The sequence below is a fragment of the Brevibacterium salitolerans genome, from assembly GCF_039531405.1.
Lineage (GTDB): Bacteria > Actinomycetota > Actinomycetes > Actinomycetales > Brevibacteriaceae > Brevibacterium > Brevibacterium salitolerans.
In genome coordinates, this window is sequence record NZ_BAAAPZ010000002.1 from 109,530 (window position 1) to 167,200 (window position 57,671).

Consider the following 57,671-nt stretch of genomic DNA (forward strand, 5'->3'; position numbering starts at 1 on the left):
GCAATGATCAGATTCCTCCTCAGGCGGACGCTGTCGACGCTGCTCGTGCTGCTCGTCGTCACCTTCGTCCTCTACCTGCTGCTCAACCGTGCGCTCGACTTCTTCTGGGACCTGCGCGCCAGCACCGCCCCCAACGTCGATGAGCTCTTCGCCTCCCGTGAGAGGCTGCTGAATCTCGACACCCCCGTCATCCTCCGCTACTTCCAGTGGCTCGCGGGAGCCTCCGGCTGTCTCGTGGGCGCCTGCGATCTGGGCACCGCCTGGTATCAGGGCCAGGAGGTCGTCGACCAGCTGCCCGGCGCCATCATGAACACCGTCAAGCTCGTCACCGCCGCCACGATCATCTCGATCGTCGTCGGCGTCTTCGTGGGCCTGGTCTCCGCCATCCGGCAGTACTCCGGCTTCGACTACTTCATCACCTTCCTCAGCTTCCTCATGTACTCGCTGCCCGTCTTCTGGGTGGCGGTGCTCCTCAAGCAGTACGGCGCCATCGAGTTCAACAACTTCCTGGGCCAGCCCACGCTGGGATGGGGCGCCATCTTCACCGTCTCGCTCCTCGCCGGCCTCATCTGGATGGGAGCGCTGGGCGGCAGCCGCAGACGGCGCCTCTGGTCCTTCGCCGGCGGCACGGTCGTGACCTTCGTCGTGATCTGGGCCATCCTCCAGTTCGGCTGGCTCCGCCACCCCAGCCTCGGCATCGTGGGGGTGGGGCTCATGGGACTGGCGGCAGCCGTCGTCATCACCTACCTCTCCACGGGATTCGGCAACCGCAAGGCGCTTATGACCTCGCTCACCGTCGCCGTGATCGGCATCGCCCTCTACATGCCGCTGCAGAACCTCTTCTGGTACGTGCCGATGTCCTGGCTCTGGATGCTCCTGCTGCTCGCCGTCGCCATTGCCGTGGGGCTGGGCGTGGGGCTGGCGTTCCGCGGCCGTGATCCCTGGGTCTCCGCCCGCACCGGTGCGCTCGTCGCCGTCGTCATGGCGTTCTTCGTCTTCGTGGACCGCGTGTTCCAGGAGTGGGGTCCCTACAACAGCCATCCGGCGATCAACAACCGTCCCATTGCGACGATCGGTGCGCAGACACCCAATCTCGAGGGGAACTTCTGGTTGACGAACCTCGACAGCTTCACGCACCTGCTGCTGCCCTCGATCGCGCTGATCCTCATCTCCATCGCCTCCTACACCCGCTACACGCGCGGTTCGATGCTCGAGGTGATGAATCAGGACTACATCCGCACCGCGCGGTCCAAGGGGCTGCCGGAGCGCACGGTGATCATGCGCCACGCTCTGCGCAACGCCCTGCTGCCGCTGGCCTCCGTGGTCCCCGTCGACATCATCACGATGATCGGCGGAGCCGTCATCACGGAGACCATCTTCGGCTGGTCCGGCATGGGCAAGCTGTTCATCGACTCCATGAACCGCAGCGAGATCGATCCGATCATGGCCTACATCGTCATCACCGGACTGCTGGCAGTCGTCGCCAACCTCGTGGCCGACTTCCTCTACGCGGTCCTCGACCCACGGATTCGGGTGAACGCCTGATGAGCACAGCACACGACGCACAGCCCGGCGCGGCACTCTCGCCCGCGGCCGGCACCGCACAGGACGGCAAGGCGACCGAGGGCCTGAGCCAGGGCGCCATCGTCCGGGCCAAGTTCTTACGGCACAAGGGCGCGATGGCGGGACTCATCGTCCTCGCGGCCATCGCCGCCTTCGCCTTCAGCGCTCAGGGGGTGGGCCCCATCCCCGGATGGTGGATCCACAACCACGTGAGCTCCGGCCCCGTCCTCAATCCCGGCGGCGCTCCCACCTGGTCGCTGTCCGACCCGTTCAGCTTCGGCGCTCACCCGTTCGGTCAGGACGAGATCGGCCGGGACAACTTCGCCCGTGTGATGAAGGGCATCCAGATCTCCCTCATGGTGATGGTGATCATCGGCGCCGTCTCGCTCGTGGTCGGCACCACGATCGGTGCGCTGGCCGGCTACTACCGCGGCTGGCTCGACTCCTTCCTCATGCGCGTGACGGACGGCTTCATCATCGTCCCCACCATCGTGGTGGGCGCGATCCTCGGCAAGCTGATCGGCGGCCCGGGGTTCTCCTTCTTCGGCCTGCCGCTCGGCGCCTACCTGGCGCCGCTCCTCGGCGTGGCCCTGGGCGGTGTCCTGTGGACCAGCCTCGCCCGCCTGGTGCGCGGCGAGTTCCTGGCGCTGCGGGAACGGGAGTTCGTCGACTCCGCCCGGGTGGCGGGAGCGAGCGACGTCCGCATCATCGTCAAGCACATGCTGCCCAACACCATGGGCGTGATCATCGTCAACACCACCCTGCTCATGAGCCAGGCGATCGTGCTGGAGACGGCGCTGAGCTTCCTGGGATTCGGCATCCGCTCACCGCAGATCTCCCTGGGGCAGCTCATCAACGAGTACCAGACGGCGTTCTCCACCCGGCCCTGGCTGTTCTGGTGGGCGGGCCTCTTCATCATCGCCATCGCCCTGTGCGTGAACTTCATCGGCGACGGGCTGCGCGATGCCTTCGACCCGCGGATGAAGACGATCCCCTCGGTGCGGAAGATGAACCGCGCGGATGCGCGCGCCGCCGGTGCGGCGACCGCGGCAGCCGGAACGGCCTCGGCGGCGGGTGCTGCAGCCGCCCTGGGCGGGACGGTGCCGGAGGGCCGAGGCAGTGACGACGACAGAGGCGAAGGCACTGACGGCGACGGAAAGGAGGCGAAGCACTGATGAGCGAGACCCAGGCTGCCGAGGCAGCGAAGACCAAGGATCCGATCCTCTCCGTCCGCGATCTGGGGGTGCGCTTCTGGGTGAACGACGAGTGGTTCACCGCCTCCCGTGACCTCAGCTACGACCTGCGCCCCGGCGAGGTGCTTGCGATCGTGGGCGAGTCCGGTTCCGGCAAGTCGCAGTCCGCGATGTCGCTCATGGGCCTCGTGCCCAAGAACGGCCGCGCCTCCGGCTCCGCGAAGCTGAATGGGCGCGAGCTCATCGGCATGGACGAGGAGGCGATGCAGCGGATCCGCGGCAACGACATCTCGGTGATCTTCCAGGAGCCCATGACCGCGCTCAACCCGGTCTACACCGCGGGCTTCCAGATCTCCGAGACCCTGCGCGTGCACAACGTGATGGGTCCGCGCGAGGCCAAGCAGGAGGCCCTGCGCCTCATGCGGATGGTGGAGATCCCGGACCCGGAGGAACGCTACGACTCCTTCCCGCACCAGCTCTCCGGCGGTCAGCGGCAGCGCATCATGATCGCGCAGGCACTGGCCTGCCGGCCCAAGCTGCTCATCGCGGACGAACCCACGACGGCACTCGACGTGACGGTGCAGGCGGAGATCCTCAAGCTCATGCGCGATCTGCGCGAGAAGGTGGACGCCGGCATCATCCTCATCACCCACGACATGGGCGTGGTCGCGGACATGGCCGACCGCATCCTCGTGATGAAGGAGGGGCGGGTGGTGGAGGAGGGGGCGAGCCAGGAGATCTTCTCCGCGCCCCAGCACCCCTACACCCGGCAGCTGTTGGCCGCCGTGCCCCACCTGGGCGCGGGCTCCGGCACCGCGGCCTTCGGCTCCGAGACCGGAGCGGTCGAGGTCGTCGAATCCGGTCCGGAGATCCCGCTCGAGTCCAACGAGACGTACGTGCATCCGGGAGGCGAGGGAACGGCGAAGGCGGGGGAGACCGCCGCGCTCAGGCTCGCCGGGGCCGCCATCGAATACCCCGCGGTGGGGCGGAAGAAGGCCTTCCGCGCCGCGCACTCCGTCGACCTCAGCATCGGTGCGGGCGAGGTCGTGGGGCTCGTGGGGGAATCCGGCTCCGGCAAGACGACCATCGGCCGGGCGGCAGTGGGCCTCATCCCCGTCGTCGAGGGCTCGCTCACCGTGGACGGCTTCGAGATCGCGGGGAAGAGGAACAAGGACCTGCGCGAGGTCCGCAAGACCGTGGGCTTCGTGTTCCAGGACCCCGGCTCCTCCCTGAATCCGCGCCTGCCGGTGGGGGAGTCGATCGGCGAGCCGATGTTCCTCCACCAGGGGCTCAAGGGCGCGGACCTGAGCCGGCGGGTGGAGGAGCTCCTCGACGCCGTCGAACTGCCGCGGTCCATGCGCAACAGGTACCCGCACGAGTTCTCCGGCGGGCAGCGCCAGCGCATCGGCATCGCCCGAGCGCTCGCGCTCAAGCCCAAGCTGCTCATCGCGGACGAGCCCACCTCCGCCCTGGACGTCTCCGTCCAGGCCAAGGTGCTCGAGCTCTTCCGCGGGCTGCAGGAGGAGTACGGCTTCGCCTGCCTGTTCATCAGCCACGACCTCGCCGTCGTGGAGATGGTCGCGAGCCGGATCGCCGTCATGCGGCACGGCCACCTCCTGGAGGTGGGTCCGTCCTCGGACCTGGTGGCGAATCCCCGGCATCCCTACACCCAGCGGCTGCTGGCGGCGGTGCCGGTGCCGGATCCGGTGGAGCAGCGCCGGCGGCGGGAGGCCCGCGACACGATGATCGCGGCGACCTCGGAGGACCTCGCGGGCTGAGGCGACGCCCGCTGTGCCGGGCCGGAATGTGCTCCTTCCGGCCGGGCGCTGACGAAACCGGCAGAAGCTCGCTGTACCAGGCGCGCACGGTGGACGCGTACAATTGTCTACCGTGCGCGCCTGTGTGCGCTCCGGTCCGCCGCGGACCGGGCCGTGAGCATGCGCCGCCCGCACCCCGCCTGATCCGAATCCGGCTCACGCACACGCTCTCGCGAAAGTGAACATATGACTGAACACACCTCCCGCCGCCTCGATCGACGCAATGTAGCCATCGTCGCTCACGTTGACCACGGGAAGACGACCCTGGTCAATGCGATGCTCACCCAGGCGGGAGCGTTCGGAGATCACGGTGAGATCCAGGACCGCGTGATGGACTCCGGTGACCTGGAGCGCGAGAAGGGCATCACGATCCTCGCGAAGAACACCGCCATCACCTACAACGGCGAGCACACGGACGAGCCCATCATCATCAACGTGATCGACACGCCGGGCCACGCGGACTTCGGCGGCGAGGTGGAGCGCGGCCTCTCGATGGTCGACGGCGTCGTGCTGCTCGTGGACTCCTCCGAGGGCCCCCTGCCCCAGACCCGCTTCGTGCTGCGCAAGGCGCTGGCCGCCAAGCTCCCCGTCATCCTCGTGGTGAACAAGACGGACCGCGCGGACGCCCGCATCGACGCCGTGCTGGAGGACGCGCAGGACCTGCTCCTGGGACTGGCCTCCGACCTCTCCGAGGAGATCGACGACATCGACGTGGACGCGGTCCTCGACGTGCCCGTCGTGTTCGCCGCCGCCAAGGCCGGCCGCGCCTCCACCGTGCAGCCGGCGGACGGCGACGTCCCGGAGTCGGAGAACCTGGAGCCGCTGTTCAAGGCGATCCTCGACCACATCCCGGCTCCGGCCTACAACGCCGACGGCGTGCTGCAGGCACACGTCACGAACCTCGACGCCTCTCCCTTCCTGGGCCGTCTGGCGCTGCTGCGCATCTACGGCGGCACGCTGCGCAAGGGACAGACCGTGGGCTGGATGCGCGGCGACGGTGAGATCTCCTCCGTCAAGGTCTCGGAGCTGCTCGAGACCCAGGGACTCGAGCGGGTCCCGGCGACCGAGGCCTCGGCCGGTGACATCGTCGCGATCGCCGGCATCCCGGACATCATGATCGGTGACACGATCACGGACCTCGAGGACCCCCGGCCCATGCCGGCCATCACGGTCGACGCGCCCGCGATCTCCATGACCATCGGCATCAACACCTCGCCGCTGGCCGGACGGGAGAAGGGCACCAAGGTCACCGCCCGCCAGGTCAAGGACCGCCTCGATGCGGAGCTCGTGGGCAACGTCTCGCTCCGCGTCCTGCCCACCGAGCGTCCGGACGCCTGGGAGGTCCAGGGCCGCGGCGAGCTCGCGCTGGCCATCCTCGTCGAGCAGATGCGCCGCGAGGGCTTCGAGCTCACGGTGGGCAAGCCCCAGGTCGTCACCCGCGAGATCGACGGCAAGGTGCACGAGCCGCTCGAGCACACCACCATCGACGTCCCGGAGGAGCACCTGGGCGCCGTCACCCAGCTGATGGCCGCCCGCAAGGGCACGATGGAGTCGATGAGCAATCACGGCACCGGCTGGGTGCGCATGGAGTTCAAGGTTCCCGCGCGCGGCCTGATCGGCTTCCGCACCCGCTTCCTCACGGAGACCCGCGGCACCGGCATCTCCAACTCGATCTCCGCCGGCTACGCTCCGTGGGCGGGCAGCATCGAGTTCCGCACCAACGGCTCCCTGGTGGCCGACCGCGCCGGCACGGTCACGCCGTTCGCCATGATCAACCTGCAGGAGCGCGGCACGTTCTTCGTGGAGCCCACCTCGGAGGTCTACGAGGGCCAGGTCGTGGGTGAGAACTCCCGCAACGAGGACATGGACGTGAACATCACGAAGGAGAAGAAGCTCACGAACATGCGTTCGTCCACGGCCGATTCCTTCGAGAACCTCGTGCCGCCGCGCAAGCTCACCCTCGAGGAGAGCCTGGAGTTCGCCGGCCAGGACGAGTGCGTCGAGGTCACCCCCTCGATCGTCCGCATCCGCAAGGTCGAGCTCGACCAGAAGGAGCGCGCCAAGACGAGCGCGCGCCTGCGCCGTCAGAACGCCTGACATCCACGCGGCGGGGGAGGGTACGGCAGCACGTCCGTTCCCTCCCCTTCCGCGCACCACCGCCGAGCAGGAGATCGCAGCCCCCTTGTCGACACCCACAGTGCTGTTCGTCCACGCCCACCCGGATGACGAGTCGATCGCCACGGGCGGCACGCTCGCGCGCCTCGTGCGCGCCGGTGCCCGCGTCGTCCTCCTCACCGCCACCCGCGGCGAGGGCGGTGAGGTGATCGGCGAGGAGCTCGCACACCTCGAGGGGGAGCGTGAGGCGCTGGCCGCACATCGGGAGAACGAGCTGGCGGCGGCCATGCGGATCCTCGGCGTGCGCGACCACCGGTTCCTGGGCGACCCGGGAGACGGGGCCCCGGTGTTCCGCGGGGACCAGGGCGGTGACCTGCCGGCCCGTCGCTTTGAGGACTCCGGGATGGTGTGGGGGGCCGACGGCCATGCCCACGCACCGGACTCCATGCCGGACGCTGCGCTCTGCGCGGCCGATCTGGGCCTCGTCGCCATGTACGTGTGGGAGGTGATCGAGGACGTCCGTCCGGACCTCGTCATCACCTATGCCGCGGACGGCGGCTACGGCCACCCGGACCACCGGCGCGTGCACGAGGCCACCCTCGCCGCGCTGCTCACCCGGGTGCGGTCGGGCCATTCCGTCCCACAGCTGCTCACCATCGTCAACCCGGCCGAGGCGGTGGAGGAGCGCTTCGACTCCTCCGCGCCGGGCTTCTCGCTCACCGGCTTCGCCGCCGCGGAGAAGGCCTCGACCATCGCCGACGACGTGCCGGTGGCCGTGGTCGAGGACGTCGAAGAGGTCATCGGCCTCAAGGCGCAGGCGATGGCCGCGCACGCCACGCAGATCATGGTGGCCGGCGAGTTCTTCGCCCTGTCCAACGGCGTGGGTCAGCGGATCGACCGCCGGGAGCACTTCGCGCTCGTGGACGTACGCGCTGACGGTGCTCCCGCTCTGGCACTACCCGGGGCGCCGTTCTCCGATGTGCTGGACCTGCTTCCGGCCCCGGCGCCCGGGCTCGGAGTCCCCATCCGCACGCGGGAGGGGCAGGGGGCCGCTGACAGGGCCGCGGACCGGGTGAGCTCCGCCGGAGCGCCTACCGCCGCAGCCGCTCCGGCGTCCGGTGCCGGCGCCCCGGGTGACGGGACGGCCTCGGGCGCGGCCGGCGGGAGTTCCGCGGGCGTGGCCTCCTCAGGCAGGGCCGATGCGCGTGGGAACCTGGCGGACGAGAGCTGGAAGGCCACCCTCGGCGGCGTCCTCCACGGCCTCGTCATCGGCCTCGTGGTGGGCGTGCTGGGATCGTTCCAGCACCTCAACGCCTTCGTGTGGCACGTGGGTGAGGGCGGCGTGATCGTTCCGTGGGGCCTCGTGCTCGCGCTCGTCCTCGCGGTGGTCGGACTCTGGCACATGAGCGTGCTCTACCGCAGTACCATCGTCACCGTCATCACCGCGGCGGCCATCTCCGGCGTGGCGTATGCGCTCGCGCAGCCGTCCTTGTGGCCGGGAGCCGATCTCGTGGTGACCGGTTCGCTCCGGTCGCTCGTGTGGCTCTTCGCACCGATGATCGCCGGGGCCGTGTTCGTGTTCGCGACTCCGGGCCGGCGCGCGGGCCGCACAGGGGCGCAGCGGGGACCCGCAGACGCAGAGCAGGACAGCAGCACGGGACGGTAGGACCCATGACGGACAACGAGAACCACGACGATGTGAACGGCACGGGCGACTGCCCGGACGCCTTCGACGTGCTCCCGGCCTCCACCGGCGCGATCGAGTCCGAGGCCGAACCCGGTGGCGAGGCCGAAGGCGTGCCCGAGCCGGGCTCCGCACCCGAGGCCGAGCCGTCTGCACCCGAGGGTGAGCCGTCTGCACCCGAGGGTGAGCCGTCTGCACCCGAGGGCGAGGTGCCTGTGGACGAGGCGGGACCTGAAGGTGAGCCCGAGCCGGAGCCCGCGTCTGCTGTGCCGGAGGAGGCTCCCGCCGAGGCGGCATCGGCGGAGTCCGCCCTGAAGAGCGCCGAGCCCGAGGCTGCAGCCCCGGACACCTCGTCCGCACCATCCACGGCTGGGCACGAGCCCGAGACTCCCGCCGAGCCCGAGACTCCCTCCGAGCCCTCGGCGGCGGAGAACTCGGCTGCATCCTCGGCACCGGAGGGCGTGGCTGAGACGGCCGGGCCTGCAGAAGTGATCGCAGGCTCCGAACCCACTGGTCCTGAGGCTGAGCCAGAGACCGCAGTGCCTCAGCCTGAGCGCGCGGTGGCGGAACCCATCCCCACCGTCTCGGAACCCGAGCCCGAGCCCGCAGATCCCGAGCCTGCACTCACAATGCCTGAGCCTGAGCCTGAGCCTGAGCCCGACGCCGCTTCCGCCTCGGCCTCCACGTCCGAGCACGCTCCGGCGTCGCACCGGCGCAGAGGACGCGCAGCAGCGCTCTCCGGCCTCGCCGCGGCCGTCGTGGTGGTGGGCGGCTATCTGGGTCTGGCGTACTGGCAGTCCGGGTCCCTCCCCGCCTCTGCGCAGGCCGCGGGAGTCGACCTCGGCGGCATGAGCGAGGACGAGGCGATCACCGCGCTGCAGACGGGGACGGAGGATCCCGCGGCGCAGGAGCTCACGGTGACCGCGGGTGAGACGGAGGCGACCCTCGATCCTGCTGCGGCCGGCCTCTCGGTGGACGCCGAGGCCACCGTGGACGCGGCGCTGGGCTTCTCCGTGGATCCGCGCGTGGTGTGGGACCGGCTGTTCGGCGACGACGAGCTCGATCTCGTCCTGGGCACCGAGGAGGAGAAGCTCGCCCCCGTGCTCTCCACGACCGCCGAGGACCTCTCCCGCGAACCGGTGGACGCCACGCTCACCGTGGACAGCGGCACGCCGGAGGTCACCGAGTCCGCAGACGGCCTCGTGGTCACCGCGGAGGATCTGCGCACCGCTCTCACCGAGCAGTGGCTGCGCACGGACGGCCCGCTGACGGTCGAGCCGGAGCGCACCGCACCTGCCGTTACGACCGAGGCCGCGGAGCGGGCACGTGCGGACATCGCGGAGCCCGCGCTCTCCGACGACGTGGTCATCGAGGCGGATGACGACGGCCGGACGCACAGCCTCACCGTCTCGCCGGAGGTGCTGGCCTCCACCCTCCGGTTCGAGCCCTCCGAGAGCGCGCTCGCGCCCGTCTTCGACGAGAAGGCACTCCGCACCGAGGTCTTCGACGCCAACCCGGGCGTGGGGAAGGAGCCGGCGGACGCCTCCTTCCGCGTGAACGGCGACTCGCTCACGGTGGTTCCGGCGCAGGCAGGCGTGGGCGCTGACCCGGAGGAGCTCGCGGACCAGGTGGGCGAGGCGATGGTCTCCGAGTCCCGCACCGGCGAGATCACCCTCACGGAGACGGAACCGGACTTCACGACTCAGGACGCGGAGAAGGCGGACGTCTCCCAGACCGTCGCGGAGTTCTCCACCCCGTACTCCTCCTCTCCCGCACGCGACACCAATCTCCGGGTCGCCACGGACAAGGTCCGCGGCACGGTGCTGCAGCCCGGCGAGCAGTTCTCCCTCAACGAGACGCTGGGCGAACGCACGGCGGCGGCCGGGTACAAGCCCGCGGGGGTGATCTCCGGCGGGCAGATGAAGGAGGACTTCGGCGGAGGCGTCTCCCAGGTCTCCACGACCCTGTTCAACGCGGCGTTCTTCGCAGGGTTCGACCTCGACGAGCACCAGGCGCACTCCCGCTACATCTCGCGCTACCCGGAGGGGCGGGAGACCACTCTGGACTGGACCTCGATCGACCTGAAGTTCACCAACACCACGGATGCCCCGGTTGTCCTCGACATGCACCTGGCCGGCGGCGAGGTCGTGGCGCGCGTGCTGGGGAGTGAGAAGGCGGACGTCGAGGCCTCGGCCTCGGACCGCTTCAACTTCACCTCGCCGAGCACGGTGACCGAGTCCGGTCCGAGCTGCACACCGCAGTCGCCGGGACAGGGCTGGTCGATCACGATCTACCGGACCATCAAGGATCCGAGCAGCGGCGCGGTCGTGTCGAAGGACGACTTCACCACCGTCTACCGTCCTGTGAACCGCGTGGTCTGCGAGGACTGAGCGCGGCTGCGGCGGCGGACGGACTGCGGCGGAGATCGAACCCGCGTGGTCTGCGAGGACTGAGCGCGCAGGCGGAACCGGCAGGACCGGCGGAGCCCGCGGTTCAGCGTGCGGCGTACCAGCTGCGCTGGCTCACGGTCGCGCCCAGGGACTCGAACAGGCCCAGGGATGCGGCGTTGTCCGCCTCCACGTCTGCGAGGTAGGAGCGCACGCCCCTGCCCGAGGCCGTGGCGAGGGCGGCACGGACGACCGCCCGCCCGGCGCCTCGGCGGCGGAGATCCGGACGGGTGATGAGGTTGGTCACGACCGCCCAGCGGTTGACCTCCGCCATGCGGCAGTGCGCCACCGGGGTGGTGGACCCGTCCGGGTGGTGGGCGAGTGCCGTGACGAACTGCACCTGCTCTCCGCCGCGCACCAGGGCGGCGTAGGCTTCCCGCCCGGGGGAGTCCGGGCCGTGGCCCAGTGCCGTGATGTACTGCTCCGAGGCGGTGTCCGAGACCTCGATGCTCAGGCCCGGGAGCGCGACATCCGCGGCGCGGGTGGCACCGGCCGCGGCCTCCCGCGTGGAACCCGTGAGCACGAGGGTGGCAGCGGACGGGGTGTAGCCGCGTTCGCGCAGCAGCGGTCCCAGCTCGCGGCACTCCTCGGCGAGGGTGCTCGAGGCGTCTGCGGAGTAGATCTGCACGACGGGAGGCTGCCCGCGTTCGGCGTACCAGGCCTCGCATGCGTCGAGCGCCTGCGCTGCGGGCATGCCGGGGGAGGCGATGGGCAGCGCGGAGTTCGCCCGCCGTGAGCCCGCCTCCGGGGAGCTGCGCAGCAGCCAGCCGGTCTGGACGAAGTCGTCCGATTCGCTGAGCTCCGCCCGGACGTTGTCCGCGTGGAGCCACGTGCTGCCCGCAGGCAGCCAGGCTCCCGCGGAGACGAGGCGAAGGCTCGAGGCGGAGAGGACCTGATGCGGGCGCCCGGTGCGCACGGGTGCGGGCGGCACCTCGTGCGCGAGCAGGATGTCCGCGCGGGGGATCACGGCGCTGCCGCGCTTCGTGGAGACCGTCACGGAGGAGGCATCCGCCGCCTCGACCGTGCCGAGCGCATCCGTGGCACCCTCTCCGGACCGGTACCGGATCACGACGCGCATGCCTTCGCGCAGTTCCATCACTACCTCAGCTTCCTCACGGGCGTCCTCCGCGGACGAGTGCACCGGACCACTCTACGGGGGAGGGCTCAGCGGATCCTCCTCCGGTAGACGAGGATCGCGATGCCGTAGGCGACGAGGAGCATTCCCGCGCACCAGGCGAGGGCGACCCAGATCCCCGCTCCCACCGGCTGTTGGGCGAACAGCGCCCTGATCGCGTCCACGACCGAGGTCACAGGCTGGTTCTCCGCGAACCACGCGATGGGTCCGGGCATCGAGGCGACGGGCACGAAGGCCGAGCTGACGAACGGGAGGAAGATCAGCGGGTAGCTGAATGCGCTTGCGCCGTCGACGGTCTTCGCTGACAGCCCCGCGATCACGGCGATCCATGTCAGAGCGAGGGCGAAGAGGATCAGGATTCCGGCCACCGCCAGCCACGCGCCCAGCGAGGCGCCCGTGCGGAAGCCCAGGGCGAAGGCCGTGCCGATGACCACCCCGAGGGAGACCACATTGGCCACGAGCGAGGTGAGCACGTGCGCCCAGAGCACGCTCGAGCGTGCGATCGGCATCGACTGGAAGCGCTCGAAGATGCCTCCCTGCATATCCAAGAACAGCCGGTATGCGGTGTATGCGATCCCGGACGCGACAGTGATGAGCAGGATCCCCGGAAGCAGGTAGCTGACGTACGCCTCGTCGGTTCCCGTGTCGATCGCACCGCCGAACACGAAGACGAAGATCAGCATCAGCGCGATCGGCATGATCGCGGTGGTGATGATGGTGTCCGGACTGCGGAGGATGTGGCGCAGCGACCGGCCGGTGAGCGCACCGGCGTCGCCGAGGACGTGGGCGGTCATCGGGGGCCTCCTTCAGTCCGTGCCGCGTCCTGCGGCACCGTTGCATCTTCCGGCGCCATGGCATCCTGAGCCCGTGGGGCCTCGGCGGCATCACCGCCGACGAGGGCGAGGAAGACCTCCTCGAGGGTCGGCTGCTTCTCCACGTACTCGACCGTGGCGGCGGGGAGGAGCCGCTTCAGCTCCGCGAGTGTGCCGTGCCGGATGATCGTGCCCTCGTGCAGGACCGCGATGCGGTCGGCGAGCTGTTCGGCCTCGTCGAGGTACTGCGTGGTCAGCAGTACTGTCGTGCCGCCTGCGGCGAGCGCTTTCACCGTCTGCCACACCTCGATGCGCGCCTGAGGGTCGAGCCCAGTGGTTGGCTCGTCGAGGAAGACGATCGGCGGATCGCCCACCAGGCTCATGGCGATGTCGAGCCGCCGCCGCATCCCGCCCGAGTACGTTCCGGCCCTGCGGCCGCCCGCGTCCGTGAGCGAGAAGCGGGCGAGCATCCTGTCCGCCACCGGGCCCGGATCCGGCAGGTGGCGCAGCCTCGCGACCAGCACGAGGTTCTCCCTGCCGGTCAGCACCTCGTCCACCGCCGCGAACTGTCCGGTCAGGCTGATCGACAGGCGCACGTCACCAGCCTGGGCTGCGACGTCGAAGCCGTTCACCGTGGCTGTGCCTCCGTCGGCCTTGAGCAGGGAGGACAGGATCCGCACCAGAGTCGTCTTCCCCGCGCCGTTGGAGCCGAGCAGTGCGACGATGCTGCCGGGCTCGACGTCGAGGTCGACGCCGCGCAGCACCTGCAGCTCCCGGTAGGACTTGGTGATGCCTGCGAGCCGGATCGCGGGCTCCGTGCGAGCCGGCTCCGTGGCCGTGGCGGTCATGACTCCTTCTCCTCACCGGTGCGGCGCTCGGCCCCGTCGATCGTCTGCCGGAGGCGCTCGCGCTCCTTGTCGATCCACTGCCTGCCCGCGTATGCCTGCGCGAATGCCTCGATGAACTCGACCGGATCGTCGCCGACGACCGCACGCAGCGGGGTCGCATCAGCGGCTGCCCGCTCCCACAGCTCCACGAAGTCGTCGAACATCGTGACGAGGGTGTCGGCGTCGGAGACGGGCCCATTCACCAGCAGGTAGCGCTGACCTGCCTTCGCGGCGCTCAGGTACGGTTCTGGCAGTGCCTTGATCCTTGCGACGCTCTGCCTGTACTGCTTCTTCTGCTCGAGCGATCCGGTGAGGTACTCGATCCATTTGGCGGCCATGTCAGGCCCCTTCCTTCTCGGTGTTCTCTGACAGGTCCGTCTGCTCCGATGAGCCTGTGTCTTCCGGCGAGCCCGTGTCTTCCAGTGGCCCCGTGCGGTCCGCTTTGTGTGCGGCATCCGGGCGGAGCTGCTCGATGCGCTCGGAGAGGAGGCCCCAGGTCCGCCAAAACTCGGTGAGGCGGTCGCGCCCCGTGGGGTTCAGCGAGTACACCTTGCGCGGCGGTCCCTTCTCCGAGGGGACCCTCTCCACGTCCACGAAGCCCCGCTGCTCGATCCGGACGAGCAGCGCGTACACGGTGCCTTCCGCGATCTCAGTGAAGCCCTGCTCTCGCAGCCATGCCGTGATCTCGTACCCGTACGCCGCCCTTTCGGCCAGGATCGCCAGGACGATGCCCTCGAGGGTGCCCTTGAGCATCTCCGTCATCTGACTTGCCACTGTGCGCCCCCTTTCTACTCGGTGACACTCAGTACCGCTACACAGTAACGCTGAGTACCGCTACTTGGCAACACTGAGTACCTGTGGGTTCCGCGAGCGCGGGGCGGACCAGGGAGTACCCTTGTGGGGAGTGGATCCGACCCCTTAGGAGAAGTGACCGTGACCTACGTCATCGCGCAGCCGTGTGTGGACCTCAAGGACAAGGCGTGCATTGACGAATGCCCTGTGGACTGCATCTACGAGGGCGAGCGTTCGCTCTACATCCACCCGGACGAATGCGTGGACTGCGGCGCCTGCGAGCCCGTCTGCCCGGTGGAGGCGATCTACTACGAGGACGACACCCCGGAGGAGTGGGCCGAGTACTACAAGGCGAACGTCGAGTTCTTCGACGACCTGGGCTCGCCCGGCGGGGCCGCGAAGCTGGGCAACATCGGCAAGGACCACCCCTTCATCGCTGCGCTTCCCCCGCAGAACCAGGACGCCTGAGCCCCCGGCCGGGCCCACGAGCACCACAGAGGACGAGACATTGCGCGCTGAGCCGTACACCGCCGGATTCGGACTGGACCTCCCCGGGTACCCCTGGGACTCGCTGACCCCCTACCGGGAGACGGCCCAGCGCCATCCCGGCGGAGTCTGCGACCTCTCCATCGGCACGCCCGTCGATCCCACGCCGGCGGTGATCCGCGAGGCGCTGGCCGCCGCCGCGGACTGGCCGGGCTACCCCACGACCCAGGGCACGCCCGAGCTCCGCGAGGCCATCGCCGCCTTCTGCCGCGAGGTGTTCGGCGCACAGCTGGACCCCGCGCGTGAGGTCCTCCCGCTCGTGGGCTCCAAGGAGGCGGTCGCCTGGCTCCCCACCCTGCTGGGTCTGCGGCAGCGAGGGCTGGCCGTGGCACACCCGGCCGCGGCCTACCCCACGTACGCGATGGGTGCGGAGATCGCGGGCCTGCCCGCGCGCGTGGTGGACGCGGACGAGATCCTCTCAGGCGCCGACCTCTCCGGCGTGGGCCTCCTCTGGGTCAACTCGCCGGGCAACCCCACCGGGCGCGTGCTCACCACCCGGGAGCTCGCGCGGATCGTCGAGGCCGCGCGCGCCGCGGGCGTCGTCATCGCCTCGGACGAGTGCTACGCCACCCTGGGGTGGGAGGGCGCGGAGGTCGCCCCGAGCATCCTCGACCCCGCCGTGACGGGCGGCGACCACACCGGCCTGCTGTCCGTCTACTCGCTGTCCAAGCAGTCCAACCTCGCAGGCTACCGGGCGGCGTACCTCGCGGGGGATCCCGTGCTGGTGGAGAACCTGCTGACTGCGCGGAAGCACGCCGGCATGATCATGCCGGGGCCGGTCCAGGAGGCCATGATCGCCGCACTCGGCGATGCGGCGCACCGGAGTGCGCAGAAGGAGCTCTACCGCGCACGCCGTGCGGTGCTGCGGCCTGCGGTCGAGGCGTTCGGCCTCCGGATCGACCACTCCGAGGCGGGGCTCTACCTGTGGGGAACCCGCGGGGAGGACTGCTGGGAGACCATCGGCGCACTGGCCGAACTGGGCATCATCGCAGGTCCCGGAGCCTTCTACGGGGAGGCCGGCGCGCAGCACGTGCGCATCGCCCTGACCGCCTCCGACGCGGTGATCGCGGAGGCCGCGAGTCGTCTGCGCGGGGCATAATACACTACCGTGGTGTGATTTCGTGTGACCTCCACAGTCGAGTAGTCTTTCCCCGACTCTGAAACGATTCTGAATCCCCTCTCAGCGTGAGCTGAGTACCAAGACGAGAGGTGTCGTATGACCCAGGATGCAGTGCTGCGCACAGGCGGCAAGGACCTCGCACTGGAGTCCGTCGAGGCCACCGAAGGAAATTCGGGGCTGAGGATCAGCAAGCTCCTGGGGGAGACCGGCACGGTCACCTACGACCCGGGATTCGCGAACACCGCGTCGCTGAAGTCGGACATCACCTACATCGACGGCGACGCCGGCGTCCTGCGCTACCGCGGCTACGACATCGAGGAGCTCACGGAGAAGTCGACCTTCGTCGAGGTCGCCTACCTGCTCATCTACGGCGAGCTCCCCACCCCGGACCAGCTCGCGGCCTGGGACGCGCGGCTGCGCCGCCACACGCTGCTGCACGAGGACATGCGCCGGTTCTTCCAGGCGTTCCCCTACGACGCCCACCCCATGCCGATGGTCTCCGCGTCCATCGCGGCGATGTCCACGTTCTACCAGGACAGCCTCAGCGTCCACGACGAGGAGCAGATCGACCTCTCCACGGTCCGGCTGCTCGCCAAGATGCCCACGATCGCCGCCTTCGCACACCGCAAGGCGCAGGGTCTGCCCGTGGTGTTCCCGGACAACGACCTGGGCCTCGTGGAGAACTTCCTCCGCGTGAACTTCGGCTTCCCGTCCGAGCAGTACGAGATCGACCCGCTCGCGGCGAAGGCCCTCGACCAGCTCTTCATCCTGCACGCGGATCACGAGCAGAACTGCTCCACCTCCACCGTGCGCCTCGTGGGCTCCTCGCAGGCCAACCTGTACCAGTCCATCTCCGCCGGCATCAACGCTCTGGCCGGCCCGCTGCACGGCGGCGCGAACTCCGCGGTGCTGGAGATGCTCGAGGACATCAAGGCCTCCGACGACGGTGCCAAGTCCTTCATGGAGCGCGTGAAGAACAAGGAGGACGGCGTCCGGCTCATGGGCTTCGGGCACCGCGTCTACAAGAACTACGACCCGCGCGCGGCGATCATCAAGAAGACCGCGGACGAGGTGCTGGAGAAGCTCGGCGGCAACGACGAACTGCTGGACCTCGCCAAGAGCATCGAGGAGATCGCGCTGGCCGACGACTACTTCGTCGAGCGCAAGCTCTATCCGAACGTGGACTTCTACACCGGCCTCATCTACAAGGCCCTGGGCTTCCCCACGAACATGTTCACGGTCCTCTTCGCCGTGGGCCGCCTGCCGGGCTGGATCGCCCAGTGGCGCGAGATGATCACGGATCCGGAGACCAAGATCGGCCGTCCCCGCCAGATCTACACCGGCTCCGGGCTGCGTCAGTACACCCAGCTGCACGAGCGCTGAGCCGCGCACACGCAGAGAAGCGCCCCGCTCCCGGAACCGAACCGGGAGCGGGGCGCTTTCGCACGTCTGCGGTCTCTGTGTGTGGAGCCCGGTCGCCTCATACGCCCACCATGCATGGCAGGGGTGAGGGGCCGGAGAAAGTGACCGGCCGACGGCCTCAGCCTCCCTCGCGGCCGTAGGTGAGCCTGCGCAGCAGCATCTCTGCGGGTCCGCGGGTACTACGGTCCTCGAACATCGCCGCGAGGACGCAGGAGAGGAGCCACACCGCTGCGGCCAGCGTGAATGCACTGGCGGTGGTGATCCTCTCCCCGAGGCCGAGGCCCCAGGCGGTGAGCACGGGCGCGAAGACGAGCGACTGGAACAGGTAGAAGCTCAGCGAGCGCTTGCCCACCGCGGCGATGGCACGCGCGGGCCGCGCGATGAGCAGGGGGTGCTCGTGGAGCGCGCGCCGGCCGAGGCGGAGTGCGAGGAGCCCGAACAGGGCCGCATAGCCCAGCCCTCCCGCCACGCCGGTGACGGAGTGGAGACCGATGAGCATCCACTCCGAGGTCTCGGGCAGGTGCAGGACGCCGGCGAATGCCAGCGCCTGGGGCAGGCCGCCCAGCACGCCCACCGTGATGCCCGTCCAGGCGATCCGCACGAGGCGTCCCCGGTGGGCGGCCGGGTCGTCGAGCAGGCCGTGACGGGCGGCGAGCCAGCCGAGGACCATCGCGAGCGGAACCGCGAGCATGAGCACCGTCCCCGGCGTGCTCAGCGCCCACATGCCGAGGCGGGATGCTGCGGCGAGAAGGTAGTTCGGCTGGCCCGCGGTCATGTCCGTGAGCGGGCTGCCGGTGCCGCCGGTCTCCATCCCCGCCGCGATCTCGGCGGTGACCTCCGCGGGCAGCAGGGTGAGCAGGAATCCGGAGACCAGGCCGAGCAGTGCGCCCAGCGCCAGCAGGCTGCCGAAGATCCAGGCGACGATCCGCAGGGTGCGATCCGTCCGGGAGAAGAACAGCCCGCCCACCACGAGCCCGGCGAGACCGTAGGCGCCCAGGATGTCCCCGTGGAAGAGGAGGAGCGCGTGGAGGGCGCCGAAGGCGATCATCCACCAGTGACGGCGCCGGAGCATGCGTCTCACGGCGTCCGCGGGCACACCGCGCGCAGCGCGGGAGACGGAGAACTGGACCATGCCGTAGCCGAACAGGAACGCGAACAGCGGGTAGACGCGGCCGTCCACGAGGGTGAGCGAGGCGGTGGCGAGGACGGTGTCGAGGGTGTCGCCGTCCGTGGGGTGCGCGGAGGACAGCCCCGTCGGATGCCCCCACAGGTGCCAGGAGACGTTCGCCACGGCGATGAGCAGGAGCATGAGGCCGCGCGCGAGGTCGGGGGCGAGGGCGCGTCCGGCACCGGCCTGTGCTGCGGACTCGGCCTGTGCCGTCCGAGCGGATTCGGCCGGAGCCGCCGGATCAGCCGGAGCGATCGAGGCCTCGGGGGCGACCGAGGCCTCGGGGGCGGCCGGGACCGGTGGCGGAGAGCTCGGCCGGGGCGGCGGCACACCCGGCCTCGGCGGCGGGTCCTGCGGCAGGGGCGGAACGGTCATGGGGCCTCCTGGGACGGCCGCGCCCGGTGCTGGAGGTCAGCACCGGGCGCGGGAGGTGAGGGCAGGCGCCCGGGGCGCCCGGCCGGTGTGTCAGTGCAGGTCCGGGTTGAGCTCGATGCCCTTCGCGGTGCGTGCGTGCGCCTCGACCGCACCGGTGGAGCCGTTGCGGCGCAGGAGGACGTTGTCCGCGCCGGAGAGCTCCGCGGCCTTCACCACGCGCCCGTCCTCGGACATGAGGGCCACCGGGGTGCCGGCGGTGACGTAGAGCCCGGCCTCCACGATGCAGTCGTCGCCCAGGGAGATGCCGATGCCGGAGTTCGCCCCCAGCAGCGTGCCGGAGCCCACCGTGATCTTCCGGGTGTTGCCGCCGGAGAGGGTGCCCATGATGGAGGCGCCGCCGCCGATGTCCGTGCCCTCGCCCACGACGACGCCCTGGGAGATGCGCCCCTCGACCATCGCCGAGCCGAGGGTGCCGGCGTTGAAGTTCACGAAGCCCTCGTGCATGACGACGGTGCCGGGGGCCAGGTGGGCGCCGAGGCGGACGCGGTCGGCATCGCCGATCCGCACGCCGGAGGGGATCACGAAGTCCGTCATGCGCGGGAACTTGTCCACGCCGAACACGGAGACGGTGCCCCGTGCGGCGAGCCGGGCGCGGGTGACCTCGAAGCCGTCCACCGCGCAGGCGCCCGCGGAGGTCCAGACGACGTTGTTGAGCTGGCCGAAGAGGCCGTCGAGGTTGAGCGAGTTGGGGCGGACGAGGCAGTGGGAGAGCGCATGGAGGCGGAGATAGGCGTCCGCGGCGCCTTCCGGGGCCGCATCGAGGTCGACGGTGACCGTCATCACGGCTGCGGTGGTGCCGCGCGCGGAGTCCTCGCCCGCGAGGGGGGCCAGGACGGAGGGGTCGACGGCCGCCGCGGCGGCCTCGGCGGCGAGCTCCGCGGTGCTCGCGAGGACGGGCTGGGGGAACCAGACGGACAGGACGGAATCGGAGTGCGACGTGGCGAGGCCGACGCCGGCGGCGAAGCGTGAAGTCATGCCCCCAGCCTATCCGGCTCCCGGCCGATCCCCGGCCCGCGGCCCCCACTACAGTGGAGCCCATGAGCGCAGACGCATCCCACCCGGACACCGGCCCCGCCGGCGCCGCCCCCACTGAGACCGCCCCCACGGACACGGACCTCCTCGAAGCCGCCCTCACTCGCCCCGCTGAGCTCACCGCGCGGCTCTGCGACATTCCCTCGGTCTCCGGGGACGAGGCGCGCCTGGCCGACGCCGTCGAGGAGCTGCTGGGCAGGATCTCCGCCGGCCCGGGACCGGACCTGGAGATCGTGCGCGACGGCGACGCCGTCATCGCCCGCACGCGGCTCGGCCGTGCCGAGAGGGTGCTGGTGGCCGGCCACCTCGACACCGTCCCGATCGAGGGGAACGTCCCGAGCACGCGCCGCGAGCTCGACGGCGAGGAGGTCGTCTGGGCCCGCGGGGCGTGCGACATGAAGGCGGGCGTGGCGATGCAGCTCGTCACCGCCGCGGCCCTCCGCGCACCCGTGAGGGACGTCACCTGGGTCTTCTACGACCACGAGGAGGTCGATGCCGCGCTCAACGGGCTGGGGCGCGTCGCCGCGAACCGCCCGGATCTCCTCGAGGCCGACCTCGCCGTGCTCGGCGAGCCCTCCGACGCGGGGATCCAGGGCGGCTGCAACGGCACCATGCGCGTGGACGTGCGCACCACCGGCGTGCGCGCACACTCCGCACGCGCCTTCATGGGCGTCAACGCCATCCACGCGCTCGCGCCCGTGCTGGCCGTCCTCGCCGCACACGAGGCGGAGACGGTGACGGTGGACGGCCTCGACTACCGCGAGTCCCTCTCCGCGGTGGGCATCCGCGGGGGAGTCGCAGGCAACGTCGTCCCGGACGAGTGCGTGGTGAGCGTGAACTACCGCTTCGCCCCCTCCAAGTCCGGCGCCGAGGCCGAGGCCCACCTCCGCGAGCTGTTCGCCGGGTACGAGGTGGAGGTGACGGATCTGTCCGAGGGCGCCCGGCCCGGCCTCGACCGGCCCATCGCCCAGGCCTTCGTCGAGGCGATCGGGGCGGAGCCGGCGCCCAAGCTGGGCTGGACGGACGTCGCGCGCTTCTCCGCGCTGGGTGTGCCGGCCGTGAACTTCGGTCCGGGCAACCCGCTGTACGCGCACAAGGCGGACGAGCACGTTGCGTGCGCGGAGGTCTCCGCCGCATGCCGCAGTCTGCTCGCCTTCCTGGAGCCGGAGCGGTCCCGGTGAGCAGGCGGAGCCGGGTGACGGGACCCCTGCATCTGCGCGGTCCCGCCGTGCCGCCCACCACCGCGGACGAACGTCTGCTGGACGACGACCGGGCGGGTGCGCCGTGGGTGCACACGGACCCGTGGAGGGTCATGCGGATCCAGGCGGAGTTCATCGAGGGCTTCGGCGCGCTCGCGGAGCTCGGCCCGGCGGTCGCGCTGTTCGGCTCCGCCCGGCTGGGCGCGGGCACGCCGGAGTACGCGCTCGCGGAGGAGATCGCCGCCGGGATCGCCAGGGCCGGCGGCGCCGTCATCACCGGGGGAGGCCCGGGGATTATGGAGGCGGGCAACCGGGGAGCGGCCGGAGCGGAGGGCGTCTCGGTGGGCCTCGGCATCGAGCTCCCCTTCGAGGCCGGCCTCAACGACTGGGTGCACCTGGGCATGAGCTTCCGTTACTTCTTCGTGCGGAAGACGATGTTCGTCAAGTACTCGCAGGGCTTCGTGGTGCTGCCGGGCGGGTTCGGCACGCTCGACGAGCTGTTCGAGGCGCTCACGCTCGTGCAGACGCGGAAGGTCACGCAGTTCCCCATCGTGCTCGTGGGGCGCGACTACTGGGGCGGTCTCGTGGACTGGCTCACCGACACGGTGCTGGCGCACGGCACGATCTCCGAGGCGGACACGCGCCTCTTCACCGTCGTGGACACCGCGGAGGAGGCGCTCGCCGCACTCGCGCCCTGCCTCGACCCGCTGCCGGACGGACCGGAGGGAGCGTGAGCGACGGTGCGTCCGTGAGCGGAGCGGGGGAGCTGCGCGTGGGCGGGCTCGTGGCCGGCCCCGGCGCGCCCGCGGTGATGACGGTCGTCAACCGCTCCGTCGACTCGTTCTTCGAGTCCGCGGACTCCACGGAGGCGGCGGTGCGCGCGGCGGGCGCGGCCCATGCCGCGGGTGCGGCCGTCGTGGACATCGGCGGAGTGCGCGCCGGCCGTGGGCCGCACGTGAGCACCCAGGAGGAGATCGACCGGATCTGTCCGGTCATCGCCGCCGTCCATGAGCAGCTGCCGGACCTCGTGATCTCCGCGGACACCTACCGTGCTCCCGTGGCCCGGGCGGCGCTCGCGGCCGGGGCACGGATCCTCAACGACACCTGGGCGGGTGCGGACCCGGAGCTGCCCGAGGTCGCAGCCGCGGCCGGTGCCGGCATCGTCTGCTCCCACACCGGCGGACTGGCCCCGCGCACGGATGCCCACCGCTCCCGCTACGGACTGCTGCCCGGGGACGTGGTCACGGATGCGCTCGACGGGGTCGCCGCTCTTGCGCGGAGGGCACGGGAGGCCGGGGTGCCGGCCGCGAGGGTGCTGGTGGATCCCACCCCGGACTTCGGGAAGAACACCCGGCACTCCCTCCTGCTGCTGCGCAGGATCGAGGAGTTCGCACGGCTGGGGATGCCGGTGCTGCTCGCGATCTCGCGCAAGGACTTCATCGGTGAGGCGGTGGGGGCCGCGACCCCGGCGGAGCGCCTGCCGGCCACGCTCGCGGCGACCGCCTACGCCGTGGAGCACGGCGTCTCCGTCATCCGCACGCACGACACCGCCGCGACCGTCCAGGTCATCGACATGGTCACCGCGCTCATGGGCACCCGCGAACCGCGCAGGAGCGTGCGCGGACTGCGCTGACGCCCCCGCGTCCTCCGGGCCTCCATTCCTGCCTCCGGCTGCGGCCCGGCCGGGCGCGTACGGACTGCGCTGACGATTCCGGCCCGTCGCTCAGGCGCCTGTGAGACCATGGGCGCATGCCGATCTGGATCGTAGTGGGCGTGTGCGCCGCCGTCTTCCTCCTCTGTATCGCCGTCGCGGGCGCCCGCGGTGCCTTCGACTCCGGCATGGGCGCGCGGGAGGACGATCTGCCGCCCGCACAGCGCCTGCCTGAGGCCCCCACCGCAGAGGACCTCGCCGGACTGCGCTTCACCCCGGTGCTGTGGGGATACCGGCCGGCGGAGGTCGACGCCGCGCTCGCCGCGCTGCGCGAGAGGCTGGCGGAGTACGAACGTGCGGAGGCCGCGGGTGCCGCGCACCGGACCGCGCGGGTGCCGGATCCCGCGCACGGCGCCGCAGCAGAGGCACCCGCGGAGGCCTCGGGCGCGGACCGGCCCGCCCACCCGTGAGCGGCGCCCGCGCCTCCGCGGAGACCCGCGCCCGGGACATCCGCACGCGGGAGGCCGCTCCCGTGCTGCTGCCGCGGCTGTTCTCCCGCTCCGCCCTGGACCGGGCGGCCCGCTCCTTCCTCACCCTGCCGTTCTGGCTGCAGGCGCTCAGCGTCTTCCTCGTCTCCCGCTGCGTCTCACTGGCGATTATGGCCATCGTGGTGCGCACCCAGCCGGAGGCCCCCTGGAGCTCCGGAGCGGTCACCACGCTCAACGACTTCCTCAACTTCTGGGACGGCGGCTGGTACTCCCGCGTGGCCCAGGAAGGATACCCGGAGGAGCTGCCCACGGACGGGGAGGGGCGGGTGTTCCAGAACGCCTGGGCGTTCTACCCGCTCTTCCCGTGGCTCACGCGCGTCCTCGGCGGTCTCACGGGAGCGGACTTCGAGACCGTCGCGCCGGTGCTGTCGACGGTGTGCGCGGGCGCGGCCTCCGTGGTCCTCCTCGCGCTGTTCCGGCACGTCACCACACCCGGGCGCGCGCTCACCGGGCTCGCCTTCGTGCTCTTCTTCCCCGCCTCCCCGGTCCTGGGCACGGCCTATGCGGAGGCCCTCACCCTGCTGCTGCAGGCGTGCGCGCTGCTGTGCGTGGTGCAGCGGCGGTACTGGCTCGCGCTCCTCCCCGTGGTCCTCATGGACCTGTCCCGGCCGGTGGGCGTGGCGTTCTCCTTCTTCATGCTCATCCACCTCGTCAGCCGGTTCCTGCGCCGTGCGGAGGATCCCTATCCCCGCCGGGAGGTGGTCTCCTCCTGGGCCCTGGGCGTCCTCTCCTGCGCCGCCGCTCTGCTGCACCCGGCGCATGCCTGGCTGCGCACGGGCTCGTTCACCGCGTACACGGACACCGAGGCGGCGTGGCACACCGGTCAGACGCGCATATTCGTGCAGTGGCTGGACGCCGGCACGCTCTGGATGGGCCCGGCGGGGCCCGCCGTCGTGGTGCTCCTCGTCGTGGCGATGGTCCTGCTCCTCGTCTCGCCCGCGGGCCGGACGATGGGCCGCACCCTCCAGCAGCACTGCTGGGGCTACGGCGTCTACCTGCTGCTCTTCTTCACGCCGCAGACCTCCACCGCGCGGCTCTTCCTGCCGCTCTTCCCGTTCGCGCTCGCGCTGGCGTACGTCCGCTCCTGGGCGCTCCGGGCCGTGGTGCTGCTCGCCTTCACCGTGCTGCAGCTCTTCTGGGTGGGCTGGCTCTGGCACTTCACGCCGCCGGGCGATCTGCCGCCGTGATCCGCGGGCCGCGGCCGGGACGGCGGGGGAGCATTCGACGCCCGCATCCCACCAACGGGCGCAAAATGGTGGATAATCGGTCGTGTAAGCGATACGACGCGAAGGGATTGCTCTCATGGCAGCTCAGAAGCCCCGCACGGGCGATGGACCTCTCGAAGTGACCAAGGAGGGCCGAGGCATGGTGCTCCGCCTGCCTGTGGAAGGCGGCGGACGTCTGGTCATCGAGATCAGCCCGGACGAGGCGAAGGACCTGCAGGACACCCTCGCAGCGGCGCTCGCCTGAGCTGCGCTCCGCCTGCATCTCCACGGCCCCTTCCCCGCCGGCTGCCAGTCAGCCGCGGGAGGGGCCTTCGCCTTTCCTCAGCACCAGCAGTCCCTCGTCCACCGGGAGCAGCAGCCTGCGCAGACCGCTCTGCTCGCCGAGTTCGCGCAGCATCCGCCGCAGGGCCCTCGCCTGCGGTGTGCGGACGGCGGGATCCGCCACGTCCCCGCCCTGCAGCGCGCGGCTGACGACGAGGACGCCGTCGTCCTCCAGCCGGCGCAGCGCATGGGGGACGAGCTCCACGGTGAGCTCCGGCTCCGCGTCGACGACCACGAGGTCGTAGGACCGTTCGGCCAGACGGCCGAGCACGGCGGCGGGCTCGCCGGTGATCATCCTCACCCGGTGTCCCGCGAGCCCGGCGTGGACGATGAGTTCCCGCGCCACCTCCTGGGCGTCGCCGTCCGGGTCGATCGAGGTGAGCGTTCCGGACCGCGGCATGCCCCGGAGCAGGGCGAGGGTGGCGGTCCCGGTGCCGGTGCCCACCTCGATCGCTGAGGCCGGGCGCAGCAGCTCGGTCAGCAGCGTGAGGGTCGCGGAGGAGGTGGGCGGCAGCGCTCGCCTGCGGAACTCGTGTGCGATCGAACGGGCGGCGTCGTCGACCGGAGCGGAGCCGTTGTAGTCGTCGGCCATCCGCGCACTCGCAGCCCAGTCCCGTGCCATGGGACCTCCTCTCAGCTGCGTCGACTCCCCGTACGACGGATCAGTCTAGTTGCAACTCCCTCACGTTCGCGGGGCTGCACTCAGAAGTGACCCCGGTCGCAGGGGGTCACGGAGCGTCCGGGTCCTCCTCGGGGAGGTCCGCCAGAGCGGCCTCGACGGAGGCGGCGAAGGCCGGGAGGTCCACACGGGCGGAGCGCATGTCCACCCGCGGCTGGGAGCGGTCCGCACCCGTGCCCGCGTCCGTGCCCACGAGGGGCGTGCCCTCCTCCCGCCAATGGGGCAGAGCCCGCACCGCGAGCGCCGGCGGCATCTCGCCGCGGGCATTGGGCACGCGCCACCAGGTCACCGTGGAGCCGTAGAGGCTGAGCACGCGTGCGGCGAAGCGCGCCGAGGTGCCGGCCGCCCTGCCCACATCGCCGTAGGCGGCGACCTGACCGGCAGGAATGCACTCCACAGCACGGAGTGTGCGTTCCAGAGCGAGTTCGTCCATAGGAGGAGTCTCCCAGCACTTGTCGGTCGATGCGCGGGTGTGAGGGCAGATGTCGGACGCGCTCACGAGTCTCCCAGTGCTCATGGGCTGCCGCGAGCCGCGGCCGGCACGGAGACGCCTCACGTCGGGTGCAGGACGCCTCAGCGGACGCGGAGTGGCGCACGGGACGTCTTCCGCGTTGGTAGGATCGGGGGCATGTTCGGCATCAATGGCTTCGAGTTGGTCATCCTCGTCGTTGTTGCCCTCCTGGTGATCGGCCCCAAGCGCCTTCCCGAGTACGCGGCTAAGCTCCGCGAGCTCGTCAAGGACTTCCGCCGGATGGCGGAGGGCGCAAAGGACACGGTGAAGAAGGACTTCGGTCCTGCCCTGGACGACTACGACTGGCGGCAGTACGACCCCCGCCAGTACGACCCCCGGCGCATCGTCCGGGAGGCGCTCGCGGAGGAGGACGCCGCCATCCAGGCGGAGCGGGAGCGGAAGGCCGGACGCGGTGCGGGCACCGCCTCCGCACGCGCGAACTCGCAGCAGGCCGCCCCCGCGGCGGAGAAGACCTCGCCGCTCCAGCGTCACCGTGCCCAGCAGGCCGCCCGGACCCCGGGGGCGAGCGCGCCGTTCGACCCCGAGGCCACCTGAGCACAGCTCGATCAGCCTCCTCCAGCTCAGTCTGGCGTCGGCCACCCACCTCGCCTCCGGCAGTGAACCGCTTGTGTGATCACTTTCCCCGGCCGGCCTTGCAAAAACGGCCGGGGAAAGTGATCACACGAGCGGCTTGGAAGGTGGGCACTCCGGTCCGCAGACCCAGGCTCAGCTGGGCCGCAGTCCCAGGCTCTTCCCTGCCAGTGATTCCGTGCGCCGCATCAGCTTCTCCGCCACCTGCGCGATCGCCGCGGGCCCCGGAGACTGCGGGTGGGTGAGGACGGCCGGGACGCCTGCGTCAGCTCCCTCGCGCACCGCCGGGTCCAGCGGCACCTGGCCCAGCAGCGGCACGTGCACGGGGCCTCGTGCCTCCTCGTCCGCCGCCTCGAGCCTGCGGGCGAGGCTGTCCGCCACCGTCCGTCCGCCGCCTTCGCCGAACACCGCGTTGCGGGAGCCGTCCGGCATCTCCATCCACGACATGTTCTCCACCACGCCGGCCACGCGCTGGCCCGTCGAGGTGGCCAGCGCCCCCGCGCGCTCGGCGACCTGCGCGGCGGCCTGCTGCGGCGTGGTGACGATGAGCAGCTCCGAGCCCGGCAGCAGCTGCGCCGTGGAGATCGCGACGTCGCCGGTGCCCGGCGGCAGGTCGAGCAGGAGGATGTCCAGCTCGCCCCAGAACACGTCCGTGAGGAACTGCTCGAGCGCGCGGTGCAGCATGGGACCGCGCCACACGACCGCCTGGCCCGGGTCCACGAACATCCCGATGCTCATGACGGACACGCCGTGGCCGGGCACCGGCAGGATCATGTCCTCGAGCTTGGTCGGCTTGGAGCGCGCGCCCAGCATGCCGGGGATCGAGAAGCCGTAGATGTCCGCGTCGAGGACGCCCACCCGCAGTCCGCGGGCGGCGAGCGCGGCGGCGAGGTTCGCCGTCATCGACGACTTGCCCACACCGCCCTTGCCCGAGGTGACGGCGATGACCCGGGTGAGGCTGTCCGGCTGCGCGAACGGGTTGACCCTGCCGGCGCCGGAGCGGAGCCTGTCCCGCAGGGCGCCGCGCTGCTCCGGGGTCATGGTGCCGAGGGTCAGCTCGACCTCTCCCACCTCGTCCAGGGCCAGGAGCGCGGCGCGCACGTCCCTGCTGATGGTGTCCTGCATGGGGCAGCCGGCGATGGTGAGCAGCACGGTGACGTGTGCCGTGCCGGCCTCGTCCAGCCGCGCGGACTCGACCATGCCCACCTCCACGATGCTGCGGCGGAGCTCCGGGTCGATGACCCCGCGCAGCGCCTCGACGAGGCGTGCGTCGGAGTCGGCACTGGGCAGATCGCGGCTGGGGGACTGTGCCTCTGGGGTGTCGGCCATACGGCTCGATGCTCTCCTCGTGGGTGTGGAACCGGTGTCGTGTGCAGGTGCGCGGCCCGTGGCGGTGCTCAGGCGGGCGGTGCGTGGCAGCCGCAGGTGCACTGCCCGGCCGGCGGGGCCGGGACGTCCTGCGCGGGCTGCCGCGCGGTGTCCAGGTGTGAGCGCGCCTCCTCGATCTCCTCGAGCACGCTGCGCAGCTCCGAGCGGACGAAATCGCGGGTGGCGACCTCGCGCATCGCGATCCGGAGGCTGGCGATCTCCCGGGTGAGGTACTCCGTGTCGGCGAGGTTCCGCTCCGCTCGCTGGCGGTCGTTCTCGAACTCGACGCGGTCACGGTCCGCGCTGCGGTTCTCCGCGAGCAGAATGAGGGGTGCGGCGTAGGAGGCCTGCAGGGAGAGGATGAGGGTGAGGAGGGTGTAGTTCAGTGCCTTGGGGTCGAACTGCAGGGACTCCGGCGCCCACGTGTTCCATCCCAGCCAGACGGCGCAGAAGACCGTCATGCCGACGAGGAAGGCGGGCGTGCCCATGAAGCGCGCGAAGCCCTCGGCCAGCCGGCCGAACGTCTCCGAGGACATCCCCAGCTGGGGCATCCGGCGGCGTGCCGAGCGCGGTGTCTCCAGGCCCGTGCTGCTCATGCGCTCACCTCCGTACGGCTCGTCTCGCGGTTGTCCCGCCAGTCCTCAGGCAGGAGGGCGTCGAGGACGTCGTCGACGGTCACCACGCCCACCAGGTGCTCGCCCTCGTCCGTGATCGGCACGGACACCAGATTGTACGCGGCGAGCAGTGCGGCGACCTCACCGATGGGTGCCTCGGGCGGCAGCGGCTCCACCTCCGTGTCCAGGAGGGTGCCGATCGATTCGTGCGGAGGGTGGCGGAGCATCTCCTGGATGTGCACGATCCCCAGGAACTTCCCGCTGGGGGTCTCCAGGGGCTGACGGCAGACGAACACCGCGGCTGCCACCGCGGCCGGGAGCTCCTGCCGGCGCACGTGCGCCAGAGCCTCCGCGATGGAGGTCTCCGGCGAGAGGATGATGGGCTCCGTCGTCATGAGGCCGCCGGCGGTGTCCTCGTCGTAGGCGAGGAGGGTGCGGACGTCCTCGGCGTCGTCGGGCTCCATCGCCTGCAGGAGCTGCTCCGCGCGCTCGTCGGAGAGCTCGCCCAGGATGTCCGCCGCGTCGTCGGGCTGCATCGTCTCCAGCAGCGTCGCGGAGCGCTCCAGGCCCACGGCGTTGAGGACCTCCACCGCGTCGTCCTCCGGCAGCTCCTCGAGGACGTCCGCGAGCCGCTCGTCGTCGAGCTCGCGGACGACCTCGAGACGGCGCTTCTGGTCGAGCTCGCGGAGGACGTCGGCGAGGTCCGCCGGCTTGGTCTCCTGGTAGGCGGCGATGAGCTGTGTGGCGCTCTGGCTCTCCGCCGCATCGACGGGATGGTCGACCTCGGACCAGTCCAGCTGCAGCGTCTCGCCGCGGCGCCGCAGCGCGGAGAACGCCGTCCGCTGCTCGCTCACACGGCGCACGAAGAGCCGGGCGACCTCCCAGTCGCGGTTGCGCTGCTGCTCGATCCCCACGTCCTCCACGACGACGGGGGAGCCGTCCTCGCGGATGCGCAGGCGCTGGTCCAGCAGGTCAGCCATGACCAGGGTCTCCGTGGCCCGCTTGGCGAAGCGTCGCATGTTCACCAGTCCGGTGGTGATGACGGCGCCCACGTCGATGCTCGTCACCCGTCCGATGGGCACGAACACGCGCCGGCGGCCGGGCACCTCCACGACGAAGCCGATCACCTTGGGTCTGCGCCGCATGGTGGAGCGGTACACGATGACGGCATCGCGGATTCTGCCCACCTGGTCGCCCAAGGGGTCGAAGACCCGGGTGCCGGCGAGGCGGGCGATGAAGATCCGATCCGTGCTGCCGCTCATGCCTCCCATGCTACTTCCCGCGCTCATCCGCGCGGACGGGAGCGGCGCTCCGCTCCCGTCGTTGCGCAGACGGCGCGCAGACGGTGCGGGGTTGCTCCGGGTGCGCCGGGTCAGGACCTGGGCAAGCTCGACCACGACGCCGGAGGGGACGACCGCTCCGGGTGCACTGGGTCAGGACGGCGAGCCGGTCGCCGAGGCGGTGCCGTCCGCCCGCAGACGGGACCAGGCCTCGGCGAGCTCCGGGGCGATCTGCCGCAGCGCGGCGGGCCGCGGCAGCCGGGCAGCAGCTGTCCCACGGGGAACCGCCGGCTCGCCGCCTGCGGACCCGTCTCCGTGCAGGACCTCACTCGCATCCTGCGGACCCGCCGGGTGCGGCACGGCGCTCAGTGCGGCGTCGACGATCGCCAGGGAGAGGGCGTCCGCCGCTGCAGAATTGAGCATGAGGAGGTCGAGCGGGTCCAAAGGCTCGTACGGCTGCCGCGACCCGCCGCCGGCCGCAGCCCCACCGGTGGAGAGCGCGAAGACCGTGTCCCCGTCAGCCAGGGTGTGCGAGGGGTGGATCGCCCGTGCCAGGCCCGCCTGGGCGGACTGCGCGAGCCGGGTGGTCTGCGCGGAGTCCAGCGGGGCATCCGTGACGATCACCGCGATGGTGGTGTTGCCGCGGGTGGCGTCACCGGAGGCGTCCGATTCCCGCAGTACGGCGCTGAGGGAGGGATCACGGCGGGCGGCGGAGTCGATCTCCAGTGCGCGCTCCACCCAGTCGGCGGGCGCGGAGGGGAGCTCCGCGCCCATGCGGGAGAGAACGCCGGCGGCGTGGAGGCGGCCGGAGGGCTCGAGGACGTCGCCCATGGGGTTCGCGGCGACGATCGCCGCGACCAGCCGGCCCGTGGGGGTGCGCAGGCACACGGAGCCCAGCCCGCCGCGCAGCAGACCGCGGCCGATGAAGGCACCCGTGCCCGCACCCACGCTGCCGCGGCGCAGCGGAGCGGACGCGGCGGTCGCCGCACGGTGCGCCGCCAGTCCCAGCTCCGCATCCGGGTGGCGCACCGTCCCGTCCCCGCGGCCCAGGTCGTAGACCGCGGCGGCCGGGACGATGGGCACGAACGCACCGGGCAGTCCGGGTGCGGGGAAGCCCCGGCCGTCCGCGGCCAGCCCCTGCTGCACGCCGCCGGCCGCGGCGAGTCCCCAGGCGCTGCCGCCGGTGAGGACGAGGGCGTCCACGGCCGGCGAGTGGGTGCCCGGGACGAGCACGTCCGTCTCATGCGTGGCGGGGCCCCCGCCGCGCACGTCCCTGCCCGCCACCGCACCGGGCGGGGCCACGATCGCAGTGGTGCCGGTGAGCCAGCCGCCGGCCGTGCGCTCGGCGGAGCCCACCCGGACACCGGGAACGGACTGCACGTCGCCGCCGGGCACCAGCGCGCCCGCGACCTCGCGGAACGGAAGTGTGGGCGGCGTCATGCCGAGGCGCCGCCGGTGCGGTCACGGCGGTCGGCACGCTGCGGCCGTCCGGACAGCTCCTGCACCCAGGCCTCGACCTCCGCACGGGTGCGCGGGAAGCCGGCGGAGAGGCTCTCCACACCGTCCTCCGTGACGAGCACGTCGTCCTCGATCCGCACGCCGATCCCGCGGAACTCCTCGGGCACCAGGAGGTCCGCCTGCTTGAAGTACAGGCCGGGCTCGATCGTGAACACCATGCCCGGCTCCAGCTCCGCCTCGAGGTACATCTCCCGGCGCGCCTGCGCGCAGTCGTGGACGTCGAGGCCCAGGTGGTGGCTCGTGCCGTGGACCATCCACCGGCGATGCTGCTGCCCGCTCTCCGCGAGCGCCTCCTCGACGCTCACCGGCAGGATGCCGAAGTCGTGCAGGCGTGCGGCGATGACCTCCATCGCGGCGGTGTGCACGTCCGCGAAGCGGACGGTGCGGCGGGCGTGCTCGCCGGCGACGGCGAAGGCGGCGTCCGCGGCCTCGAGCACGGCGTCGTAGACCCGGGCCTGCGCCTCGGTGAACGTCCCGGACACCGGCAGGGTGCGGGTGATGTCCGCCGTGTAGAGCGAGTCCGCCTCCGCGCCCGCGTCGAGCAGCAGGAGGTCGCCGGCGCGCACCCGGCCGTCGTTGCGGATCCAGTGGAGGGTGCAGGCGTGGTCGCCCGCGGCCGCGATGGTGTCGTATCCCACCCCGTAGCCGTCGAGGCGGGCGGCGGACTCGAAGCTCGTCTCGACGAGGCGCTCGCCGCGCGCGTGCTCCGGAGCGGCCGGGAGCGCGGCGACGGCGCGGTCGAAGCCCCGGCGCGTGATCGCGACGGCGTGCCGGAGCTGCTCGACCTCGTGCGCGTCCTTGAGCAGCCGGAGCTCGGAGAGGAACTGCTGCAGCTCGTCGTCCCCGGCGTGCGCCGCCTCGAGGTCAGCCGAGACCTGCATGCGGGCGGCGTCGATCTGCGCCTCGACGCCCTGGTCCGCGCCCCGCACCACCCGGACGGAGACCGAGCCGAGGTCCTTCGTGACGGCGTCCATCGCGGTGGAGGAGTCCGCGGTGGCGATGCCGGTGCGCACCCGCATCGAGTCGAGGTCGTCGCGCGCGCCTACCCAGTACTCGCCGTAGCGGGCGTCGGAGAAGAACTCCTCCGTGTCCGCGCCCGCCCGCGGGCGGAACCACAGGACGGCCTCGTGCCCAGGGTCACCGGGGCCGGCGTCCTCACGGGGTTCGAACACCAGCAGCGCGTCCGGTTCGGAGTCGTTCTCCAGCCCGGTGAGGTGGATGAAGGAGGAGTGCGCCCTGAAGCGGTAGTCCGTGTCGTTGGAGCGGACCTTGAGGGGGCCGGCGGGGATCACGAGACGCTCGCCGGGGAAGCGCGCGGAGACGGCGGCGCGACGGGCGGGGGTCCATTCCGCCGCGGCCAGGGGAGCGACGTCCGTGAGCGCGGAGTCGTCCCAGCCGGAGGCGACGAAGTCGCGGAAGGCGGTGGAGGTGGGACGGTGCGAGCGGTTGTTCACGCGGTCCGCGAGCTCCTGCTCCGCCGCGGTCGGGGCGGAGGGTTCGGGCTGCGGCGCTGGGGTCTCTGAGGTCATGGGGCCATGGTAGTCCCGGGCCGGAGCGCTCCCGGGGCGGGGCGGGTACGTACGATGGGCACATGACGGCCGATCTCCACACGCACTCCCGCTACTCCGACGGCACGCAGAGCCCGGCCGATCTCCTCGCCGAGGCCGCCGCCTCTGGCCTTGCGGTCGTGGGTCTCACGGACCACGACACGACCGCCGGATGGGAGCCCGCAGCACGGGCTGCCGCGAGCCTGGACATCGGACTGCTCCGGGGGATGGAGGTGTCCTGCCGCTGGGAGGGCATCAGCGTCCACATGCTCTGCTACCTGCACAGCCCGGAGGGCGCGGAGATCACGGAGACCATCGACGAGGCCCGCCGGGCGCGAGTGGTGCGCAGCAGGACGATCGCGGAGAGGATCGCCGAGGATCACCCGATCACCTGGGAGGACGTACTGGAGATCGCGGGACCGAATGCCACGATCGGCCGCCCGCACATCGCGGACGCCCTGGTGCGCGCCGGGGTCGTCGCGGACAGGACCGAGGCGTTCGGCGCCATCCTCTCCAGCAGCGGCCGCTACTACGTGCCGCTGCCCGTCATCTCACCCCTCGACGCCGTGCGGATGATCCACGAGGCCGGCGGGGCGGCGGTGTTCGCCCACCCGCGCGCCTCCGCCCGCGGCCGCGTGGTGCCGGAGCGGGGGATGCGGGAGATCATCGCGGCGGGCCTCGACGGGCTCGAGGTCGACCACCGTGACAACCCCGCACACGAACGCGCATGGCTGCGGCGGGTGGCAGCGGACGCGGGACTGCTCGTCACCGGTTCCAGCGACTTCCACGGCACCGGCAAGCCCAATCGACTGGGGGAGAACACCACCGCTCGGGACCAGCTCCTGCGGCTGGTGGAGCGCACCGACGGAGTCCCCGCGCTGGGAGTCTGAGCTCAGGACAGGGACTCCGGGTCCCAGCCCTGTGCGGGTGCCGGTGCGCGGACGCGCCGGCGGGTGTCCGTGCCGGGAGTCCGAACTCCCGGCACGAGGTGCCGGAGCTCAGTCCTGCGCGCCGGAGTTCCCGGCGTCCTCACCGGTCAGCCGGGAGCGCCGGCGGCGCCGCTGGGAGGGGCTGGTGCCGCGGGTCTCCTGCACCACGCGGCGCGGCGCCGTCGCGGAGCCGCCCGCTGCGGCGCGGTTCCCGCGCCCGGAGGTCTCTCCCCGGGAGGGCCGGCCGTTCCGGACGCGCTCGCCGGAAGAGGCGTCCTCGCCGGAGCCGCCGCGACGGCGACGGCCGCCTCGGCTCCGGCCCGCGTCCTCGGCGGCCCGGTCCGCACTGCCGGACCCGCGCCTTCCCGCCCCGCGCTTCTCCGTCTTCCCGCCGGCTCCGGCCTCCTCGCCGGCAGAGGCCTGCTCAGCCGCTGCCACCCTGCCGCTGGGCCCTTCGCCGTCGCCGGCCCTGGCCTCGCCGCGGGTGCGCGTGCGGCGAGGGCGGTCCTCCTTCGCGGAGCGCTCACTCGAACGCTTGGAGCGCCCGCTGCCCTGCTCCCGCTCCTCGCCCGCAGCGGGCTGGCGCCGCTTCAGCCGCCCCTTGGTGCCCTGCGGGATGCCGAGCTCCTCGAACAGGTGCGTGGAGGTGGAGTAGGTCTCCTCCGGCGAGTCCAGGTCCAGGTGGAGCGCGCGGGAGATGAGCTTCCAACGGGGGAGATCGTCCCAGTCGACGAGGGTGATCGCGGTGCCGGTGCGCCCGGCGCGGCCCGTCCGGCCGATCCGGTGGACGTAGACCTTCTCGTCCTCGGGGCACTGGTAGTTGATGACATGGGTGATGTCGTCGATGTCGATGCCGCGGGCGGCCACGTCGGTGGCGACGAGCACGTCCACCCTGCCCTCGCGGAACGCGGCCAGCGCCTTCTCGCGCATCTGCTGGTTGAGATCGCCGTGGAGGGCGCGCGCGGAGAAGCCGCGATCGCGCAGCTCCTCGCCCAGCCTGTCCGCCGTGCGCTTGGTGCGGGCGAAGATGATCGTCTTGCCGCGGCCCTCGGCCTGGAGGATGCGGCCCACCATCTCCGACTTGTCCATCGCGTGGGCGCGGTAGGCGAACTGACGTGTGTCCGCATTCGTCTGGGTCTCGTCCGCCGGATCCTGCGAGCGGATGTGCGTGGGACGGGTCATGTAGCGCCGTGCCAGCGCGATCACGGCACCGGGCATCGTCGCGGAGAACAGCATGGTCTGCCGGCCGGTCGGCAGGGCCGCGACGATCCGCTCCACGTCCGGCAGGAAGCCCAGGTCCAGCATCTCGTCGGCCTCGTCGAAGACGGCCGTGCGGACCTGGTCCAGGCGCAGCACACGCCGGCCGTGGAGGTCGAGCAGCCTGCCGGGGGTGCCCACGACCACGTCCACGCCGGCGGCCAGCGCCTCGAGCTGCGGTTCGAAGGCCTTGCCGCCGTAGATGGTGAGCACGCGCAGCGAGGGCCGCTTGCGGCTGGCGACCTCGAGGTCACCGGCCACCTGGTGCGCGAGCTCGCGTGTGGGCACGACCACGAGGGCCTGGGGGCTGCGGCCCTCGGGCTCCGGAGCGCCCTCCTCGCCGGGGGCATGGACGCGCTGGAGCAGCGGGATGCCGAAGCCCAGGGTCTTGCCCGTCCCGGTCTTCGCCTGTCCGATGATGTCCGCACCGGACAGCGCCACAGGCAGTGTCATGGCCTGGATGGGGAAGGGCGCGGTGATCCCCGCCTCCGACAGGGCCTCGACGATGGGCGGTGCCACGTCGAAGTCCGCGAAGGTCCTGGTCTCCGCCGTCGTGTTCTCTGCTGTCACGTTCTCTCCTCACGGTGCTCCATGAGGAGCACGGATATGCGTGGGCCGCCCCGCCCTGCTGGCGGGGCCGGACCCGGACGGGACCGTCGCGATCCCGTGGCGGCGCTCGTGGCCGCCGAGGCCGGCGCGGGCGGGCCCGCTCACCGGCGCGGGCGGGTCCCCTCGGGAGGAGAGCCGCCCTGTCGTTCGCTCGCGGTCGGTTCCGCGCACCGGCAGGCAGCGCGCACGCTCACCGCCGGAGGAACCGATGCGGCACTCAGACTACGCCGAATCCTACGCGCCGAGTCTGCTCCTCGCCCAGTTCGACATAGGCGAGGGCCTCGGCGGGGACCATCACGCGACGGCCCTTCGTGTCGTCGAGGGTGAGGAGGGCGCCGTCGGAGAGGGCGGCCGCGACGAGCTCGCCCACCTCCTCGCGGGACCTGTCCGAGTCGAGGACGATCTCGCGGTTGGTCTGGCGCATGCCGATCTTGATCTCCACTGTGCATGTTCCTTTCGATGGCTGGGGTTTCCGGGCGGCCGAGCCGTCCCGAACACAGGTGCCCTGCGGCGGCCGGGTTCCTGCGGCGGAGTCTGCTCGCCGCGGTCGGCTCCTCGCCGGGCGGCGTGCGTACGGGGACCCAGCTTAGTCTCTCGGCGGAGCGCACACGGAGGGCCGCCCCGCCGCGAACAGGTCGAGCCCCTCGATCCCGTTCCAGATGAATGCGGTGAAGGCGTCCGCGGCCGCATCCCGGTCGATGGCGTCGTCGGCGATGACGAACCGGGTGGCGGACTCGCCGATCGTCGCGATCGTGCCGCCCACCAGGCGCGTGGTCTGCTCGTCCATGTCCGCTCCGCCGGAGACCACGCGGGCGAGCTCCCGGGCCAGCCCGCTGCGCACCTCCTCGAAGATCCGCTGTGCGGCGGGCTCGTAGGAGTAGGCGGTGTACGCGATCGTGTACTGGTCGCGGTGCTCGTCCGCGAACCGGAAGAAGGCACGGATGGTGCGGCGGATGCGGACGCGGCCGTCGCCCTCGGAGTCCAGGGCGGTCCGCAGCAGCGAATCCACGGTCTGCGTCGCGGTGCGGGCCACCGCGAGGTAGAGGTCCAGTTTGGAGTCGAAGTGCTGGTAGAGCACGGGCTTGGAGATGCCGGCGGCCTCCGCGACGTCGTCCATGGAAGCGGCGCTGTACCCGCGCTCCGCGAAGACGCGGACGGCGGAGTCTATGAGCTGAGTGCGGCGCTGCGCACGCGGCATCCTCTTGGGGGCGGTCGACATGTCCCGATGATACCCACCGGTCATCTCGGCGCCGCGAGGCGTCTCGCAGTGCGTTCCCCGCGTCCCGCCCGCGGCCCCCGTGTCCGTGCTCCGTGATGGAATGGCCGCATGAGCGATCCCCACGACATGAGCGAGCGGACGGATACGCGTCCTGCGCACGGCGGTCCCCTCGTGGCGGCGTCCGCCGAGGTCGCGGACCTGCTCGCCGGCGGCTCCTCCGTCTGCGTCGCCGCCGTGCCCGGCAGCGGTCTGACGAACACCCTGGTGGGTGCGCACTCCCGGCTGCTGGGAGTCCACGGGCTCGTCCCGGACGACGTCCTGGTCCTCACCCCCAACCGCGCGCACGCGGATGCGCTGCGGGACAGGGTGGGCGCGGGGGAGCGCGCGGTCCGCACGGGCGCCGGCGCCCGCAGCGTCCACTCGCTGGCGTTCGGACTCGTCTCCGCGGAGACCGCCGCGACGCTGGGCGAGGCCGCGCGCTTCCTCTCCGGCGCGGACCAGGACGCCGTGCTCGGGACCCTCCTGGAGGGCTTCGAGGAGGGTCGCGTGCGCTCTCCGCGGTGGCCGGACTCCTTCAGCCCGGAGATGCGCCGCACCGCCGCCTTCCGGGACCAGCTGCGGGAAGCGCTGGACGCGGTGCTGGTGCGCGGGGTCACCCCGGTGGAGGCGGAGGCCGCTGCCCGGGAGACCGGCCGCGGCGAATGGCTCGCGCTCGCCCAGGTGCTCCAGGACTACCGGGACCAGCTCTCGTTCCCCGGGTACGGCGGAGTGGACACCTCCGGGGTTCTCGCGGACGCCGCCGCGATCATCCGCGGACAGGCGGAGGCCGGTGCCGTCGCCGGGAGCGCCTGGACGTTCTCCGCGGAGCGGATCCCCCGCTGCGTCCTCGTCGACGCCGCCCAGGACGTCCCGGACGCCGCGGCGGACATGCTCGCAGGACTCACGCGCCTGGGCTGCGCGGTCGCGGTGTTCGGCTCGCCGGACTCCTCCACGCAGGGCTTCCGCGGTGCCGGCGGGCTCGTGGCGGACTGGGCGCGCGCACTGCGGACCGGGCAGGTACCCGGGCGCACCCTCGTGCTGCCGGCGCAGTGGCCCGGCGCACGCGGCACCGGACCGGTCCGGGACCTCGCCGTCGCCCTCTCGCGGAGGCTGTCCGCCGCGCTCGGCCTCGGGCACGTGCCGGGACCGGGGCATGCGTCCGAGGGCGCCGCGGAGCCGCCCGCGCGCTCCGGGCTGAGCGTCGTCACCCACTCCTCGGCGGCGGAGCGGACGCGGCACGTCGCCCGTCTCGTCCGGACCTGGCACCACGACGAGGATGTGGCGTTCTCGGACATCGCGGTCATCGCCCGCACGAGTGGCACCGCCGTGAGCCTGCGCTCCGAGCTGGGCGCGCTGGGGCTGCCCGTGGAGTCGACGGACCTCCCCCTGGCCGTGGATCCCGCGACGATGCCGCTCCTGCGGCTGCTGACGGCGGACTCCGCGCTCCCGGAGGAACGGGCGGCGCTGCTGCGCCTGCTCCTCACCGGCGTCTACGGCGGGGTGGACGCGCTCGCGCTGCGGGGGATGGAGAGGGAAGCGGTGCGCGCGCTCCGCGGTGTGGGCCTGGAGCCGGGGGACGACCCCCTGCTCACCTGGGCGGAGGCGTCCGGCGGCAGCCCGCTCCCGGCCCCGCTCGTGCGCGCGGCGCAGATGGTGGGGAAGGGCGCGGAGGTCCGCGCGGACTCCCCGCACGCCGCTCTCTGGCAGCTGTGGGAGTGCTCCGCCGTGGCCGAGGGCTGGCGCCGTGAGGTGCTGCGCGATCCCCGCTCGCCGCTGCGCGAGAGGCTGGACGCCGTGGTGCGGCTGTTCGCACTGGCGAAGAAGCTGGAGGACACCGTGGGGCTCCAGGCGGAGGCCTTCGCCTCCCGCGTGCTCGAACAGACCTACGCACAGGACTCCCTCAGCCGCACGGACGCACTCGATCTCCTCACCGTCGATTCCCCGGCGGGAGTCTCGCACCGTTCCTTCTCCCGCGTGGTCGTGGTCGACGTGGACGAGGGCCACTGGCCCAACCCGCGGATCCGCCGCAACGCCTTCAACCCCGCGGACCTCCTCGCGCATCTGCGGGATCCCGCGGCGGCGGAGCAGGAGTACGCCCCCGGCGAGGCGCTCAAGGAGGCGCGCCGCCGGACCATCCGCGACGAGGGCGGGCTCTTCCTCGCCGCCGTGAGCCGGGCGAGCGACGAGCTCGTGGTCTGTGCGCTGGACGACGGCGAGACGAGCCCCAGCGCGTTCCACCACCTCGCAGGCGAGCACGCGGGCGGCACGGTCACCGGCCAGGGACGGGCCGCGGCGGCGGAACCCGAGGCTCCGGAGGAGACGGCCGCCGCTGACCTCGTCCCCGCCCGTCTGCGCGACATCGCGGGGCTCGCCCGGCAGGGGCTGCTGACGGAGGAGGAGCCGGAGGAGTGGGCGCGGCTGGTGGCCGCGCTCGCCGCCGCCGGTCTGCGCGAGGCGGATCCCGGCGCCTGGAGCACCTGGTACGAGCCGTCCTCGGCGGCGCCCTCGCGGACGGCGGAGGAGCGCCTGCGCATCCGGCCCTCGCAGGTGGAGGCGTTCGCCACCTGCCCCCTGCAGTGGTTCCTCACCGACAGCGGCGGCCGGCCGGGGGAGACGGTGACGGCCGCCTCGTTCGGCACCGCGATGCACCAGGTGGCGGAGCACCACACGGAGCCGGACCGCGCGGCCATGCTCGCGGAGTTCGAGGAGGCCTTCGACTATGCGCTCCTCGGCTCCGAATGGGAACGGGACCGGACGCGGCGGGACGCGGAGACGATGGTCGACGCGCTCATCGACTACCTCCGGTACAGCCGGGAGGACATGGCCGCTCGAGCGGCCGCACTGCAGGAGGCGACAGGAGCACCTGCGGAGGTGGACGTCCTCACGGAGGCACAGGTGAGCGCGGCGTCCCCGGCCGGCTCCCGCGGCGGGCCGTGGCGCATCTCCGGTCGCGCGGACCGGCTGGAGCGCGTGGGCGCCACCGTCCGCGTCATCGACTTCAAGACGGGCAGGGTCCAGCCGTCCTACCAGGAAGCGGAGGAGAACCCCCAGCTGGCGGTCTACCAGTACGCGCTGGCGGAGGGGGAGGCGATCGTCGCCCCCGCGTCCGCAGAGCCCTCGGCACAGGCAGAGCCCGCGGCACCGGGAGCGCACTCCGCCGGAGAGCCCCTCCGTCTGCGCGGTCTGGAGCCCGCGGGCGGCGCGCTCGTCCACCTCCGCCGGGGGACGGGCACGGGGAAGGGCGGGCTGCCCGCCACGGTGCGGACGCAGTCCGCGATGGACCGGCGGACGGAGAGCGGGGCGCGGATGCACGCGGACACGTACGAGCTCATCGACGCGGCTGCCGCCGGCATGCGCGCGGCACAGTTCCCGGCGACCCCGGGACGCCACTGCGAGCACTGCCCCGTGCGGTCCTCCTGCCCGGCGATGACGACACTCACAGCGGACGGAGATCAGGGATGAGCGCGCACCGCATCAGCGCAGTGGAGTTGGCGGACCTGCTGGGGACGAACCGCCCCACCCCGGAGCAGCAGCGAATCATCGAGTCCCCGCTGGAGTCCGCCGTCGTCATCGCCGGCGCCGGATCGGGCAAGACCACCGTCATCTCCCTGCGCGTCGTCTGGCTCGTGGCCAACGGTCTCGTCGCACCGGACAGGGTGCTGGGCCTCACCTTCACGCGCAAGGCCGTGGGGGAGCTCAACGAGCGGGTGCGCGCCATGCTCGCCCGCTACCGCCGTGCCGCAGCCGCGGCGGGTGACCGCACGCAGCGCGCACAGGAGCTGCCCGGACTGGACCTGCCCGTCATCTCGACGTACAACTCCTACGCCGCCTCGCTGGTGGGCGACTACGGGATGGAGATCGGCCTCGAGGGCGGCGACGGCGTGCTCGACGCCGCAGCGCGCCGGGAACTGGTGGACGGCGTGCTGGACGCCGCGACCTCGGCGGCCGTGGTCCCGGAGAAGGCGCGGTCCACCATGGCGGCGTGGATGACCCAGCTGCTGGGGGAGATGGGCGAGCACCTCGTGTCGTTCGACGACATCGCCGCCGTCCTCGACTCCTCCGTCGAGGCGCTGTGCACACCGGAGTTCCTGCGGGGGCTGGCGAAGGCCGTGCGTCTGCGCCGCAGCGGCGAATACGCGGACAAGGAGGCGAAGAGGCAGTTCTCCGCACAGCTCACGGAGGCCGCGGACGCGCTGGAGGCAGTAGGCCGCGGCCCCGGCCGGGCAGAGGCGCTCGCGCTGGCACGGCCGCTCGTGGTGGCGCACGAGCAGAAGATCGTCCCCCAGCTGGAGGCGAAGCGACGGATCCTCGGACTGGCGCGGAGCTTCGCGGAGGTCAAGCGTGCGGACGGGGGCATGGAGTTCTCCGACCAGGTGGCATTCGCCCACCGGATCATGACCGGTTCGGAGGCCGCCCTGGACACGGAGCGGTCGCGCTGGGACGTCATCCTCCTCGACGAGTACCAGGACACCTCCTATTCGCAGCTGCTGCTCCTGCGCACACTGTTCCGCCGTGCCCCCGTCATGGCGGTGGGGGACCCGCGGCAGGCGATCTACGGCTGGCGGGGGGCGAGTGCGGACAACATCACCTCCTTCTCCGGCTCCTTCCGCGGTCCCGGGGACCGGCCGGCGGCCAAGTACGGGCTCATGACCTCGTGGCGCAACGACGAGGCGATCCTCGCCGCGGCCAACCGGATCGCACTGGGACTGGACAGCGAAGACGAGCGCACAGGTCTCTCCGCACGGCCGCAGGCCGGACCGGGCGCGGTCGAGGTCTCACTCACCTCCCAGGCGGTGGACCCGGGCATCCCCGCGTCGTCGGAGACCGAACCGTCGCCCTCCCAGCTCTCGGAGCTCGTCGCCTGGGTGCTGCGGGTGCGGGAGGAGCTCACGCGGGAGGCACGCCGCGAGGCGGAGGAGAAGGGCCTGGCCGCGCCGGAGGAGCCCTCCGTGGCGGTCCTCTGCCGGACGCGCGCCGGCTTCGGGCACATCGCCGCGGCACTGGAGGACGCAGGGCTGCCGGTCGAGGCGGTGGGCGTCCGCGGCCTCCTCGAGGATCCCTTCGTCGCGGACGCCCTCGCCGCGCTCGAGGTGCTGGTGGACCCGGACGCGGGCAATGTCCTCATGCGTCTGCTCACCGGCCGGATGCTGCGACTGGGTGCGGCGGACGTGCGCGCCTTCGCGGAGTTCGTGCGCACACGGGCGGTGGCGATGCCGGACCCTCAGCGCCCCGGGGAGGAGATCGCTGAGGGGATCGGCGTGGTCGAGGGCCTCGACGAGCTCCTCCATGTGCAGGAGCCCCCGGTGCGCTCCGCGGAGGCCGCCGGCGGAGAGGCGGACTCCGGCGTCCTGCTCAGCCCGGAGGCGCACCGGCGGCTGATCCGGCTCGCCCGGAGCCTGCGCCGGCTGCGGGGCGCAGACGTCACGCTCACCGGGCTGCTGCGGGCGATCGTGCGCGAACTCGGCATCGACACGGAGATCGCCGCCCTGCCTCCGGCGCACGAGCGGGTGCACGCGCGTCAGGTCGACGGCTTCCTCGGGGTGGTGGGCGGCTTCGTCGCGCAGCATCCCGCGGGCAGTCCCCGGGAGTTCCTGCGCTGGCTGCGCGTCATGGAGGAGGCCGAGGACCTGGGCGAGACCACGGCGGAGCCCGCTCCGGGGGCGGTGACGATCATGACGATCCACGCCTCGAAGGGCCTGGAGTTCGACGCGGTCGCCGTACCGTTCATGCACGACGGCGGACTGCCCAGCGGGAGGAGGACCAAGGCCGGATGGCTCTCCGGAGGTGCGCTGCCCTACCCCCTGCGGGGGGACCGGACGAAGCTCCCGGACTTCGACCTGAGGACCATGGAGCTGGAGTCCCCCAAGGACTTCGAGGAGCGGCTGAAGGACGACGGGCCCGTGGGCGCGGCGCTGGAGGCCCACCATCGCAGGGAGGAGCGCCGCCTGGCCTATGTCGCGCTCACCCGTGCCAGGAAGCGCCTGTTCGTCTCCGCCTCCCGCTACACGCTCGGCCGGACGCGGCCGGTGGAGGACTTCCCCTTCCTCTCTGAGGTCGCCGAATGCCTGGGCGTCGCGCTCCCGGAGCTGCCGGAGGCTGACCCGGTCGCGGAGGAAGCCGCGGCCGCGGCGCTCTGGCCGTCCGCGGATCCGGAGGCGCTGGTGAGGCAGCGGGCGGAGCGTCTCGACCTCCTCCGCCGGGTGCAGGCCTCCGTCCCGTCGCTCGGCGAGCTGGCGCGGAGCGCCGAGTCCCCGCGGGTGCGCGCCCTGGCGGTGCGCGCGCACCAGCTGCTCGAGGAGGAGGAGCGCGCGGCCTCGCCGCTGGCGCTGCCCGCCCGCCTCTCCGCCACCGCCATGGTGGGGCTCAGCACGGACGCGGCCGGCTGGTGGGCCGATCGGCTCCGGCCCATGCCCGAGGCACCGAGCACCGGCGCGGAGCTGGGCACCGCCTTCCACGCCTGGGTGGAGCAGCACTACGGGCAGGCCGTGCTGCTCGACGTGGAGGCCGGCGAGAGCGGCGCGCGTCTGCCCCCGGCGGCGCAGGTGACCCTCGCGCGCCTGCAGGAGACCTTCCTGAGGTCCGCGTACTCCGAGGAGTCGCCCGCGGCGGTGGAGCTGTCCTTCGAGCTGGTGCTGGAGCGCAGGAACGGCGGTGGGGCACTGCACGTCCCCGGCAAGATCGACGCGGTCTTCCGCACTGCCGGCGGCGTCCGGATCGTCGACTGGAAGACCGGCAGGAAACCTGCGGACCCGGAACGGCTGCGCCACATGGAGCTGCAGCTGGCCGTCTACCGGGCCGCGCTCCTGCGGATGCCCGCATTCGCCGATGCCCCGCGCGTGGACGCGGAGTTCTACTTCGTGGGCTCGGACGAGGTGTGGCGGGCGGAGCGGCTCATGGACGAGGAGCAGCTGATCACCTGGCTGGAGGCGGCGGAAGCCCGGGGCGGTCGAGGGGGTGGGGAGCTGGGACCGGAAGGCGGGACCGGGACCCGGTGACAGCGGCGGGAGAGGAGCAGGAGAACCGGGGAGAGCCGCAGGGACGGCTCACGCCGTGGGCGCGTCCGGCCGGCGGGTCGTCAGCCGGACGACCGGCAGAGGAGAGCCGGGGCCGGGAGGGTCAGCGCTCGCCGTCGCCGCGGGGTGCGTCGTGCAGGCCCTCCAGACGCTCCGTGTGGATGCCGTCCTCGTCGACCTCCGGCGCCGCGTGCGGCCGGAAGGACTCGGCGTCGTCGGCGAGGAGGCGTCTGCCCGCCGGAGCGGGAGCGGCCGCCGTCTCCTCACGGGCACCGGCGACCGTCGTCTCCGCCCCTGCCGCGTCCCCGCCGGTGCCGTCCCCCGGCACCTCCTCGCCGGCCGCCGGCGCCGCGGCCGAGCTCGCAGACGCCGGCTCCTCGGCGGTCGAGGCCGCAGCTGCATCGTCGTCTGCCTCCTCCGGCACCGTGATCTCCGCGAGCGCCTCGAGGAGGGCGACGGCGTCGTCCACGGCGGCGGAGTCCTGGGCGGCGAGGGCTGCGAGCAGCCATTCGAGGACGGTGATCTCCGAATGGAAGCCCACCCGCGTCCGCAGTCCCGGGTCGTCTCCGCCGCGGATGCGCCGGTAGGCGCGGAAGAAGCTCTCGAAGTCCTCCGGGGTGAGGAGCGAGGAGATCGCGGCGAGATCCGCGGCGGGATCCCCCACCCGGAGGCGGCCCAGGCCGCTGATGCCGGTGATCCTGCCGTCCTCGGCCCACAGCGCGTCCGGGCCCAGGTTCGCGTGGACGGGCACCGGGAGGAAGCGCCAGGCGGAGACGTCCTCGAGGGCCTGCTCCCACCGCTGGAGCAGTGCGACGGGGACACGGCCGCTCTCCGCGGCCGTGTCCAGATCGGCGAGCAGCCTCTCGCGCATCTCCGCGGACTCCTCGACGACCAGCCCCGCGTCCGCCAGCGGGCCCGGATCCGCGCTGTGGATGAGCGCGAGCGCCTCCGCGAGGGACTCGACGAGCTCCGGGCGGTCCGTGAACATGTCCGTGGACAGGGGCAGGCCGGGCATGGGCTCCGCGAGCATGAGCGTCTGGCTGGCCTCCGTCCCCAGGAGCGAGCCGGGCACGCTGCGGGAGGCGAGGACCGTCGGGAGCGCGAAGGGCGCCTCGGACAGGAGCGGAGCGAGCACGGCGGCCGCCACCTTCTCCGCCGAGGCGCCGGCCTCGGCCTCCGGCGGCCAGACCGCTGCGATCAGCGTGCGGTCCCCGTCGGTCAGGAGCACGCGCCTGGCGTCCGCGGGGGGCAGGTCCGTCCAGGCGTGCGGGGAGAAGCCGTCGAGCATCGAGGCGGCGACGGCGGCGATCCTCAGTCCGGTAGTGTCCACGCCCCCAAACTACCTGCTGTGCCGTCCGCGGTGCGGCGCTGACCGGGGCGTGTCCCCGGGTGGGCCCGCGGATCCCGCCGGGCGACCGGCAGCGTGACGATCACCGGGACGTGTCCGCGCCCTTCGATAGGCTGAGCCCCATGAAGGAACTCCCGCTCCTGCCCCCAGCCAGCCTCTCCCGGACCGCTGTGGACCGGTCCCATCTCCACCGGGCCGAGGGCACGGATGCGCTCTGGCGGTCCGGACGTGCGCGCGGCGTGCTCGCCCATCGCGGCGGACTGCTGGTGGCCCGGGGCGGCCTCCACCTCGTCGACCGCGACAGCGTGCCGGAGGACTCCCTGCTCCTCTACCTGGGCATGGACGAGGCGGGCACCCACTTCATCGGCGCCTCTCTCACGGACGAGGGCCGTGCGGCCGTGGACGCCCGCCTCGCGCAGGAGGAGACGCGGGACCCCGAGGACCTCCTCACGGATCCGGTGGGCGGCCTCCATTCCACCCGGCCGGTGTGGATCGGACTGCGCGAGCTCGGCACCCGGCTCGACGACCGGGACGTGGCGCTGGCGACCTCCCTCGTCGCCGTGGGCAACTGGCACGCCACGCACACCCACTCCCCGCGCACCGGCGCACCCACCCGGCCCGTGCTCTCGGGCTGGGTGAGGGAGGATCCGGAGGCGGGCACGGAGCACTTCCCCCGGACGGATCCGGCGGTCATCATGGCCGTCGTGCACACCTCCGAGGACGGGACCGAACGACTGCTCCTGGGCTCCAACGCGATGTGGCCCCGTGACCGCTTCTCCCTCCTCGCCGGCTTCGTGGAGCCGGGGGAGACGCTCGAGTCCGCCGTCGTCCGGGAGGTCGAGGAGGAGGCCGGGCTGCGCGTGCACAGCCCCCGCTACGTGGGCTCCCAGCCGTGGCCGTTCCCGGCCTCCCTCATGCTGGGGTTCACCGCGGAGGCGGACACGCTGGAGGTCGTCTCCGACGAGGACGAGATCACCCAGCTGCGCTGGTTCACCCGTGAGGAGCTCGTCTCCGCACTGGCCGAGGGCACGGTGGCGGTGCCGGACTCCGTCTCCATCGCCGGGCAGATCATCGCGGCCTGGGCGGGCAGCCTGGACCCGGAGACCACCGGCTGGTCCGCACAGGGATGACGGGCACGCACCCACTGCTGGAGGGGCTGGACCCGGAACAGCGGCTGGTCGCAGAGCATCTGCGGGGGCCGCTCGTGGTGCTGGCGGGAGCGGGCACGGGCAAGACCCGCGCGATGACGCACCGGATCGCCTACGGGGCCGCCACGGGCGCGCTGGACCCTCGCCACGTCCTCGCCCTCACCTTCACCACCAAAGCGGCGGGGGAGATGCGCTCCCGTCTGCGCGCCCTGGGAGCGGGCACCGTCCAGGCGCGCACGTTCCACTCCGCGGCGCTGCGGCAGCTGCGGTACTTCTGGCCCCAGTTCGCGGAGGGCCCGTTCCCGGAGCTCATCGCGCAGAAGGCGCCCCTGGTGTCCCGCGCCGTGCAGTCCGTGGGCATCTCCCCGGAGCGTGAGACCGTCCGCGACGTCGCCGCGGAGATCGAGTACGCGGCGGTGTCCCTGCTGGGCGCGGAGGAGTACGCGGAGCGCGCGCAGCGCCGGAGCCTCCCGGAGGGCGTCGATCCGGACGCCATGGTGCGGGTGCTGGAGCGCTACGGGGAGATCAAGACGGAGCGGCGGGTCCTCGACTTCGAGGACGTGCTGCTCGTGCTCACCGGCGTGCTCGGAAGCCGCGAGGACATCGCCGCGGAGGTCCACGGCCAGTACCGGCACTTCGTCGTCGACGAGTTCCAGGACGTCTCGCCCCTGCAGTACGACCTGCTCATGCGCTGGCTGGGCCGCCGGGACTCGCTGTGCGTGGTGGGGGATCCCGCACAGACCATCTACACGTTCGCGGGAGCCTCCGACCGGTACCTGCGCCGTCTCCCCGTCGACTTCCCCGAGGCGCAGGAGATCCGGCTGGTCCGCAACTACCGCTCCGCGGAGCCGATCATCGGGGTCGCCAATGCGGTGCTCGCCCGCACCGCACGCTCGCCCATCCGGCTGCGCGGCACGGACCGCACCGGTCCCGCGCCCGCCTTCACCGAGTACGCGGACGATGCGGCCGAGGCGGAGGCGGTGGCCGCCCGCATCGCGGCGGAGATCGGCGGCGGACGCCGGGCGGGCGACATCGCCGTGCTGTTCCGGACCAACTCGCAGAGCCGCCTGTTCGAGGAGGCGCTGAGCGCGCGCGGCGTGCCGTACGTGCTGCGCGGAGGGGAGCGCTTCTTCGCGCGGCGTGAGGTCAAGGAGGCGATCGCGATCATGCGCGCGGCCTCGGGACGGGGCGGCACGGACCCGCTCGATGCGCAGGTGCGGGCGATCCTCTCCTCCATCGGCTGGACCCCGGCGGCGCCCGGCGCCCAGGGAGCGGTGCGCGAGCGCTGGGAATCGCTCACGGCACTCGTGAATCTGGCACAGGACACCCAGGAGAAGTCCGCCCTGCCGGTGCCCCTGACGGCGTTCATCGCTGAGCTCGACGATCGTGCGGAGCACCAGTTCGCCCCCACCGTCGACGGCGTCACGCTCGCCTCTGTCCACGCCGCCAAGGGCCTGGAGTGGGAGAGCGTGCACCTCGTGGGGGTCTCGGAGGGGCTCATGCCCATCGGGTACGCGGAGACCGCGGACGACATCGACGAGGAGCGCAGGCTCTTCTACGTGGCGGTGACCCGTGCGCGCACCGCTCTCTCCCTGAGCTGGTCGAAGGGCCGTCGCGGCGGGAGCGGACGGAGGCCCTCCCGGTTCGTCTCGGAGATCCAGGCGGAACGGCGGACGACCGCGGCGGCGCCGGCGGGGCCGCGCAGTCCCGCCCCTGCGCCGGTGAAGTGCCGCGTGTGCGCCCGGCTGCTCACCACGCGGGCGGAGAGGAACCGCGGCCGCTGCGCCGAATGCCCGGCGGAGGTCGACGACGCGGTGCTCGAGGCGGTGATCCACTGGCGCTCCGCGAAGGCGGAGGAGAGCCGCCTACCGGTCTTCCTCGTGCTCTCGATGCCCACTGTGCGTGAGATCGCGGAGAAGCGACCGGAGGGTCTCGACGAACTGGGCCGGGTGAACGGGATCGGGCCGCTCAAGCTGGAGCAGTACGGTGCAGAGCTGCTGGAGCTGGTGCGGGCGCACCGCTCGGGCTGAGCGGGATGCGGCAGTCGCACTCGGGGTGGAACCGCCCCGGCCGCCGTGAGACCGCGCCCTCGCGGCCGTCCACGGTGACGATCTCCCCGAACCCGGTGCCGTGCACGCGCATGCCGCGCAGCAGGCGGGCGGTCTCGAGGCAGGCGGCCTCGAGCAGCAGCGGATCCACGAGTGCCTGCCCGGATCGCCTGAACAGCTGCGTCCAGGCCTCGAACCAGTCGGGGTCGCCGTCCCGGTCCGAGAGCACCGCGCACACCGCGCACGGTCCCGTGCCGGGGAGCACCGGCACGATCTCTGCGCGCCGGTCGCCGATCCGCACGGACAGGTGCGGAGCGTCCTCGGCGAAGAGGGCAGACGCCTGCGCGATGTCGTGGGTGTGGCGGTTCATGAGCACCGTGAGCGCGTCGCGGCCGCCGGCGCGGACTGCTGCTGCGGCGGTCTCGTGCGCCGTGGCGGAGAAGCCGGCCGCGGTGAGCGTGCGCAGCTGCGTCTCCCGGTCGCTGCCCAGCACGTGGACCGGCACGGCGGCGATGCGTCCGGCGACGGCGGAGGCCTCGAGCCCGTGGAGCGCGGAATAGGATTCGGCGAACCCGCGGGGCATGCCGCTGTGCCCTGCCGGGCTCTCCGGTTCGAGGAGATCGGCCTCGCGCAGCAGCCCCAGCAGGGAGGCGGTTCGTGCGTCGTCACCGCCGCCGAGCGAGCCGGCCGCGAAGAGGTCCGCCTCGCTGCAGCCTCGGCAGAGGACGTCGAGCAGAGCCAGATCGTCCTCGGTGAGCCCGTCGAGCAGGACGGGCTCGTCCACCCCGAACTGGACGGCGGCACCGTTCCTCCTCACCAGCGGAACGCTTCTCCTGAACTGCAGCATCGCCCTGCCTCCTGTGCGCGGAGCACCAGGCTACGGGCGGCGGGGGGAGCCGCGGAAGGGCGTGCGGGAGGGTGTGGACAACCTGTGGATACACAAACGGCCGGAAGACGTGCAGCCTGGCTTCCGCTCGAGGCGGATGCGCTGCCGACCACGTCTTCCGGTCGTGTGTCCCCCAGCCGCGCGCGGTGCTCGTGGGCCTTCCCCTAGCCCACGAACCCGGGTTTTCCAGGGGTACGAGTCACTAACCTAGAAGCCTCCGGTCACCGCGTCAATGCGGGTATTCACAGTTGCGGCTTCCGGGCTGTGGATAAGGTGTTGACGACCTGGGTCCGCATGTGGACGGAGGTGTGGACCGAGCCCGCCGGCGGCAGGTGCCGACCGCGCCGATACGGGGATCTCGCTGTGGAAGGTTCCCGCCCACAGATTTGCGTGAGGAAATCTTCGTCTCATTCCGCCAGCCGGAGCCGTCCGAGGCTCGGCTCAGTGCGAGCGCCGTGTCCGCGCGGCACGGTACCGTCAGTGCCCATGGACTCCACTCAGGTGCGCACGGCGCTGGCAGACGGGCGGATCCGCGTCCGCCGCTCCGCCCGGCGCAGGAAGACGATCGCCGTGAGCCGGGAGGGGGAGAACTGGCTGCTGGCCGTGCCGCAGCGGTTCGACCCGGAGCGGAACGCGCATCGCGTCGGCGAGCTCATCGCGCGTGCGGAGCGGAAGTCGCAGGCGCCCCCGCGCAGCGACGAAGAGCTCCTGCGCCGGGCGGAGGAGCTGAATGCGCGCTACTTCGACGACGGGATCGCTCCCGCCGGGGTGCGCTGGGTGGGCAACCAGCGGTCCCGCTTCGCCTCGACGACGAGTTCGAGCCGGACGATCCGCGTCTCCGCGCGCCTGCGCTTCGTGCCGGACTGGGTGCTGGACTCCGTGCTCGTCCACGAGCTCGCGCACCTGCGGCAGCCCAACCACTCGGCGGCCTTCAGAGCGCTGACCGCCCGCTATCCGCACACGGAGCGGGCGGAGGGCTTCCTCGAGGGCTTCAGCGCAGGCGTGAGCGCCGTGGAGGCGGAGCAGGGCGGGGTCCCGGGCGGGAGCTGAGCTCAGAGGCCGGCGAGGCCAGAGCGGCATCGCAGGCGCACGCGGTCCCGGAGCGGTGTGCGGCCGGTGCTCAGAAACGGGCGAGGAGCATGTGCAGGCCCTCGTGCAGATCGGGTGCGGCGGCCTCGGGCAGCCTGTCCGGGCGCACCCATTCCGCCGCGTCCTCACCCGTGAGGAGCGTGTCTGCGGGGAGCACCGCCCCGTGGAGGAGGTCGAGGTGCGCCCGGCACCGCTCCGTGCCCACGCGGAAGACCCGCGCGGCGAGCGGGAATGCGGACGCGGATGCCGCGGCGGCCGCAGCGGCCCCGCACTCCTCGGCGATCTCCCGGAGGAGTGCAGCGCGCAGTCCGCCGTCCGCCGCGTCCACGTGCCCGCCGGGCTGGCGCAGCTGTCCGGACGCCCGATGGCTGACGAGCACGGTCCGCCGGAGGTCGGGGCTCACGAGCAGTCCGCTGACGGTGATGTGCCGCGCGTCGTCCTCGCGGAGGAGCGCCCATCCCGCCTCGAGTGAGAGGCGGTCCTCCTGTGCGAGGGCCGCGTCATGCACGAGCGCGGCCTCCCGGGGAGGGAGCCGGCCGGCCGCCTCCCGCAGCTCCTCGCGAATGTGCGCGGGCAGCCCACCGCCGGACGCATCGCGTGCGCCGACCGTGGCGCCGTCCGCGTCACCCATCCGCTCGCCGGGGCGGCCGTTCAGCGGTCCTCGCCGGTGTCCGGGCCCTCGCCGGCATCGGGCCGCTCGGCACCGTCCGTGCCGGCCTCGGAGGTGCCGGCCTCCCGCAGGATGCGTTCGAGCGCCTCGTCGAGCGACGACTCCGCGGACCACTCCTCCTGCCGCCGCTCCTCGTAGCCGAGGGGATCGTCGAGATCCTGGGTGGTGGGCAGCAGATCCGGGTGGGAGAAGACCCGGTCACGGGCCTCGGCCCCGGACTTCTGCTCGAGGAAGGAGAACAGCGCGGCCGCGTCGCGCACCCTGCGCGGGCGCAGCGAGAATCCCAGCTGAGAGGCGAACGCGGCCTCGGCCTCGCTCTCCGAGGCCGCGCGGGTGCGCAGCGCCTCACGGATCTCCTCGCGCTGCTCGAGCTGCTCGCAGGCCGAGTGGACGACGACGTCCGCCCAGCCCTCGATGATCGACAGGAGGTTCTCCAGGGACACGAGGGCCTCCCGCTGCGCGGGGGTGGTCTCGCCGGAGAACATCTTCTCCGAGAGCTTGTCGCCCATCCCCATGAGCTCGCTGGGGTCCATGCCCTGTGCCGCCTCCTGGACGGCGCTCATGTCCAGCCGCACCTCGGCCGCGTACTTCGCCACGGCGGTCTCGAGGTGTCCGATGAGCCAGGGTGCGGACTCGAAGAGCCACAGGTGCGCGAGCTCCCGGGCCGCGAGCCAGATGCGCAGCTGGGTGGGGTCGAGGCCCATCTCCGCCGCCGCACCCGCGAGGTTGGCCTCGACGAGCACGGGCTTCCGGCCGAACAGGGGGAGGCCGAACTCCGTGCCCGTGAGCACGGCGCCGGACAGCGCCGCCACCGCGCCGCCCATCTGCCCCGCGAACATGGTCGCGGACATCGAGGTGAGCATCTGGCCGGCGCCGGCCATGAGCTGGGACAGCTCCGGGGGCAGCTGGTCCTTGAGGCCGTCCACCACGGAATCGGACATGTTGCGGCGGATGGGGTCGGCCAGCTTCGACCACTGGTCGAGGGAGCCGGTCGCCCAGCCGGTGCGGTTGAGTGCGGTGGGGGCGGAGATCCCGGGTTCGGCGGAGATCGTCCGCTCGAGCCACAGCTCCGCCAGCCGGAAGGCGTCCACGGCGTTGCGCTCGCTCTCCGGGGTGATGGCGGGGTCGGGGGAGGGGACGGAGCGCTCGATGGTCTGACGTGCGGCGCGGGAGGGGTCGCCGCCGCCCATCATCTGCTGGACCTGTCCCATGATCTGCTGCAGCATCGCGGGGTCGAAGGGCATGCCCCCGGCCTGTCCGCCCTGTCCTGAGGGGAACGGCGCTCCGCCCTGCCCGAACATCATGCCGAACATCTGCTCGAACGGGTTCCTGCCGTTCTCGTCGTCCTCGCCGGGCGTCTTGTCGTCGAACCTGTCGCTCATCGCTTCCCTCGCTCCTGAAGTGGCAGTGCTGCCAGCGTAACGTCTGCATCCGTGCATAACCTTCCGGCCGCCTGTCCGCTCACAGCTGAGAGCGGACAGGGCGGATGATTTCCGGACGGGACGTGTGCGCAACTAGACTGGTCCGGACTCTGATACGTGACTGGGAGGTCGACGCCGGTGAGCAGCACTCCGCCCGCAGCGGACCCTTCGCAGTCCGCGGACGGCGTCCGGCAGGGCGAGGCGCGCCGGACGCGCCGCCTCCGCCGTCCCGGTGCGGTGGGCGTCTCCTCGTTCCTCCTCTACGCGCTCGTCTTCGCAGCCGCGCTCATCCCCGTGCCGTATCTGCTGCAGATGCCGGGGCCGGTGGTGAACACGCTCGAGCCCTACGAGGGCCGTGAGCTCATCACCATCTCGGGCACGCAGACCTACGAGGCCGAAGGTCAGCTCGACATGCTGACGGTGGCGGTGGCCGGCGGCCCCGGCCGCAGCGTCTATGCCTCCAATGCGCTGGGCTCCCTGGTCAAGGGTTCGGAGACGGTGGTGCCCAGTGAGGCCTTCTACCCGCTGGAGACCACGCGGGAACAGGTGAGCGACCAGAACTCGGCGGACATGGTCTCGTCCCAGGACGAGGCCACGGCCGCCGCGCTGGGGGAGCTGGGCATCGACTTCTCCACGGTCGTGGGCGTGAGCTCCGTGGCTCCGGACTCCGCGGCCGCCGGGGCGGTGGAGCCCGGGGACCTTCTCCTCAAGGTCGACGGCACACCCGTCGAGGGGTCGCCCGAGGGCATGGCGGCCGTGAAGGACGCGGTCGCCTCCTCGGACGGACCGGTCGCGCTCACGGTGCAGCGGGACGGTGAGGAGCACGAGGTCGAGGTGGAGCCGCACGACGTCGACGGCACCCGGGCCATCGGTGTGGTCATGGGGCTCGGCTACTCGTTCCCCTTCGACGTCGAGTTCGCGGTGGAGGGGATCGGCGGCCCCTCCGCGGGCACCATCTTCGCCCTCACGATCATCGACAAGCTCACGGAGGGCAACCTCACCGGAGGCGTGCCCATCGCGGGGACGGGCGCCATCGACGCCGAGGGGGTGATCTCACCCATCGGCGGAGCGCGGCAGAAGGTCGTGGCCGCCGAGGCGGCGGGCGCGGAGTACTTCCTCTCGCCCGCGGACAACTGCGCCGAGGTGCTCAGCGCTCCCGGGGCGGAGGATCTCACGGTGGTGCGCGTCGACGACCTGCACGAGGCGCGTGCCGCGGTCGAGGACATCGCTGCGGACGAGGACGGCGCGCTCCCCTCCTGCGCACCGGCGCACTCATGACTGACGCGGGCGCAGGCCCGCATGCACAACGGGCAGGCGGAGGACCGCCGGCTCACAATACGGACGACAAGGAAGGGCGACTGTGAGCTTTTCAGCCAGACCCACCGCACCACCCTCGAGCGGCGGCCGCAGACGGCCGTCGCCGCTGTTCCTGACGATCGCCGCGGTCCTGGTCCTCGTGGGCCTGTTCGTGGTGTTCGCGCAGATCTACACGGAGGTGCTCTGGTTCGATCAGCTGGAGCGTCTCAACGTCTTCACCACCGAATGGCTGACCAAGGGCGTGCTGTTCGTCATCGGCTTCCTGCTCATGGCCCTGCCGCTGTGGCTGATGCTCTCCCTGGCGCACCGTTCGAGGCCGGAGACGCTCCCGGCCTCCCCGCGGGAGGAGAACCTCAACCGCTACCGTGAGGCCGTCGAGCCGCTGCGCAGGACCTTCACGCTCGCCATCCCCGCCGTCGTGGGCTTCCTGGGCGGGCTCGCGCTCACGGCCTCGTGGCAGGACGCGCTGCTCCTCGTGAACTCCGTGCCCTTCGGCTCCGCGGATGCGCAGTACGGCCACGACCTCGGCTTCTACATCTTCCAGCTGCCCATGATCAACGTGCTCGCGGGCTATCTGGGGATGGTCGCGCTGCTCGCGTGCATCGCCGGGATCGTCGCCCACTACCTGTTCGGCGGCGTGCGCCCGCGTGAGACGCGCGGCTTCGAGATCACGAAGGCCGCCCGGGTGCAGCTCGCCTCGGCGCTCGCGGTGCTGGTCCTCATCCAGGCGGTCCGCCTGTTCCTGTGGCGCTACGGCAAGCTCACGGACGACTCCGGCCTGGTGACGGGTGCGACCTACGCGGACGTGCACGCCGCACTCCCGGCGATCCTCATCGTCGCCGTGGCCGCGGCGCTGGTGGCGGCACTCGTCTTCTCCACCGCCTACTTCCGCACGTTCCGGCTCACGGCGATCTCCGTGGGCATGCTCGTGGTGCTCGGCGGCGTCGCCGTCCTCGGCTTCCCCGCTGCCGTGCAGCAGTTCCAGGTGAACCCGTCCCAGCAGAGCCTGGAGGCGGACTACATCAACCGGCATCTCGAGGCCACGCGGGACGCCTATGACATCGACGACGTGGACGTCATCCCGTACAACCCGCAGACGGAGGGCGAAGCGGGTGCGCTGCGCCGTGACGCCGTGACGGCGGCGAGCGTGCGTCTGCTCGATCCGAACCTGGTCTCGGACACGTTCCGCCAGCTGCAGCAGAGCCGCTCGTACTACGCCTTCCCGGAGCAGCTCGACGTCGACCGCTACGACATCGACGGCGAGACCGAGGACACGGTCATCGCGGTGCGCGAGCTCAACCCGAACGCGCAGTCGGACAGCACCTGGGTCAACCAGGCGACGGTCTACACGCACGGGATCGGCGTCGTCGCCGCGTACGGCAGCCGGCAGGGCCAGGACGGCGAGCCGGTGTTCTTCGAGGACAGCATCCCCGCCTCGGGCGTGCTCACCGAGCAGTCGGAGTACGAGCCGCGCGTGTACTTCGGCGAGCGCTCCACGCAGTACTCGATCGTGGGCGCGCCGGAGGGCGCGGACCCGGTCGAGCTCGACTACCCGGCGGACGAGGACGAGGGCTCCGGCCAGGTGAACTACACGTTCACGGGTCAGGCCGGCCCCAGCGTGGGCAACCTCTTCAACCGCCTCCTCTACGCGATCAAGTTCCAGGACGAGCAGATCGTGCTGGCGGACACCGTGAATGAGGAGTCGCAGATCCTCTACGACCGGACCCCGCGGGAGCGCGTGCAGAAGCTCGCGCCGTTCCTCGAGGTGGACGGCGACCCCTACCCGGCCGTGGTGGACGGGAAGATCAAGTGGATCCTGGACGGCTACACGACGTCCAACCAGTACCCGTACTCGCGGCCCTCGGTCCTCCAGGAGGCCACGAGCGACGCCAACACGGAGAACACCAATGCGGTGGCGACCCTGCCGGACCAGCAGGTGAACTACATCCGCAACTCCGTGAAGATCACGGTGGACGCCTACGACGGCTCCGTGGACTTCTACGAGTGGGACGAGAACGACCCGGTTCTCCAGGCGTGGAAGAAGGTCTTCCCGGACCTCATCCAGCCGGTCTCGGAGATGTCCGGCGACCTCATGAGCCACGTCCGCTACCCCGAGGACCTGTTCAAGGTCCAGCGCTCGCTGCTCACGCGGTACCACGTCTCGAACGCCGCCGAGTACTACTCGGGTCAGGACTTCTGGACGCTTCCCGTGGATCCCACGCTGGACCAGGCGAACGGCGCGGTGCAGCCGCCGTACTTCCTCACCCTCCAGATGCCGGGGCAGGAGGATCCGGCGTTCTCGCTGACCTCGTCGTTCATCCCGCGCCCCATCGAGGGACAGACGAGGAACAACCTCACCGGCTTCCTCGCCGCGAACGCGGACGCGGGATCCGAACCGGGCGCGGTCTCGGAGGAGTACGGTCGCCTCCGGCTCCTGCAGCTGCCGAGGAACACCACGTTCCCCGGCCCCGGTCAGGCGCAGAACAACTTCAACACCGAGCCGGAGATCCAGACGAGCCTCAACCTGCTGCGTCAGGGCGAGTCCCAGGTGGAGAACGGCAACCTGCTCACGCTGCCGGTGGCCGGCGGTCTGCTCTACGTGCAGCCCGTCTACGTCCGCTCCGCGGGGGAGACCTCCTACCCGGTGCTGCAGCGCGTGCTGGTGGCCTTCGGCGAGCAGATCGGGTTCGCCCCGACGCTCGACGAGGCGCTGGACCAGGTGTTCGGCGGCGACTCCGGCGTGACCGCGGGCGATTCCGACGCGGCCGACGGCACGGAGTCCGGCGAGGCCGGCGGTGCCGGTCCGGAGGGCTCCGGCTCCGGCGGTGAGACGCCGGAGATGCAGGACGCGCTCGACCGCGCGCAGGACGCCATGTCCGAGGCCGACGAGGCACTGTCCAACGGCGACTTCGCGGCATACGGCGAGGCGCAGGAGAAGCTGCGCGGCGCCCTCGAGGACGCCCTCCGCGCGGAGGGCATCGACCCGGCGACGGGTCAGCCCGCCGAGGGCGGGGAGCAGCCTGCCGAGGACGCCGCCGGTCAGGAGTGATCGCCGCATTCTGAGCCGGCAGACGGCGGGTCCATGTCTGCGGAGGTTCAGGACGCGCGGTGAATGAGGAGCCCGCACCGTCCCGGTGCGGGCTCCTCGATGCATGGGCGCGGCTCTCCGCCCTGGGCTGTCAGGTCCGTGAGCGACATGTTCGCAGCGGGGTTCGGGCCGCTGGTTGGGGCTTCGGCCGTGCTGAGGCGGCACGTCGTGTTCGCGCCGGCGGGACTGTCAGTCCACGCGGTAGCCCACCCCGCGCACCGTCCGGATGAAGTCCGCGCCCAGCTTGCGGCGCAGATAGCCCACGTAGACGTCGACGACGTTGGACCCCGGATCGAAGTCGTAGCCCCATACGTGGGAGAGCAGCTGAGCCCGGGAGAGCACCCGCCCCCGGTGCTCCATGAGCACTTC

46 protein-coding genes (1 of these 46 only partly in view) are annotated in these 57,671 nt (G+C 72.0%); 24 read left to right on the plus strand and 22 right to left on the minus strand.

The window, feature by feature from the left end; genetic code table 11:
• From ABD240_RS01450 to ABD240_RS01475, 6 genes are all read left to right on the plus strand, one after another.
• Positions 1-1,545: ABC transporter permease subunit (locus tag ABD240_RS01450; protein ID WP_344334565.1), on the plus strand; the 1,545-nt coding region annotated here is incomplete at its 5' end.
• Positions 1,545-2,738 (plus strand): ABC transporter permease, encoded by a 1,194-nt coding sequence (locus tag ABD240_RS01455; RefSeq protein ID WP_344334567.1) that lies wholly within the window; start codon positions 1,545-1,547, stop codon positions 2,736-2,738. The genes ABD240_RS01450 and ABD240_RS01455, both read left to right, overlap by 1 nt.
• Complete coding sequence (locus tag ABD240_RS01460; RefSeq protein ID WP_344334569.1) at positions 2,738-4,534, plus strand: ABC transporter ATP-binding protein; 1,797 nt, start codon at positions 2,738-2,740, stop codon at positions 4,532-4,534. Before ABD240_RS01455 ends, ABD240_RS01460 begins: the two co-directional genes overlap by 1 nt.
• Before the next feature lie 225 nt (positions 4,535-4,759).
• Positions 4,760-6,670 carry a translational GTPase TypA gene (gene typA / locus ABD240_RS01465; protein ID WP_344334571.1) on the plus strand — a complete coding sequence of 637 codons (1,911 nt, stop codon included), beginning with the start codon at positions 4,760-4,762 and terminating at the stop codon, positions 6,668-6,670.
• 85 nt (positions 6,671-6,755) lie between these two features.
• On the plus strand, positions 6,756-8,354 hold the full coding sequence (locus ABD240_RS01470; RefSeq protein ID WP_344334573.1) for a PIG-L family deacetylase: 1,599 nt from the start codon (positions 6,756-6,758) through the stop codon (positions 8,352-8,354).
• Positions 8,355-8,359: 5 nt separating this feature from the next.
• On the plus strand, positions 8,360-10,762 hold the full coding sequence (locus ABD240_RS01475) for a VanW family protein (protein WP_344334575.1): 2,403 nt from the start codon (positions 8,360-8,362) through the stop codon (positions 10,760-10,762).
• 103 nt (positions 10,763-10,865) lie between these two features.
• Here the strand turns inward: ABD240_RS01475 and ABD240_RS01480 are convergent, their stop codons facing one another.
• The 5 genes from ABD240_RS01480 to ABD240_RS01500 all read right to left on the minus strand — a co-directional run bounded on the left by ABD240_RS01480 (position 10,866) and on the right by ABD240_RS01500 (position 14,427).
• The gene (locus tag ABD240_RS01480; protein WP_291794355.1) at positions 10,866-11,915 is read right to left on the minus strand and encodes a GNAT family N-acetyltransferase; all 1,050 of its coding nucleotides are present in this window, start codon (positions 11,913-11,915) and stop codon (positions 10,866-10,868) included.
• A gap of 68 nt (positions 11,916-11,983) precedes the next feature.
• Entirely contained in the window at positions 11,984-12,748 is a 765-nt protein-coding gene (locus tag ABD240_RS01485; RefSeq protein ID WP_291794353.1) for an ABC transporter permease, read from the minus strand.
• Positions 12,745-13,614, minus strand: coding sequence for an ABC transporter ATP-binding protein (locus tag ABD240_RS01490; protein WP_291794351.1), 870 nt, complete (start codon positions 13,612-13,614; stop codon positions 12,745-12,747). The genes ABD240_RS01485 and ABD240_RS01490 overlap by 4 nt, the downstream gene beginning before the upstream one ends.
• Positions 13,611-13,991 (minus strand): DUF1048 domain-containing protein, encoded by a 381-nt coding sequence (locus ABD240_RS01495; protein ID WP_291794349.1) that lies wholly within the window; start codon positions 13,989-13,991, stop codon positions 13,611-13,613. The genes ABD240_RS01490 and ABD240_RS01495 overlap by 4 nt, the downstream gene beginning before the upstream one ends.
• 1 nt (position 13,992) lies before the next feature.
• The gene (locus ABD240_RS01500) at positions 13,993-14,427 is read right to left on the minus strand and encodes a PadR family transcriptional regulator (RefSeq protein ID WP_344334578.1); all 435 of its coding nucleotides are present in this window, start codon (positions 14,425-14,427) and stop codon (positions 13,993-13,995) included.
• A gap of 159 nt (positions 14,428-14,586) precedes the next feature.
• Between ABD240_RS01500 and fdxA the strand changes: the two genes are divergently transcribed.
• The 3 genes from fdxA to ABD240_RS01515 all read left to right on the plus strand — a co-directional run bounded on the left by fdxA (position 14,587) and on the right by ABD240_RS01515 (position 17,494).
• A complete protein-coding gene (gene fdxA, locus ABD240_RS01505) occupies positions 14,587-14,913 on the plus strand; it encodes a ferredoxin (RefSeq protein ID WP_291794361.1) in 327 nt (108 codons plus the stop codon).
• A 40-nt stretch (positions 14,914-14,953) separates the two neighbouring features.
• Positions 14,954-16,090 carry a succinyldiaminopimelate transaminase gene (gene dapC, locus ABD240_RS01510; RefSeq protein WP_291794345.1) on the plus strand — a complete coding sequence of 379 codons (1,137 nt, stop codon included), beginning with the start codon at positions 14,954-14,956 and terminating at the stop codon, positions 16,088-16,090.
• 117 nt (positions 16,091-16,207) lie between these two features.
• Positions 16,208-17,494 carry a citrate synthase gene (locus ABD240_RS01515; RefSeq protein WP_344334581.1) on the plus strand — a complete coding sequence of 429 codons (1,287 nt, stop codon included), beginning with the start codon at positions 16,208-16,210 and terminating at the stop codon, positions 17,492-17,494.
• A gap of 157 nt (positions 17,495-17,651) precedes the next feature.
• Here ABD240_RS01515 and ABD240_RS01520 read toward each other — a convergent pair whose 3' ends face one another.
• Together ABD240_RS01520 and dapD are read right to left on the minus strand one after the other, a co-directional pair.
• Positions 17,652-19,076 carry a DUF418 domain-containing protein gene (locus ABD240_RS01520; RefSeq protein ID WP_344334582.1) on the minus strand — a complete coding sequence of 475 codons (1,425 nt, stop codon included), beginning with the start codon at positions 19,074-19,076 and terminating at the stop codon, positions 17,652-17,654.
• A 90-nt stretch (positions 19,077-19,166) separates the two neighbouring features.
• The gene (gene dapD / locus ABD240_RS01525) at positions 19,167-20,111 is read right to left on the minus strand and encodes a 2,3,4,5-tetrahydropyridine-2,6-dicarboxylate N-succinyltransferase (protein ID WP_344334584.1); all 945 of its coding nucleotides are present in this window, start codon (positions 20,109-20,111) and stop codon (positions 19,167-19,169) included.
• A gap of 62 nt (positions 20,112-20,173) precedes the next feature.
• Between dapD and dapE the strand changes: the two genes are divergently transcribed.
• From dapE to ABD240_RS01555, 6 genes are all read left to right on the plus strand, one after another.
• Positions 20,174-21,349: a succinyl-diaminopimelate desuccinylase gene (dapE, locus tag ABD240_RS01530; RefSeq protein WP_344334586.1), complete on the plus strand. Its 1,176-nt coding sequence runs from the start codon at positions 20,174-20,176 to the stop codon at positions 21,347-21,349.
• Positions 21,304-22,101: an LOG family protein gene (locus ABD240_RS01535; protein ID WP_425546979.1), complete on the plus strand. Its 798-nt coding sequence runs from the start codon at positions 21,304-21,306 to the stop codon at positions 22,099-22,101. Before dapE ends, ABD240_RS01535 begins: the two co-directional genes overlap by 46 nt.
• Complete coding sequence (gene folP / locus ABD240_RS01540) at positions 22,098-23,000, plus strand: dihydropteroate synthase (protein WP_344334589.1); 903 nt, start codon at positions 22,098-22,100, stop codon at positions 22,998-23,000. The genes ABD240_RS01535 and folP overlap by 4 nt, the downstream gene beginning before the upstream one ends.
• Positions 23,001-23,116: 116 nt before the next feature.
• Positions 23,117-23,488 carry a DivIVA domain-containing protein gene (locus tag ABD240_RS01545; protein WP_344334591.1) on the plus strand — a complete coding sequence of 124 codons (372 nt, stop codon included), beginning with the start codon at positions 23,117-23,119 and terminating at the stop codon, positions 23,486-23,488.
• The gene (locus ABD240_RS01550; protein ID WP_344334593.1) at positions 23,485-24,753 is read left to right on the plus strand and encodes a hypothetical protein; all 1,269 of its coding nucleotides are present in this window, start codon (positions 23,485-23,487) and stop codon (positions 24,751-24,753) included. The genes ABD240_RS01545 and ABD240_RS01550 overlap by 4 nt, the downstream gene beginning before the upstream one ends.
• Before the next feature lie 115 nt (positions 24,754-24,868).
• A complete protein-coding gene (locus ABD240_RS01555; RefSeq protein ID WP_291791869.1) occupies positions 24,869-25,036 on the plus strand; it encodes a DUF3117 domain-containing protein in 168 nt (55 codons plus the stop codon).
• Between the two features lie 48 nt (positions 25,037-25,084).
• On the opposite strand, the gene ABD240_RS01560 is transcribed toward ABD240_RS01555, so the two are convergent.
• The gene (locus tag ABD240_RS01560) at positions 25,085-25,735 is read right to left on the minus strand and encodes an O-methyltransferase (RefSeq protein WP_344334597.1); all 651 of its coding nucleotides are present in this window, start codon (positions 25,733-25,735) and stop codon (positions 25,085-25,087) included.
• Between the two features lie 106 nt (positions 25,736-25,841).
• Complete coding sequence (locus tag ABD240_RS01565) at positions 25,842-26,225, minus strand: MGMT family protein (protein WP_344334599.1); 384 nt, start codon at positions 26,223-26,225, stop codon at positions 25,842-25,844.
• A 195-nt stretch (positions 26,226-26,420) separates the two neighbouring features.
• Here ABD240_RS01565 and ABD240_RS01570 point away from each other — a divergent pair, with 195 nt between their 5' ends.
• Complete coding sequence (locus tag ABD240_RS01570) at positions 26,421-26,858, plus strand: twin-arginine translocase TatA/TatE family subunit (RefSeq protein WP_291791860.1); 438 nt, start codon at positions 26,421-26,423, stop codon at positions 26,856-26,858.
• Positions 26,859-27,029: 171 nt separating this feature from the next.
• On the opposite strand, the gene ABD240_RS01575 is transcribed toward ABD240_RS01570, so the two are convergent.
• From ABD240_RS01575 to ABD240_RS01595, 5 genes are all read right to left on the minus strand, one after another.
• Positions 27,030-28,223 (minus strand): Mrp/NBP35 family ATP-binding protein, encoded by a 1,194-nt coding sequence (locus ABD240_RS01575; RefSeq protein WP_344334602.1) that lies wholly within the window; start codon positions 28,221-28,223, stop codon positions 27,030-27,032.
• A gap of 68 nt (positions 28,224-28,291) precedes the next feature.
• On the minus strand, positions 28,292-28,858 hold the full coding sequence (locus ABD240_RS01580; RefSeq protein ID WP_291791854.1) for a DUF1003 domain-containing protein: 567 nt from the start codon (positions 28,856-28,858) through the stop codon (positions 28,292-28,294).
• Positions 28,855-30,138 (minus strand): magnesium transporter MgtE N-terminal domain-containing protein, encoded by a 1,284-nt coding sequence (locus tag ABD240_RS01585; protein WP_291791850.1) that lies wholly within the window; start codon positions 30,136-30,138, stop codon positions 28,855-28,857. Before ABD240_RS01585 ends, ABD240_RS01580 begins: the two co-directional genes overlap by 4 nt.
• A 171-nt stretch (positions 30,139-30,309) precedes the next feature.
• The gene (locus ABD240_RS01590; protein WP_344334606.1) at positions 30,310-31,596 is read right to left on the minus strand and encodes a P1 family peptidase; all 1,287 of its coding nucleotides are present in this window, start codon (positions 31,594-31,596) and stop codon (positions 30,310-30,312) included.
• Complete coding sequence (locus tag ABD240_RS01595; RefSeq protein WP_344334608.1) at positions 31,593-33,203, minus strand: aminopeptidase P family protein; 1,611 nt, start codon at positions 33,201-33,203, stop codon at positions 31,593-31,595. Before ABD240_RS01595 ends, ABD240_RS01590 begins: the two co-directional genes overlap by 4 nt.
• A 62-nt stretch (positions 33,204-33,265) precedes the next feature.
• Between ABD240_RS01595 and ABD240_RS01600 the strand changes: the two genes are divergently transcribed.
• Positions 33,266-34,111, plus strand: a complete 846-nt coding sequence (locus tag ABD240_RS01600; protein WP_344334610.1) for a PHP domain-containing protein — start codon at positions 33,266-33,268, stop codon at positions 34,109-34,111.
• A 108-nt stretch (positions 34,112-34,219) separates the two neighbouring features.
• Here the strand turns inward: ABD240_RS01600 and ABD240_RS01605 are convergent, their stop codons facing one another.
• The 3 genes from ABD240_RS01605 to ABD240_RS01615 form a co-directional block, all read right to left on the minus strand.
• A complete protein-coding gene (locus tag ABD240_RS01605; RefSeq protein WP_344334612.1) occupies positions 34,220-35,977 on the minus strand; it encodes a DEAD/DEAH box helicase in 1,758 nt (585 codons plus the stop codon).
• Between the two features lie 256 nt (positions 35,978-36,233).
• Positions 36,234-36,458 (minus strand): DUF3107 domain-containing protein, encoded by a 225-nt coding sequence (locus tag ABD240_RS01610; RefSeq protein WP_291794936.1) that lies wholly within the window; start codon positions 36,456-36,458, stop codon positions 36,234-36,236.
• Between the two features lie 144 nt (positions 36,459-36,602).
• On the minus strand, positions 36,603-37,235 hold the full coding sequence (locus tag ABD240_RS01615) for a TetR/AcrR family transcriptional regulator (protein ID WP_291794938.1): 633 nt from the start codon (positions 37,233-37,235) through the stop codon (positions 36,603-36,605).
• Positions 37,236-37,343: 108 nt separating this feature from the next.
• On the opposite strand from ABD240_RS01615, the gene ABD240_RS01620 reads away from it, so the two are divergent.
• Together ABD240_RS01620 and ABD240_RS01625 are read left to right on the plus strand one after the other, a co-directional pair.
• Positions 37,344-40,736, plus strand: a complete 3,393-nt coding sequence (locus tag ABD240_RS01620) for a PD-(D/E)XK nuclease family protein (RefSeq protein ID WP_344334616.1) — start codon at positions 37,344-37,346, stop codon at positions 40,734-40,736.
• Positions 40,733-44,269, plus strand: a complete 3,537-nt coding sequence (locus tag ABD240_RS01625; RefSeq protein ID WP_344334618.1) for an ATP-dependent helicase — start codon at positions 40,733-40,735, stop codon at positions 44,267-44,269. Before ABD240_RS01620 ends, ABD240_RS01625 begins: the two co-directional genes overlap by 4 nt.
• A 121-nt stretch (positions 44,270-44,390) precedes the next feature.
• Here ABD240_RS01625 and ABD240_RS01630 read toward each other — a convergent pair whose 3' ends face one another.
• Positions 44,391-45,617: a phosphotransferase gene (locus tag ABD240_RS01630; protein ID WP_344334620.1), complete on the minus strand. Its 1,227-nt coding sequence runs from the start codon at positions 45,615-45,617 to the stop codon at positions 44,391-44,393.
• Between the two features lie 140 nt (positions 45,618-45,757).
• Between ABD240_RS01630 and nudC the strand changes: the two genes are divergently transcribed.
• Positions 45,758-46,765 carry an NAD(+) diphosphatase gene (gene nudC, locus ABD240_RS01635; protein ID WP_344334622.1) on the plus strand — a complete coding sequence of 336 codons (1,008 nt, stop codon included), beginning with the start codon at positions 45,758-45,760 and terminating at the stop codon, positions 46,763-46,765.
• Positions 46,762-48,813: an ATP-dependent DNA helicase UvrD2 gene (locus tag ABD240_RS01640; protein WP_291797125.1), complete on the plus strand. Its 2,052-nt coding sequence runs from the start codon at positions 46,762-46,764 to the stop codon at positions 48,811-48,813. Before nudC ends, ABD240_RS01640 begins: the two co-directional genes overlap by 4 nt.
• Here ABD240_RS01640 and ABD240_RS01645 read toward each other — a convergent pair.
• On the minus strand, positions 48,752-49,678 hold the full coding sequence (locus ABD240_RS01645) for a hypothetical protein (protein WP_344334626.1): 927 nt from the start codon (positions 49,676-49,678) through the stop codon (positions 48,752-48,754). The genes ABD240_RS01640 and ABD240_RS01645 overlap by 62 nt on opposite strands.
• Before the next feature lie 525 nt (positions 49,679-50,203).
• Here ABD240_RS01645 and ABD240_RS01650 point away from each other — a divergent pair.
• Entirely contained in the window at positions 50,204-50,767 is a 564-nt protein-coding gene (locus ABD240_RS01650) for a M48 metallopeptidase family protein (RefSeq protein ID WP_344334628.1), read from the plus strand.
• Positions 50,768-50,837: 70 nt separating this feature from the next.
• On the opposite strand, the gene ABD240_RS01655 is transcribed toward ABD240_RS01650, so the two are convergent.
• Together ABD240_RS01655 and ABD240_RS01660 are read right to left on the minus strand one after the other, a co-directional pair.
• Positions 50,838-51,437, minus strand: a complete 600-nt coding sequence (locus tag ABD240_RS01655; RefSeq protein WP_344334630.1) for an NUDIX domain-containing protein — start codon at positions 51,435-51,437, stop codon at positions 50,838-50,840.
• 20 nt (positions 51,438-51,457) lie between these two features.
• A complete protein-coding gene (locus ABD240_RS01660; RefSeq protein WP_344334632.1) occupies positions 51,458-52,858 on the minus strand; it encodes a zinc-dependent metalloprotease in 1,401 nt (466 codons plus the stop codon).
• A gap of 177 nt (positions 52,859-53,035) precedes the next feature.
• Here ABD240_RS01660 and ABD240_RS01665 point away from each other — a divergent pair, with 177 nt between their 5' ends.
• Positions 53,036-54,175, plus strand: coding sequence for a YlbL family protein (locus ABD240_RS01665; RefSeq protein WP_344334634.1), 1,140 nt, complete (start codon positions 53,036-53,038; stop codon positions 54,173-54,175).
• 82 nt (positions 54,176-54,257) lie between these two features.
• Positions 54,258-57,263 (plus strand): UPF0182 family membrane protein, encoded by a 3,006-nt coding sequence (locus tag ABD240_RS01670; protein ID WP_344334636.1) that lies wholly within the window; start codon positions 54,258-54,260, stop codon positions 57,261-57,263.
• Between the two features lie 228 nt (positions 57,264-57,491).
• Here ABD240_RS01670 and ABD240_RS01675 read toward each other — a convergent pair whose 3' ends face one another.
• A protein-coding gene (locus ABD240_RS01675; RefSeq protein WP_291793444.1) for a response regulator transcription factor crosses the window boundary here: on the minus strand, positions 57,492-57,671 show its 3' portion. The gene runs 489 nt beyond the window's last position; only the last 180 of its 669 coding nucleotides appear in the window; its start codon lies off the right edge, out of view; it ends in the stop codon at positions 57,492-57,494.

Excerpts from the sequence above, each read along its gene's own strand:
- ABD240_RS01455 (WP_344334567.1), top strand. The coding sequence starts at position 1,545 with ATGAGCACAGCACACGACGCACAGCCCGGCGCGGCACTCTCGCCCGCG.
- ABD240_RS01460 (WP_344334569.1), top strand. The coding sequence starts at position 2,738 with ATGAGCGAGACCCAGGCTGCCGAGGCAGCGAAGACCAAGGATCCGATC.
- typA (WP_344334571.1), top strand. The coding sequence starts at position 4,760 with ATGACTGAACACACCTCCCGCCGCCTCGATCGACGCAATGTAGCCATC.
- ABD240_RS01475 (WP_344334575.1), top strand. The coding sequence starts at position 8,360 with ATGACGGACAACGAGAACCACGACGATGTGAACGGCACGGGCGACTGC.
- ABD240_RS01480 (WP_291794355.1), bottom strand. The coding sequence starts at position 11,915 with ATGGAACTGCGCGAAGGCATGCGCGTCGTGATCCGGTACCGGTCCGGA.
- ABD240_RS01485 (WP_291794353.1), bottom strand. The coding sequence starts at position 12,748 with ATGACCGCCCACGTCCTCGGCGACGCCGGTGCGCTCACCGGCCGGTCG.
- ABD240_RS01490 (WP_291794351.1), bottom strand. The coding sequence starts at position 13,614 with ATGACCGCCACGGCCACGGAGCCGGCTCGCACGGAGCCCGCGATCCGG.
- ABD240_RS01495 (WP_291794349.1), bottom strand. The coding sequence starts at position 13,991 with ATGGCCGCCAAATGGATCGAGTACCTCACCGGATCGCTCGAGCAGAAG.
- ABD240_RS01515 (WP_344334581.1), top strand. The coding sequence starts at position 16,208 with ATGACCCAGGATGCAGTGCTGCGCACAGGCGGCAAGGACCTCGCACTG.
- ABD240_RS01520 (WP_344334582.1), bottom strand. The coding sequence starts at position 19,076 with ATGACCGTTCCGCCCCTGCCGCAGGACCCGCCGCCGAGGCCGGGTGTG.
- dapD (WP_344334584.1), bottom strand. The coding sequence starts at position 20,111 with ATGACTTCACGCTTCGCCGCCGGCGTCGGCCTCGCCACGTCGCACTCC.
- dapE (WP_344334586.1), top strand. The coding sequence starts at position 20,174 with ATGAGCGCAGACGCATCCCACCCGGACACCGGCCCCGCCGGCGCCGCC.
- ABD240_RS01535 (WP_425546979.1), top strand. The coding sequence starts at position 21,304 with ATGCCGCAGTCTGCTCGCCTTCCTGGAGCCGGAGCGGTCCCGGTGAGC.
- ABD240_RS01545 (WP_344334591.1), top strand. The coding sequence starts at position 23,117 with ATGCCGATCTGGATCGTAGTGGGCGTGTGCGCCGCCGTCTTCCTCCTC.
- ABD240_RS01555 (WP_291791869.1), top strand. The coding sequence starts at position 24,869 with ATGGCAGCTCAGAAGCCCCGCACGGGCGATGGACCTCTCGAAGTGACC.
- ABD240_RS01560 (WP_344334597.1), bottom strand. The coding sequence starts at position 25,735 with ATGGCACGGGACTGGGCTGCGAGTGCGCGGATGGCCGACGACTACAAC.
- ABD240_RS01565 (WP_344334599.1), bottom strand. The coding sequence starts at position 26,225 with ATGGACGAACTCGCTCTGGAACGCACACTCCGTGCTGTGGAGTGCATT.
- ABD240_RS01570 (WP_291791860.1), top strand. The coding sequence starts at position 26,421 with ATGTTCGGCATCAATGGCTTCGAGTTGGTCATCCTCGTCGTTGTTGCC.
- ABD240_RS01575 (WP_344334602.1), bottom strand. The coding sequence starts at position 28,223 with ATGGCCGACACCCCAGAGGCACAGTCCCCCAGCCGCGATCTGCCCAGT.
- ABD240_RS01580 (WP_291791854.1), bottom strand. The coding sequence starts at position 28,858 with ATGAGCAGCACGGGCCTGGAGACACCGCGCTCGGCACGCCGCCGGATG.
- ABD240_RS01585 (WP_291791850.1), bottom strand. The coding sequence starts at position 30,138 with ATGAGCGGCAGCACGGATCGGATCTTCATCGCCCGCCTCGCCGGCACC.
- ABD240_RS01590 (WP_344334606.1), bottom strand. The coding sequence starts at position 31,596 with ATGACGCCGCCCACACTTCCGTTCCGCGAGGTCGCGGGCGCGCTGGTG.
- ABD240_RS01595 (WP_344334608.1), bottom strand. The coding sequence starts at position 33,203 with ATGACCTCAGAGACCCCAGCGCCGCAGCCCGAACCCTCCGCCCCGACC.
- ABD240_RS01600 (WP_344334610.1), top strand. The coding sequence starts at position 33,266 with ATGACGGCCGATCTCCACACGCACTCCCGCTACTCCGACGGCACGCAG.
- ABD240_RS01615 (WP_291794938.1), bottom strand. The coding sequence starts at position 37,235 with ATGTCGACCGCCCCCAAGAGGATGCCGCGTGCGCAGCGCCGCACTCAG.
- ABD240_RS01620 (WP_344334616.1), top strand. The coding sequence starts at position 37,344 with ATGAGCGATCCCCACGACATGAGCGAGCGGACGGATACGCGTCCTGCG.
- ABD240_RS01625 (WP_344334618.1), top strand. The coding sequence starts at position 40,733 with ATGAGCGCGCACCGCATCAGCGCAGTGGAGTTGGCGGACCTGCTGGGG.
- nudC (WP_344334622.1), top strand. The coding sequence starts at position 45,758 with ATGAAGGAACTCCCGCTCCTGCCCCCAGCCAGCCTCTCCCGGACCGCT.
- ABD240_RS01640 (WP_291797125.1), top strand. The coding sequence starts at position 46,762 with ATGACGGGCACGCACCCACTGCTGGAGGGGCTGGACCCGGAACAGCGG.
- ABD240_RS01645 (WP_344334626.1), bottom strand. The coding sequence starts at position 49,678 with ATGCTGCAGTTCAGGAGAAGCGTTCCGCTGGTGAGGAGGAACGGTGCC.
- ABD240_RS01650 (WP_344334628.1), top strand. The coding sequence starts at position 50,204 with ATGGACTCCACTCAGGTGCGCACGGCGCTGGCAGACGGGCGGATCCGC.
- ABD240_RS01655 (WP_344334630.1), bottom strand. The coding sequence starts at position 51,437 with ATGGGTGACGCGGACGGCGCCACGGTCGGCGCACGCGATGCGTCCGGC.
- ABD240_RS01660 (WP_344334632.1), bottom strand. The coding sequence starts at position 52,858 with ATGAGCGACAGGTTCGACGACAAGACGCCCGGCGAGGACGACGAGAAC.